The organism is Pseudomonas sp. NPDC089752 (assembly GCF_044748725.1).
GTDB lineage: Bacteria > Pseudomonadota > Gammaproteobacteria > Pseudomonadales > Pseudomonadaceae > Aquipseudomonas.
On sequence record NZ_JBIVGP010000023.1, the window covers coordinates 1 to 54,499 of the forward strand.

The window sequence follows — 54,499 nt, forward strand, 5'->3', positions numbered from 1 at the left end:
TGGAAAACGAAGGTGTCGAGTATGTGTTCGGCATTCCTGGTGAGGAAAACCTCGACCTGCTGGAATCCCTGCGCAAGTCGAAGATCAAGCTGGTACTGACCCGCCACGAGCAGTCCGCGGGCTTCATGGCCGCTACCTATGGCCGTCTGACCGGCAAGACCGGCGTCAGCCTGTCGACCCTGGGCCCTGGCGCGACCAACCTGGTGACCGCCAGTGCGTACGCCTACCTGGGCGGCATGCCAATGATGATGATCACCGGCCAGAAGCCGATCAAGAAGTCCAAGCAAGGCCGCTTCCAGATCATCGACGTGTGCGGCATGATGGACCCCATCACCAAGTACACCCACCAGTTCGCATCGGCCGACAACATTCCTTCGCGCATGCGTGAGGCGTTCCGCCTGGCCGAAGAAGAAAAACCGGGTGCCGTGCACCTGGAGCTGCCAGAAGACATCGCGGCCGAGCAGACCGATGCCATGCCGATCCCGCGCAGCCTGCACCGCCGCCCGCTGGCCGAGCACGTGGCCATCGAAGCCGCCATCGAGAAACTGCGCAATGCGCGCAGCCCAATCCTGGTAATCGGTGCCGGCGCCAACCGCAAGATGACCGCCAAAGTCCTCAAGCAATTGGTCGACAATACCGGTATCCCGTTCGTCACCACTCAGCTGGGCAAGGGCGTGGTCGACGAGCGCAGCCCGCGCTTCCTCGGCAACGCTGCGCTGTCGTCCGGTGATTTCGTACACCGCGCCATCGAAGCCGCCGACCTGATCGTCAACATCGGTCACGACGTGATCGAGAAGCCGCCGTTCTTTATGGTTCGTGGCGGTACCGAAGTCATTCACATCAACTTCCGTTCCGCCGAAGTCGATGCCGTGTACTTCCCGCAGGTTGAAGTGATTGGCGACATCGCCAACGCCGTCTGGCAGATCGGCGAAGGCCTGGGCGACACTTCGCACTGGGACTTCACCCGCCTCATGGCCATCCGCGAAGCCAACGAAGCGCAGATCGCCGAAGGCGCCGACGACGACCGCTTCCCGGTCTATCCGCAGCGCCTGGTTGCCGACATCCGCCGCGTGCTGCCATCCGAAGGCATCGTTGCGCTGGACAACGGCATCTACAAGATCTGGTTCGCCCGCAACTACAAGGCGCACAAGCCCAACACAGTGCTGCTCGACAACGCCCTGGCGACCATGGGCGCGGGCCTGCCGTCGGCCATGGCGGCGCACCTGGTGTACCCGGACCGCCCGGTGATTTCGGTGTGTGGCGACGGCGGCTTCATGATGAACAGCCAGGAGCTGGAAACCGCAGTTCGTCTGGGCATGCACGTCACCGTGGTGATCCTGCGTGACGACGGCTATGGCATGATCCGCTGGAAGCAGGCCAACATGGGCTTCACCGATTTCGGCCTGGACTACGGCAACCCGGACTTCGTCAAATACGCCGAAGCCTACGGTGCCAATGGCCACCGTGTGGAAAGCGCCGAAGGTTTGCTGCCGCTGCTCGAGCACTGCATCAAGACCCCAGGCGTGCACGTGATCGACTGCCCGGTCGATTACAGCGAGAACGACCGCATCCTCAACAGCGAGCTGCGTGAGCGCGCGCTGGCGGTTTAAGGCTTAAGGGCTTTTTCGCGGGCGGTCCGAGGTCGGACCGCCCGCGAATGCTTATGTACAGGCAACAAATTCCTCACGCCAACCCCCATGTGCTAGGGTGCACGCAAATCTTCACCCCAGGACACCCGCACATGCTCCCCGCGCTCAGCGACAAAGAACTCGACCGCCTCGAAGACCTGCTGATCACCTACGGCAACGACTACTCGGTGCTCAACCTGGCCGAGCTCAACGGTTTCTTCACCGCCCTTGCCAGCTCCCCGGCGAGGATCAACCCCGAGCATTGGCTGCCTGCAGTGGCCGGTGGCAAGGTGCCGAAGTTCAAGAAACCTGCCCACGAAGAAGCCTACACGGCGTTGATGCTGCGCTATGCCAACCAGGTAGAGGAGCAGCTGGCGAATGACCTCGAAAACTTCGAACCACTGTTCGAAGAAAGTGAAGCCGAGGAGGGGCCGGCGATCATCATGGAAGAGTGGTGCTTTGGCTATATGCGCGGCACCCAGGTTGCAGAATGGGGCGCGCTGCCCCCTGAGCAGGACCAACTGCTGAAGGCCATATCGCTGCATGGGCTGGAGGACAACTTCGAGTTGCTCGATGCCATGAGTTTCGACGAGTTGCAGGCGTGTGTGCCGCACGTGATCGAAGCGGCCAAGGGGCTGTATCGCCACCAGAAGCAACAGCGCCACTGACAGGAATTATTTCGACTGGCGAAATTATGATCTCCCCGCGGCGCTGATTCTGTTGTTTACCGAATCAGCGCAGCATGTGTTCCAGCAGCACCACCCCGGTGCCACCCCTGGAGCGCAGACCATGATCAAACTCTACAACTTCCCCAAGTCCGGCCACGCCCACCGTATCGAGCTGATGCTGTCGCTGCTCAACCTGCCCACTGAGCTGGTGTTCGTCGATTTGGCCAAGGGCGCCCACAAGCAGCCCGAATTCCTCGCTCTCAACCCGTTCGGCCAGGTGCCGGTGATCGATGACAACGGGACTGTTCTCGCCGATTCCAACGCCATCCTTGTCTACCTGGCCAGCACCTACGACAAGAGCGGCTGCTGGCTGCCCCACGATCCACTCGCCGCAGCCAAGGTACAACGGTGGTTGTCGGTCGCCGCCGGACCGCTTGCCTTCGGCCCTGCTGCCGCCCGCCTGGTCACGGTGTTTGGTGCCTCGTTCAACACCGATGAAGTGATCGGCCGCGCCCACACCCTGCTCAAGGTGATGGACACCGAACTGGCCAAGACGCCGTTCCTGGTGGGCAGCGAGCCGACCATCGCCGATGTCGCCAACTACTCTTACATCGCCCACGCCCCCGAGGGCAATGTCTCACTGGAACCTTACCCCAACGTGCGTGCCTGGCTGGCACGGATCGAAGCGCTGCCGGGCTTCGTTGCCATGCCACGCACCGCTGTGGGCCTGCAAGCCAGCGCCTGAGCCGCAACCCAATCGAGGAATGCCGCCATGCAACAACGCCCAGCCCCTCGTACCTCGCCCTGGCACGCTGGCGAGAAGCGCCTGCAAGAGCAGGTCGGTGTAGCACAACGGATGGAAGCGTTCGGGCAAAAGGTCATCCGTGACTACATGCCCGACCAGCACCGCGAGTTCTATCGGCAACTGCCATTCCTGGTTGCCGGTGCTGTGGACGCAGACGGCAAACCTTGGGCGACGTTGCTTGAGGGGGCAGAAGGCTTTGTCAGTTCCCCTGACCCGCAGCAACTGCTGATCGACACCCCCCTCACCAGCGAAGACCCAGCAACGCCCGGCCTCGCTGCAGGTGGCGCCATCGGTTTGCTCGGCATCGAACTGCACACCCGGCGGCGCAACCGCATCAACGGGCTGATTGGCGGGGTTACCGGTAACCAGCTGCAAGTGAACGTGGAGCATGCCTTCGGCAACTGCCCGCAGTACATTCAGTTGCGCGCCTACACCCGTGTCGATGAACCGGCGCAGGGGCGGCAGGATTCGTTGACCTTGAGTGCCGAGGCGATGGCGATGATCAGCAACGCCGACACGTTCTTCGTCGCCAGCTACATCGACCACGAAGATGGCCATCGTTCGGTGGATGTATCGCATCGCGGCGGCCGGCCCGGGTTCGTCAAGGTCGAAGGTAACCGCCTGACCATCCCCGACTATGCCGGCAACCTGCATTTCAATACCCTCGGCAACCTGCTGGAGAACCCGCAGGCGGGGCTGCTGTTCGTCGACTTCAGCAATGGCAACGTGCTGCAGTTGACCGGGCGCGCCGAGGTGATACTCGACAGCCCGCTGATCAAGGCATTCGAAGGTGCCGAGCGGCTGTGGACGCTGGAGGTCGAACAGGTCGTGCTGCGACCCGCCGGTGTGTCGCTGCGCTGGGCCTTCGAGGGATATGCACCGACCAGCCTGATGACCGGCACCTGGGCCGAAGCCGAGCAGCGCCTGCAACAGCAAGAACGGCAGCGCCAGTGGCTGAGCTGGCGGGTAGAGCGGGTTGAGCAGGAGAGCCGCGATATCCGTTCGTTCTACCTGGCCGCCGAGGCACCCGTGACATTCGCCCCAGGCCAGCACATTCCCGTGCGCCTCCCTTTTGGCGACACTCCGTTGATTCGCACCTACAGCCTGTCCTGCGCACCGTCGGACGGCCATTTGCGTATCAGCGTCAAAGCCCAGGGCCCCGCATCACGTTACCTGCATGAACGGGTGGGCGTAGGCGACCGGCTCGATGTGCGCCTGCCCATGGGCAGTTTCACCCTCCAGGACGACAGTCAGCGGCCCATCGTACTGATTGGCGCAGGCGTGGGCATCACGCCACTGATCGCCATGCTGCGTGACCAGCTGGCTCGGCAGCAGGGTCGACGGATTCACCTGTTTCACGGCGCCCGCAGCCTCGCCGAACTGCCGTTCCAGCAAGAGCTGAGCGGCTTGCGCGAACAGGCCGGCGACCTGTTGAGCATCCATCGCTCACTGAGCCAACCAGAAGCCGACGCGGTGCAGGGCCTGGACTACGAGCATGCCGGCCGCCTCGGCATCGAGCAGGTCAAGGTGGCGCTGGCGTTGGATGACTATGACTTCTACCTGTGCGGGCCTTCCAGTTTCACCCAGGACCTGTACGAAGGGCTGCGTACCGTGCATGTGCCGGATGCACGCATCCATGCTGAAGCGTTCGGCCCTTCGACGCTCAGGCGCCGTACCGACGATAACCAACCGACGCTGCAGCAGCCACCGGCAGCCAGCGAGCCGGTACCGGTGTATTTCGCAAGTTCCGCCAAGGAGGCCCGTTGGGCGCCGGACAGCGGGACCTTGCTGGAGCTGGCCGAGGCCCGTGGCCTTTCCCCGGATTTCAGTTGCCGAGGGGGTTCATGCGGTACATGCAAGACCAAGGTGGTGAGCGGGCAGGTGCATTATCCGAACCCGCCGGCTGAGCTGCCGGAAAGCGGTACGGTACTGATCTGCTGTGCAATACCGGCCAAGGTGGAGGAGGGTGCACAAGCGCTGGTGCTGGACCTGTGAGCGGGCAGCACAAAATCTGCAGATAACCGATAATCCCTCCCACCCCCGCCAGCCAGGAGTCGGCATGGACCAGATCCACCTGATGAAGGTCTTCGTCGCCGTAGGCGAACTGGAAAGCTTCGCCGCCGCCGCCCGCCGTCTGGACATCTCGCCAGCGGCGGTCACCCGGGCCGTCAGCGCCCTCGAAGAACAGCTCGGCGTCAAGCTGCTGCTGCGCACCACGCGCAGCGTGCGCCTGACCGAGGCGGGTGGCCGCTACCTGGAAGACACCCGCCTCATTCTCGCCAGCATCGCTGAAGCCAACGAGGCCGCCGCCGGCATCAACGCCACGCCCAAGGGGGAGCTGGCAGTGACCGCGCCGATCCTGTTCGGCAAGAAGTTCGTCATGCCCTGCATCGTCCGCTACCTGCAGCAGTACCCCGAGGTGGACGTGTCTGCCTACTTCCTCGACCGTATCGTCAACATGGTCGAGGAGGGCATGGACGTGGCCGTGCGCATCGGCCCGCTGCCCGACTCCGGCCTCAAGGCCCTGCGTGTGGGCCGGGTGCGGCGCATGCTCTGTGCTTCCCCTGAATACCTGGCGCGGCATGGCGTGCCGCAGCATCCGTCGGACTTGCCGGAGCATGCGGTGATCGCCACCACCAACCTGTCGCCTCGTGCGGGTTGGCGGTTCGGAGTAACCGACGAACCTACCCTGGTGCGCATGAAGCCCAGGCTTACCGTGACCAGCAACGACGGCGCAATCGCGGCGGCGGTGGGCGGCTTGGGAATTGCCCGGTTACTGTCGTATCAAGTGGTCGATGAAATCGCCAGCGGGCAGCTGCAGGTGATCCTCGCCGAGTATGAGGAAGCGCCGTGGCCGATCCATGTGTTGCACCGGGAAAGCAAGTACGGTTCGGCCAAGGTGCGCTCGTTCGTCGATTTGCTGGCGCAGCAGCTACGCAGCCATCAGCTGGACTGAATCGCGGCGTATTGCAGGCTGAAGCCCAGGTTCAGTTCCTCCCCTTGCTGCAATAAGCGCAACCCCGGCCGCCCTGGCAAATGATGGGCATTGATCGGGTGGGTGACCGGCTCGAAACAGAAGAACGTTTGCTCCTGCGGGCAGTACAGCAGGAAGTACTCCGCACCGCTGGCGGTGCACTCAAGCCGATACCCGGCACTCGGCTGCTCGATGACGCATGCGCCTGCCCAGCCGCTGAAAGCATGATCGACTGCGCTCCCAGGCAGTTCGCGCAAGATATCGAAATGCCAGTCTGCAGGGATCGCAGCGTGGCGCGATGGCAGCCGCCCGTGCTCGCCCAGCCATACCTGTCGCGCGGTCACCTGCAACTGCGTGTCGGGGTAGCGCGGGAAGTAGGGATGCAGCCCGAGCCCATGCCACATGGCGCGCTCATCCAGATGAACGACCTGCAGGTCGAGGCGCAGGCAACCTTCATGCAGGTGCACATCGAGCGTGGCCCGATAGGCGAACGGCACCTTGCTATCCAGGTGCAATCGCGCGCGTCGTTCACTGTGGTGTTCGACCTGCCAAGCCTGTTGCCAGGCGCTGCCATGGATCGGATAGGCGTCATGATCGGTGTTGGGCGGCAATGCCAGCCAGCCAGACGGGCAGGCGAATCCGCCTTCGGCAATTCGATTGGACCAAGGGACCAGCGGATAGCACCCCAGCCGCCTGGGACTGCCACTGGCCATTGCGGCCTCGTCGGCATGGCGCAGCAGTGCCTGGCCGGTCGCCTTGACTTGCCAATTGGCCAGGCTGGCGCCCAGGCCAGGGGCAACGCTCAGGCGGGTCAGGCGGTCTTGCAGGTGTAGCAGCGGCACCGTCATCAAAGCCTCCGATAGGTAAGCAGCACGATGCCGCACACCACCACGGCACCGCCCAGCAGCTGCATGCCACTGAGCTGTTGGTCAAGCAGCGCCCAGCCCAGCAGCAGCGTGGCGATAGGCTCGACGTTCATCACCGGCGCGTTCTGCGCCATGTTCAGCCTTGGCACGCAGACGAACAGCAAGGTAAAGGCGATGCCATACAGCACCACCAGACTGGCCAGTGCCGTCCAGCCGTTGCCACTGGAAGGCAACGCCAGGCCGGACGGCATTATCCCGCTGGCCCCCGCCACCAGCATGCTGGCGAACACGATCAGCAAGGTCAGCAGGCTGCGCACCGGGCCGCGCACGGCGGCCAGCTTGTGATCGGTGATCCACAGTGCGCAGGCGAATACGCAGGCTGCGCAGAACGCTAGGCTCACCCCCAGCAGCCAGTGCGGGTTGGTTTCGCCACTGCCGGCCAGGTGTGCCGGCACGTCCAGTGCCAGCACCAGGCCACACAGAATCAGGCTCATGAACAGCACCGTGCGGCCGCTCGGGCGGCTGCCGCCGAGCGCCCAGGTCAGCAGTGCCAGCAGCATCGGGAAGGTATTGTCGACCAGCAGCGCCAGGGCCACCGGTATGCGGGCGACCGCCGAATAGAGGCACAGGCTCTGGGTGGCGATCAGCAGGCCTAACAGCAGTTGCCAGCGCCGCGCACCGCTCGGCAGACCCAGCGGCTGGCGCTGCCACAACACCAGGCTGGCCAGCACCAGGAAAGTGATGCCAGAGCGACAGAGGATGGCCAGCAGCACGCCGGTGTCATCATCGAAGGCAATGCGTGCGGCGATGTGGTTGCCGGCGAACGAGCAGGCCAGCAGCGCCAGTAGCGCGACTGCCAGCTTGCGCGGAAAGAGAGGAATAGCGACAGCCATTTGCATGATCCATTTGCAGGAGAAACTGGGGGCTGCTTTGCAGCCCATTCGCGGGCGGTCCGACGTCTCGGCAAGCCCGCTCCCACAGGAGGTGTGCAAATCAGAGCCTTGTACAAAACCTGTGGGAGCGAGCTTGCCCCGCGAATGGGCGCCAATGCAAAACTACAAAACCACGCTCGGCAACCACAGCGAAATCGCCGGGATGTAGGTCACGGCCATCAGCACCAGGAACAGCGCCAGGTAGAACGGCAGCAGGGCCTTCACCGTGCTCTCGATACTCACCTTGCCGACCGCAGACCCCACGAACAACACCGCACCCACCGGCGGCGTGATCAGCCCGATGCCGAGGTTGACAAGCATGATCATGCCGAAGTGCACCGGATCGACACCGATGCCGGTGATCACCGGCAGCAGAATCGGGGTGAGGATCAGGATCAGCGGCGCCATGTCCATCACCGTGCCCAGCAACAGGAGCATGAAGTTGATGCACATGAGGATCACGTAGCGGTTATCCGACAGGGTCAGAAACGCTGTGGTGATCTTCGACGGGATCTGCATCAGCGTCATCACATAGCCGAAGCTGGCGGCGAAGCCGATCAGGATCATCACGATCGAGATGGTGCGCACGGTGCGCTGCATCAGCTTGGGCAGGTCGCGCCACTTGTAGTCGCGGTAGACGAACATGGTCACGAAGAACGACCACACCACCGCCACTGCGGCCGACTCGGTGGCAGTGAACACGCCCGAGAGAATGCCACCGAGGATGATCACCATGGCCATCAGCCCCCACAGCGCCTCACCGGCGATCTTCAGCGCCTGGCGCAGCGGGATCACCTCACCCTTGGGGTAGTCGCGCTTTTTCGCGAAGATCAGGCACAGCCCCATCATCACCGCGCTCAGCAGCAGCCCGGGCATGACCCCGGCCATGAACAGCGAGGCAATCGACACCGTGCCGCCCGCCGCCAGCGAATACAGCACCGAGTTGTGGCTGGGCGGGGTCAGCAGCGCCTGCACCGAGCCGCTGACGGTCACCGCCGTGGAGAACTCGCGCGGATAGCCCTTGCGCTCCATTTCCGGGATCAGCACCGAACCCACCGACGCGGTATCGGCCACCGACGAGCCGGAGATCGCGCCGAAGAAGGTCGAGGCCATGATGTTGACCAGCGACAGCCCGCCGCGCACGAAGCCCACCAGCACCCCGGCAAAGGCCACCAGCCGGCGCGACATACCGCCCTCGGCCATGATCGCCCCGGCCAGCACGAAGAACGGAATCGCCAGCAGCGAGAACTTGTTAACCCCACTGGCCACCTGAATCATCATCGCCTGCAGCGGGATGTCGATGTACCAGGCGCCGATCAGCGCCGACAGGCCCAGCGCATAGGCCACCGGCATGCCGATGAGGATGAGCACGATGAAGCTGCCCAACAGAATGAACGCATCCATTTACGCAGCTCCTTCGTTTTCTTCGACCAGGTCGAAGCGCACTACCTTGCGCTGGCTCTGATCGCCCAGCAGGAGTTTTTCCAGCACGAAAATCAGGGTCAGCAGGCCGCCGACCGGGATCGGCGCGTAGCTCATGCCCACCCGTACGCTCGGCAGCGAGGCCATGTACTGGTTCCAGGTGGTGATGCACAGCTTGGTGCCGTACCAGGTCATGAACACGCACACCAGAATCATCAGCACCTGCACCAGCAGCCCGACCAGCTGGCGCTGAAGCGGTGGCAAACGGTCGGTGATCATCGCCACCGCCATGTGCGCGCCGGCGCGGTAGCTGGCGGCGGCGCCGACGAAGGTGAACAGCACCATCAGCAGGATCGACACCGGCTCCGGCCAGCTGGAGCCGGTGCCGAGCACGTAGCGGGCAAAGATGCCCCAGGGGATGATCAGCGACATGGCCAGGATCGACAGGCCGGCGACCCAGATACAGCCGCGGTACAGCGTATCGTTGACGCGCAGGAATTGCGTTTTCATAGGCATCACCAAAGCGGCAGGGCGACGGGCGTCGCACTGCCGAGGTCATCTTGGAAGGGGCGGGATTACTGGACCGCGTCGATACGCTTCATCAGGTCGGCATACTGCGCGCCGTACTTTTCGCGCACCGAGGCGGTGGCGTCATAGAACGGTTTCTTGTCGACGCTGATGAACTCCACGCCTGCGGCCTTGAGCTTCTCTTCACTGGCGGCGGACTTGGCGTCCCACAGCGCGCGCTCTTCCATCTGCGCTTCGCGGGCGACCTTTTTCACCAGCACCTGCTGCTCGGGGGTGAGCTTTTCCCAGGTGGTCTTGGACATCACCACCGGCTCAGGCAGGATCAGGTGGCCGGTGAGGGTGTAGTACTTGGCGCTCTGGAAGTGGTTGTGTTCGAGCAGGGTCGGCGGATTGTTCTCGGCCCCGTCGATCACCCCGGTCTGCAGGGCGCTGAAGATCTCGCCGGTGTCCATGGCGATGCCGTTGCCGCCCATGGCGTTCATCATGTCGATGAACAGCGGGTTGCCCTGCACGCGGATCTTCATGCCCTTCAGGTCCTCCAGGCTGCGCACCGGTTTCTTGGTGTAGATGCTGCGCGAGCCGCCGTCCATCCAGGCCAGGGCCACCAGGTTGAATTCGGAGTTGGTGATCTTGTCGAGGATTTCCTGGCCGATGTCACCGTCGATGATCTTGCGCATGTGCTCATGATCGCGGAACACGAACGGCATGTTGAACACGTTCACATCCGGCACCACCGGGCCGACTATCCCCAAGCTCACGCGGGTCATCTGCACGGCGCCGATCTGCGCCTGTTCGATCACTTCCTTTTCCGAGCCGAGCACGCCACCGGCGAACATCTTGAAGGTGATTTCGCCATTGCTGGCGGCTTCGAGCTTCTTGCCCATGTTCTGTTCGGCGACCACTGTGGGGTAGCCGGCCGGGTGAATCTCGGCGAACTTGATGTCCAGCGCGTGGGCCGGCAGGGACAGGCTGAAGGCGAACGGGAGTGTGGCAAGAAGCAGCTTGCGTTTGAACGTCATGATGAAACTCCGTGTTTTTTATTATCTGGTTTCGGTCGTGTCGGTGCAGGTACGGCAGTGTGTGTTCAGCCCCGCCAGGCAGGTTCCTCCAGGCCTTTGACGCCAAGCTCGAAGGCAAATACCCCGCCGGCCAGGGGCTGGTCGCCGAGGTCGATGCCCGCAGGGCGGATCGAGGTGACGAACAGGGTGTCCAGTTGGGCGCCGCCAAACGCGCACATGGCGGGCTTTTTCACGGGCAGGTTGAGCGAGCGGTCAAGGCGGCCGTCCGGGGTGAAGCGGTGCACCTGGCCGGCGTCATTGCCGCAGATCCAGTAGCAGCCGTCCTGGTCGATGGCAGCGCCGTCCGGGCGGCCAGGGAAGGCCCGCATGTCGACGAACAGCCGCTGGTTGTAGGGCGTGCCGCTGTCGATGTCGTAATCGAACATCCAGATCTTCTGTACGTTGGGGTGCGAGTCGGACAGGTACATGCGCGTGCCGTCCGGGCTGAAGGCCAGGCCATTGGGCACGATCATGTCTTTGAGTTGCAGGTGCAGCGCGCCTTCGCCGTCGACCCGGTAAAGCCCGCCGACATGGGCGCCTTGCTGCATGTCCATCAGCATGCTGCCAGCCCAGAAGCGGCCCTGGCGGTCGCAGCGTCCATCGTTGAAACGCATGCCTGGTTCAGCGTGCTCGACGCCACACACCAGTTGGCTTTCGAGCCTGCCGTCGGCCTTGGTCCGCAGCTGGAAGATGCCGCTTTCCATCCCCGCTACCCAGCCCTGGCGGGTGCGAGCGATGCAGGCGATCATCTCATCGCCTTGCCAGACCTGGTGCGCGCCATCCTGCCAGCGGTGCAGGTGCCGGGCGGGGATATCGACCCAGTACAGCGCCTGTTCTTCGGGGTGCCACACGGGGCTTTCGCCGGTGCCGTTACGGGCGTCGACGATCAATTCGCAGTGCATGGTGCAGCCTCCTGGCAAAGCGTTTGAGGTCAGTCGAACGGCCCGGCGGCGACAAAGGCGCCGCCCTGATAGACCATGCTCGGGTCGTTGGCGGCTGGCGCCGGTTGTGCTTCCACGGCTTCGCGGAACACTTCGGAGGTGTCTTTAGGCTGATAACCCAGGTGCTCGGCATGCCGGTTATCCCACCACACCGTGCGGTTGTCCGAGGCGCCGTAAACCACGGTGTGGCCGACGTCAGGCGTGAACAGCCCGCGCTCGATCAGCTGGGTAAGGTCGTCGTAACTCAGCCAGGTGCAGAGCATGCGCGGGTTCTGCGGGTGCGGGAACGACGAGCCGATGCGGATGCTGACGGTTTCGATGCCATAACGGTCGAAGTAGAAGCTGGCGACATCCTCGCCGTAGCATTTGGACAGGCCGTAGTAGCTGTCCGGCCGGCGCTGGGCGTGGGCGTCGATGTGCTGGTCCTGGCGGTAGAAGCCGATCACATGGTTGGAGCTGGCGAAGATGATCCGCTTGACCCCGTGCTTGCGCGCCGCCTCGTAGATATGGAACACACCGCAGATGTTGGGGCCGAGAATGTCCTCGAAGGCATGCTCGGTGGACACGCCGCCAAAGTGGACGATCGCATCGACGCCTTCGACCAGCGCATGGACCGCAGCCTTGTCGGCGAGGTCGCAGGGAGTGACTTCTTCATGGGGCCCGGCAGCGGGGGCCATCGGGGCGATATCGGAAAGGCGCAGCACTTCGGCGCAGCCGCTCAGGCGTTGGCGAAGGACCTTGCCCAGGCCGCCTGCCGCTCCGGTGAGCAGCAGGCGCTTGAAGGGGGTGATAGTCATGGCAATCTCATTGTTGTGTTTTGTTGTAGGTTGTCATATGACTGCACTGAATTATCGGCAGTGGTTTATGTACCTGTCAATGTCGTAGGCGTTGCATTTCGTCACTGCCCGGTGACAAATCCGCGGGTCACAGAAGCGACAGCGGGTAATTGAAGATCAGCCGGTTCTCATCGAACTCGTTGTTACTGTAATCCCGCCGAATCGAGGAGTTGCGCCACTTCACGCTCAAGTCCTTGAATGGGCCGCTCTGGATCACGTAGGCGAGCTCCGACTCACGCACCCACTCCTTGCCATCGGTCACCGCCCCGGTATGCACGTCCTTGCCGCTGATATACCGGTTCATCAGGGTCAGCCCCGGCACGCCGAGCGTGACGAAGTTGAAGTCATGACGTACCTGCCACGAGCGTTCGTTGGCGTTGTCGAAGCTGGAGTTGTAACTGTCGTTGGCCAAGGTGCCGCCGCTGGTGCCGTTGACGCGCATCCAGGTATTGCCATCGACCTTCTGCAGGCCCACCCAGAACGTGCTGCCGCCGTACCGGGCCGAAAACATCCCCGAGTAGGTCTTGTTGTCCAGCTTGCCGGCCCGCTCGGCGCCGTCTTCGCCACCGTTGAAGTAGCCCAGGTTGGCGCCGAAGGTCCAGCTGCCCACTGGCTGGCTGTGGCTCAGTTGCAGGTACTGCTGCTCGTAGACGTCCTTGAGCACGGCATTCCACAGCCCGACCAGGGTGCGGTCCTGGTTGAATTTGTATTCGCCGCCGACGAAGTTGAACCGGTCCGACAGCGCTCCGCCGTAACTCATGTCGTCCATGCTTGCGTCGTTGCGCGGGCTGTTGCCACGGAACTGGCCGCCATACAGCGTCAGCCCGGCGATCTCATTGGACGTTACCTGCCCACCGCGGAATGTCTGCGGGAGTGAGCGGCCATCGTCGGAGCGCAGGATCGGCAGCACCGGCATCCACTCGCCGATCTTCAGTTCGGTCTTCGAGATCCGCGCCTTGCCTGCCACCGCCAAGCGCCCGTAGTCATCCGCCGGCCGCCCATCGTCATGCCGCGGTAGCAGCGCCGTGCCATAGGTGCCGCCACCGCCGTCGAGCTTCACCGACCACAGCCCCAGCACGTCCACGCCAAAGCCGACTGGCCCTTGGGTGAAGCCCGAGCGGGCATCGAGGATGAAGCTCTGCGTCCACTCTTCGGCTTTGCTCTGCGGGTTGGCAGGGTTGGTGAAATTGCGGTTGATGTAGAAGTTGCGCAGGCCCAGGGTGGCCTTGCTGTCCTCGACGAAACCCTCGGCCAGGGTTACGCCCGGTACAGCGCCGAGCAGGCCGGCGCCGAACAGCGCGAAAGGCAGGGTTCTTTGGCAGATTTTCATTATTGTTGTGCTCCACAAAAGGGTGTGGCTGCCCGTCCACCGGGCACGCGAAAGCGGCCTGCGGCAGGGGCGGGTGGGTAACGGGCCGGTCAGGGCCGGGAGGGTGAAACAGGGTTTACGACGCTAGGTGGCCGTAGGTGTTGGTATGAGGTACAGGCGTGGCTGTGGCGTGGAGGATGTCGACATGGGGGCTCGTCCGCTGATTGTTGTTTTTGTTATGTGTTGTCGTACAACTTCTGGGTTTTTAGCAACCGCCGAGAGAGATGTCAACGCGTGCATGGGTATCGAGCGGCGCCACTCAGCGTACCTGATGCGCGGGGACGCTCTAGTCCGGTCCCTACGCATTTCTTGAGAGATGCTACGACTAAGGTCGTAGTCTTCAATTTACGTTTGGTTGTGGTCGTTCTGATGTTTGAGTCATTCAAATCGACCTAAATCCATTAACTCATGGCTTATGACAATTTTTGACTCTTAAGGCACCTTATCGAGGAATTATATGGATTGAGTGCTGTTCCGAGATAACTCTATAATTCTGTGTGTTAAGTCGAATTCCATTGGTTAAATATCGCTATGTTGGATCTAAGCCTCAGCAAGCCCCAAGAAATCGTCAAACGCCTCTGCGAGCGCCTTCGCACTGAACGGCTTGCTCAACAGATGACCCAGGCAGAGGTGGCCAGCCGTGCAGGCATTGGTAGCAATACCGTGTCCAATCTGGAGGCAGGGCGCAATGTCGGTTTCGAGAATGTGATCCGGGTAGCGATGGTGCTGGGCCGAGGCAAGGAGTTGGAAAGCCTGTTCCTGCCGAAGGTGGACAGCCTCGAAGACCTGCACCGATATGAACAGACCGCCAAGCGCCAGCGTATCAAAAGGAAACAGGGCAATGCCTGAGCAAGTACGTGTCTATTACGAGGGCTGGGGAGAGCGCTGGCTCTGGGGCACGCTCGCTTCGTCGACAGCGTTGACGGGGCGCCCGCAAATCCTGTTCGAATACAGCAATGAGGCGAGGCAGCGGGGCTTTGAGTTGTCCTCTCACGCGTTACCCCTGCAAGGCGATACCTTGCGCAAAGGCTTCCCGGCCCATCAATCCCATTTGCCTGGCCCAGTCTATGATGCCTTGCCGGACGGTTGGGGCATGCTGCTGATGGATCGCCTGTTCAAGCGTCGCGGCCTGAACGCGGCACGTATAGGGCCGCTGGAGAGGTTGGCCTATATCGGCAACAACGCCATGGGGGCGATGTCGTTCGAGCCGGTTGCTCCTGAAGGACTGATGCTGCAAGAGCATATCCCCCTGGATTTGCTGGCGGCCGAGGTCCATGAAGTGCTCAAAGGCGAGGGAGGCGAGTTTCTGCAGAAATTGCTGCTGGTAGGCGGATCGCCCCAAGGTGCCAGGCCCAAAGCCTTGGTCTACCGCGACCTTCAAACCGGGGCCTTCACCACAGCCGCAAAACCGGGGCTGGAAGCCTGGCTGATCAAATTCCCGGCCAGGGAAGAACATCCTGAAGTCTGTGCTATCGAAATGGTTTATGCCGAGTGCTTGCGCCTGTGCGGCATCCCGACACCGGACACTCAACATTTCAGTTTGCCCAATGGCCTGGCGGCTTTTGCCAGTAAACGCTTCGACCGTCAGGGTGAGTTGCGTGTCCCCATGCAAAGCCTTGCAGCCTTTACCGGAGCCGATTTCAGATCACCAGGAGCGCTGGACTACGTCAATTTCCTTCGCGCGACTCATCTGTGCACCAACGACATACGGGAAAAGGCGCAGGCCTTCGAGCGTGCGGTCTTCAACGTCGCCTTCAACAACCGCGATGATCATCCCAAGAATTTTTCTTACCTCATGTCTCGCGACGGTCAATGGACACTGGCACCCGCCTACGATGTGACCTTCTGTGAAGGGCCGGGTGGTTATCACCAGATGGATGTAATGGGAGAGGCTTTGGCGATTGATCGCAAAGCGATGCTGGCGCTGGCGCTCGAAGCAGAGATTCCGGACAAGACGGCTGCGGCTATCATCGACCGAATTTGTGCCATAGCCAAGCAGTTCGCCAGATTGGCGCAGAGCAAGTATCCGCGAATGATCACCGAGGACACGCTGCGGACAGTGCAGAGCCGCATTGATGAGAACGTTGGCTTGCTCTGTGAGGCCTGAAGCAGTTCGCAACCTAATGCGAGCACGGGTCTCGCACGAGCTCTGACAGCCGGCGCGATCCTTGTAGGAGCGGCTTTAGCCGCGAAGCAGGCGACGCGGTGTATGGCACCGGCTTTACCGGTGTTCGCGGCTAAAGCCGCTCCTACAGGTCGTCCAAGACCATGAGTTAGCGGCCAAAAAAAGGCTGCCATTCGGCAGCCTTCTCAATGCTCAGCCCGGACGATCAATCCCAGCTCAAAGCACCACCGGTCTGGTACTCGATCACCCGTGTCTCAAAGAAGTTCTTCTCCTTCTTCAAGTCCATGATCTCGCTCATCCACGGGAACGGGTTGGTGGTCCCCGGGTACTCTTCCTTCAGACCAATCTGAGTCAAACGACGGTTAGCGATGAACTTGAGGTAGTCCTCCATCATCGCCGCGTTCATGCCCAGTACGCCGCGCGGCATGGTGTCGCGGGCGTATTCGATCTCCAGCTGGGTCCCTTGCAGGATCATCTGGGTCGCTTCTTCCTTCATCGCCGCGTCCCACAGGTGCGGGTTCTCGATCTTGATCTGGTTGATCACGTCGATACCGAAGTTCAGGTGCATCGACTCGTCACGCAGGATGTACTGGAACTGCTCGGCGACGCCGGTCATCTTGTTGCGGCGGCCCATGGAGAGGATCTGGGTGAAGCCGCAGTAGAAGAAGATGCCTTCCAAGACGCAGTAGTAGGCGATCAGGTTGCGCAGCAGCTCTTTGTCGGTCTCGACGGTGCCGGTGTTGAATTCCGGGTCGGAGATGGCGCGGGTGTACTTCAGGCCCCAGGCGGCTTTCTTCGCGACCGACGGGATCTCGTGGTACATGTTGAAGATCTCGCCTTCATCCATGCCCAGCGATTCGATGCAGTACTGGTAGGCGTGGGTGTGGATCGCCTCCTCGAAGGCCTGGCGCAGGATGTACTGGCGGCACTCCGGGTTGGTGATCAGGCGGTACACGGCCAGGGCCAGGTTGTTGGCGACCAGCGAGTCGGCGGTGGAGAAGAAGCCGAGGTTGCGCATGACGATGCGGCGCTCGTCTTCGGTCAGGCCGTCCTGGCTCTTCCACAGGGCGATGTCGGCGGTCATGTTGACCTCTTGCGGCATCCAGTGGTTGGCGCAGCCGTCGAGGTACTTCTGCCAGGCCCAGTCGTACTTGAATGGCACCAGCTGGTTGAGGTCGGCGCGGCAGTTGATCATGCGCTTTTCGTCAACGGCGACGCGCGCCGAGGAACCTTCCAGCTCGGCCAGGCCTTCGGCGATGTCGAGGTCGTTCAGCGAGGCTTTGGCACGCTTCACCGCTTCGGAATCGGTGGCGACGACGGCACGGGCTTCCACGGCGGCGGCACCGCCGGCACTGTCGAGCTTGTCGAGGGAGGCGGCAGCGGTGGCCTGCGCAGGGGTGTTGCCTTTGGCGGCTACTTCGCCGTCTTCGTTGTCGAATTCGTCCCAGCTCAGCATGGTTTGGCTCCTGCTTGAGGGTCGCCCTGGGGCAACCGGTTGGATTTTAAGAATGTGATGCCTGACGCACGGCCAATGGGCAAATGGTCAACTCGAGAGGTTGACTCTCGTTACATCCGGGTTTGTGCCTGGCCATGCCTCGGGGAGGGGCCAGGGACTTGAATGGGTGCCCTTTTCAGAGGGGGCGCAGTATACCGGAAATCGCTTGCGATCGGGGTGCATGTCTTGCGGGCGAGGGTAATTTTTCGACCGCAGGATGCTGCCGAGGAGAGTGTAGCGCTAACCCATATGTTGTGCCAGGCTAAATTTAAAAACACACCATATAGTGGTTAGGCCTACTCCTATCGCCGGCTTGCCGGCGATAGGGGTGGTTCAGTCGATCACTGATTGCACCGCTTGCGCAGCGTTTCGACCACGTGGGTCTTGGGATGCTTGCGGGCCTCTTCCACCGAGGTGAAACGGCCGGTTTGCGCATTGCGGCCAATCTTGCGAGTCATCACTTTTTTCCGCGCCATGAGGTACATCCTTATAGAGAGGTCCTGCCTTTGTACCGAGCCGCCAGCGCGGTGGGCAAAGGGTAAGATTTCTCAGGGACGCGGATACGAAAATGCCGCAAAGGGGCACCCGTGGGCACCCCTTTCGCGGCATCAGGCCTTACTGGCAGGCTTCGCAGTCAGGCTCGTCGATCGCGCAGGCCTTCGGCACTGGGGCTGGGCCCGCTGCCTGAACCGGGGCGCTGTCGCCGCCGCTGGAAACGGCGTTGAGCTTGCCGGTGTTGATGGTCGACTTCTCGGTGCTGGTCGCGGCCAGGGCACGGAGGTAGTAGGTGGTTTTCAGGCCACGGTACCAAGCCATGCGGTAGGTTACGTCGAGCTTCTTGCCCGATGCGCCGGCTATGTACAGGTTCAGCGACTGAGCCTGGTCGATCCACTTCTGGCGACGCGAGGCGGCATCGACGATCCACTTGGTCTCGACTTCGAACGCAGTGGCGTACAGGTCTTTCAGCTCTTGCGGGATACGCTCGATCTGCTGCACCGAACCGTCGTAGTACTTCAGGTCGTTGATCATGACCGAGTCCCACAGGCCGCGGGCCTTCAGGTCGCGCACCAGGTACGGGTTGATCACGGTGAACTCGCCCGACAGGTTCGATTTCACGTACAGGTTCTGGTAGGTCGGCTCGATGGACTGCGACACGCCGGTGATGTTGGCGATGGTCGCGGTCGGCGCGATGGCCATGATGTTCGAGTTACGAATACCTTTCTGCACGCGGGCACGGACCGGCGCCCAGTCCAGCGACTCGTTCAGGTCGACGTCGATGTACTTCTGGCCACGGGCTTCGATCAGGATCTGTTGCGAATCCAGCGGCAGGATGCCTTTGGACCACAGCGAACCCTGGAAGGTCTCGTAGGCGCCGCGCTCGTCGGCCAGGTCGCAGGAGGCCTGGATGGCGAAGTAGCTGACCGCTTCCATCGACTTGTCGGCGAACTCGACGGCAGCGTCGGAGCCGTACGGGATGTGCTGCAGGTACAGCGCGTCCTGGAAGCCCATGATGCCGAGGCCGACCGGGCGGTGCTTGAAGTTCGAGTTACGCGCTTGCGGCACCGAGTAGTAGTTGATGTCGATCACGTTGTCGAGCATGCGCACGGCGGTGTTGACGGTGCGTTGCAGCTTGGCGGTGTCCAGCTTGCCGTCATTGATGTGGTTCGGCAGGTTGATCGAGCCCAGGTTGCAGACCGCGATCTCGTCCTTGTTGGTGTTCAGGGTGATCTCGGTGCACAGGTTCGAGCTGTGCACCACGCCCACGTGCTGCTGCGGCGAACGCAGGTTGCACGGGTCCTTGAAGGTCAGCCATGGGTGGCCGGTCTCGAACAGCATCGACAGCATCTTGCGCCACAGGTCTTTGGCCTGGATGGTCTTGAACACCTTGATCTTGTTGTACTCGGTCAGGGCTTCGTAGTACTCGTAGCGCTCTTCGAAGGCCTTGCCGGTCAGGTCGTGCAGGTCTGGCACTTCCGATGGCGAGAACAGGGTCCACTTGCCGTCATCGAAGACGCGCTTCATGAACAGGTCAGGGATCCAGTTGGCGGTATTCATGTCGTGGGTACGACGGCGGTCATCACCGGTGTTCTTGCGCAGCTCGATGAATTCTTCGATGTCCAGGTGCCAGGTTTCCAGGTAGGCGCACACAGCGCCTTTGCGCTTGCCGCCCTGGTTCACGGCAACGGCAGTGTCGTTGACCACTTTCAGGAACGGCACGACGCCCTGGGATTTACCGTTGGTGCCCTTGATGTAGGAGCCCAGTGCACGCACAGGGGTCCAGTCGTTGCCCAGGCCACCGGCGAATTTCGACAGCATGGCGTTGTCGTGGATCGCGTGGTAGATGCCCGACAGGTCGTCCGGCACCGTGGTCAGGTAGCAGCTCGACAGCTGCGGGCGCAGGGTGCCGGCGTTGAACAGGGTGGGGGTCGAGGCCATGTAGTCGAAGGACGACAACAGGTTGTAGAACTCGATCGCGCGGGCTTCTTTGTCTTTCTCCTCCAGCGCCAGGCCCATGGCCACGCGCATGAAGAACACCTGCGGCAGTTCGAAACGCACGCCATCCTTGTGGATGAAGTAGCGGTCGTACAGGGTCTGCAGGCCCAGGTAGGTGAATTGCTGGTCGCGCTCGTGGTTGATCGCCTTGCCCAGTTTTTCCAGGTCGAAGTCGGCCAGGGCAGGGTTCAGCAGTTCGAACTCGACACCCTTGGCGACGTAGGCCGGCAGGGCCTTGGCGTACAGGTCGGCCATCTCGTGGTGGGTGGCGCTGTCGGCCACGTCGAGGAAGCCCAGGCCTTCGGCACGCAGGGTGTCCATCAGCAGGCGGGCGGTGACGAACGAGTAGTTGGGCTCGCGCTCGACCAGGGTACGGGCGGTCATCACCAGGGCGGTGTTGACGTCCTTGATGGCCACGCCGTCGTACAGGTTCTTCAGGGTTTCGCGCTGGATCAGGTCGCCATCGACTTCGGCCAGGCCTTCGCAGGCTTCGCTGATGATGGTGTTCAGGCGCGCCATGTCGAGCGGCGCCAGGCTGCCGTCGGCCAGGGTGATGCGGATGCTTGGGTGCGGCTCGACCACGGAGTCGGTGTTGGCGCGGGTGGCGCGCTCTTTCGCGCGCTGGTCGCGGTAGATCACGTAGTCACGGGCGACTTTCTGCTCGCCGGCACGCATCAGGGCCAGTTCGACCTGGTCCTGGATTTCTTCGATATGGATGGTGCCACCCGATGGCATGCGACGCTTGAACGTGGCGGTGACCTGCTCGGTCAGGCGCGCGACGGTGTCATGGATGCGCGACGAGGCAGCGGCGGTGCCGCCTTCAACTGCGAGGAACGCCTTGGTGATGGCCACGGTGATCTTGTCGTCGGTGTAGGGGACGACAGTGCCGTTGCGCTTGATCACGCGCAGTTGACCCGGGGCAGTGGCAGCCAGATCCTGGTTGGAATCGGCGGCCTGCGGCGCCTGGGCCTGCGGGTTCTCGCGAGTTGTGTCGGTTTGCATGGGTGGGTGTCTCCACAGTTTCTATATTGTTCAGGCGCCTTTTGGGCGCCCACCGTTCCGTCCACTTGCTCGATGGCCCGGACGGGGATGCGGCATGCATGCGCATCCGCCCGTTCGGGCGTACCGACTTCGGGACAGACTCAGGAATAAGGGGCAATAGCTTGCCGCTCCCTGGCCGAAGTCAAATGCTGTTGGTGCTGGACCAAAGCTGTTGCTCTCACTGCTTCCGCTGGAGCGGTTTGGCTGATGAAACCACGTAAAGTTCTGCCAGAAAAATCTCTTGAATTTCTGCTCGCAGTGGTGTTGGCGTTTTCGGGATAAACCCAACATCTAGTGGTTCGCCGCGCTGGGGATACAAGATAATGCGGTACAGGGGTCTTTGCAAGGCGAACGCCTGTGGATAACTTGTGCGTACTTTGTGAGTGAATAGTGGGTAATCGCTGTAGGCCTTGTGCCAAGAGGTTTGCACAAAATTTCCGCGGCTATCAGGCGCATGTCGCTGAGCTGTCTGCGCTCTCGAGATCGAGCGCCGCCCGCGCGGCGCGTCGCGGCTAAAGCCGCTCCCACATTTGTTGCAACGTGCCATGGCCTGATAGGCCATTGTTGCCAGCCTTGTTGGCACGACGCAATATTCCGTGGGAGCGGCTTTAGCCGCGATGCGCCGCGCGGGCGGCGCTCGATCTCAAGCGCGCAGACAATCGCCCGCCCTGCACCCCCAAGAACAACAAAAGGCAAAGGCCATGGATCAACCGACACCCCGCATCCTCATCGTCGAAGATGACCAGCGCCTCGCCGACCTGACTGCCGAATACCTGCAGGCCAATGGCTTCGAGGTCGCCGTGGAGGGCGATGGCGCTCGCGCCGCCCGGCGTATCGTCGACAGCCAGCCGGACCTGGTTATCCTCGACCTGATGCTGCCCGGCGAAGACGGCCTGAGCATCTGCCGCCGCGTGCGCGGCCACTATGCCGGTGCCATCCTCATGCTGACCGCCCGCAGCGATGAGCTTGACCAGGTCCAGGGCCTGGATCTGGGCGCCGACGATTACGTGTGCAAGCCCGTGCGCCCGCGCCTGTTGCTCGCGCGCATCCAGGCCCTGTTGCGGCGCAGCGAACCGGTGCAAGGCAAGCGCCAGGCGCTGGCCTTTGGCACGCTGAGCATCGACAACCGGTTGCGCGAAGCCAGGCTCGGCGAGCAGCTGATCGACCTGACCGGCGCCGAATTCGACCTGCTCTGGCTGCTGGCCAGCAACGCTGGGCGGGTGCTGTCGCGCGAGCAGATCTTCACCGCGCTGCGTGGGGTTGGCTACGACGGCCAGGACCGCTCCATCGACGTGCGTATATCCAAGATCCGCCCCAAGATCGGTGACGACCCGATCCACCCACGGCTGATCAAGACCCTGCGCAGCAAGGGCTACCTGTTCGTCGGCGATGCGCCATGAACAACTCGATCTTCCTGCGTATCTACGGCGGCATGCTCGCCGTGCTGGTGCTGGTGGCCCTGCTCGGCGTGCTCAGCCTGCACCTGGTCAACGAAGTCCGCGCCGCCCAGCACCGTGAGCGCCTGGCCCAGGGCACCTTCAGCCTGATGGCCGACAACCTGGCGCAACAGAATGAAACCGAGCGCAAGCGCTCGTTACTGATGTGGGAGCGCCTGCTCGGTGTGCCGCTGGATTTGCAACCGATGTCGGCGCGCACCCTCGACGGCGGCCAGCGCGCGCGTTTGTATCGCGCCCTGGTGGTGGTGGAGAAGACCGGGCCGCATGCCGCGCAGGTGTTGCGCAAGGTCGGCCAGGAGGACCTGCTGCTGGTGGCCGAGGTCAAGCAGGTCAGTGAGCAGCTGGCGCGCGCCACCCTGTATCTGCTGACGGATGAACTGGTGCGCTATCCCGTGACCGAGCAGCAGCAGCGCCTGGCGGACTTGAAGCAGAGCAAGGGCTTCGGTTTCGGCGTTGCCTTGCAGCGCCTGGAACGGGTCGGTCTGGACGATGACCAGCGCAGGCGGGTAGAGGAGGGCGACACGGTCATGGCGCTGGGCAAGGACGGCGACTCGATTCGCGTGTTCGCTGGCGTGCCGGGCTCACCCTGGGTGCTGGAGATCGGCCCGCTGTATCAGCTCAACCCCTATCCTCCGCAGTTGCTGGTGTTGATCGCCTTTCTCGGCCTGTGCCTGATCGGTCTGGTGGTGTACTTGCTGGTGCGCCAACTGGAGCGAAGGGTGTCGGGGCTTGAGGTCGCCGCCACGCGTATTGCCCAAGGCAGCCTGGAAACCCGCGTGCCCGCAGGGGATGCCGACTCGGTAGGGCGGCTGGCGGCAGCGTTCAATGGCATGGCCGAACACTTGCAGCGCTCGTTGAACATGCAGCGGGAGCTGGTGCGCGCGGTGTCCCACGAGCTGCGCACGCCGGTGGCGCGTCTGCGTTTTGGCCTGGAAATGATCGAATGTGCGACGACCGAGCACGCCCGGGCCAAGCACCTGGCCGGTATGGATGGCGACATCCAGGACCTGGACAAACTGGTCGATGAGATGTTGACTTATGCCCGCCTGGAGCAGGGCGCGCCAGCGTTGAAATTCCAGCGCGTCGACCTGGATGCCTTGCTCGACCGGGTGATCGACGAGCTGGCACCGCTCAACGCCCAGGTTCGGCTGGTGCGCGGCGCCTGTCAGCTGCAGGACGGCGGAGACGCCTGGGTCGAAGCCGAGCCTCGCTATCTGCACCGCGCCTTGCAGAATCTGGTAGGCAATGCCTTGCGTCATGCTGGGGCTGAGGTACGGCTGAGCTACCAGTTGGGCCAGCAGCGCTGCCGTATCGATGTGGAAGATGACGGGCCGGGCATTCCCGAAGGTTACTGGGACCGCATCTTCACGCCCTTCACACGCTTGGACGACAGCCGCACACGGGCCTCGGGCGGGCATGGCCTGGGCTTGTCGATCGTGCGGCGGATCATCTACTGGCACGCGGGCCGAGCCACGGTGGGGCGCAGCGAAGCCCTGGGCGGTGCCTGCTTCAGCCTGAGCTGGCCCCGTGAGCAGGCGCCGCTGTAGCGCTTAAACGCTGACCAGGCTGAGCAAGTGGCCATCCTGGAGAGAGAACTGGCCTTGCAGCTCGACGCCGTGACGCCATTCGGCCGACAGGTCGGTCAGCAGGCGCAAGCGCGCCAGGCCATCGGCCGACCAGTGCAGCACTTCGGCGTGCTCGAAGTAAAAGCGCTGGAGGGTCAGCGGATAGAGGGTCTTGAACAGGCTTTCCTTGAGCGAGAACGTGAGGGTGACCGCCAGGGCCAGCTGAGTGCGGTCCAGGCGTTCGAGTTCCGGCGGGGTGAGGATTTCGCCCATCAGGCGTTCGGCGCGCTCCTCGTCGAGCAGCGTTTCCTGGTCCAGGCCCAGCCCGCGACAGTTACTTTCGGCGGCAACCACGGCAGCGGCCCAGCCCTTGCCGTGGGTGATGGAACCATGGATACCGGTAGGCCAGATCGGTGAGCGGTCTTCATGGGAGCCGGGCACGTAGTCGCGGCCATCCAGGCGTTGCAGGGCGGCGCGGGCGCAGACGCGGCCGGCCAGGTACTCGGCCTGGCGCTTGGCTACCGAGCGTTGCAGGCTGGCAGTGGGGGCGATGCCGGCACGTTGGAAGTCGTCGGCCGCCAGCCGGCGGGGGTCGAAGGCGCAGCTGACCAGTACCGCGCCCGGCAACGGGCGGGGCAGGGGCCAGTGGTGCTGAAGCGGGTCACAGCAGGAAGGCAGTCTGTTCATGGCGGGTATTGTGCCAGCCGCTGCGGCGATCTGGGAGTGGGCCGCAAGGCGGCCCTGGCGTCTTTACTTGAATACTTTCTTGAAGAACGCCTGCATATCCGCCCAAGAACTCTCATCGGCTGTCTTGCTATAGCCAATGTCCGGGCCACCATGGCCAGCGTGGCTCAGGCGGTCGGCATCCGGGTTGGTGAAGCCATGCTTGGCGCCAGGAATGCTGACGAACTGGTAGTTGACCTTGGCGGCATCCATCTCCGCCTTGAATGCGCTCACTTGCGCTTCAGTGACCATGCTGTCCGCCGCGCCGTGCTCGACCAGAACATACGCTTTTACCTTGCCGGGTTGGGCCGGGCTCTGTGTGGCCAGCGCGCCATGGAAGCTCACAACGGCATCGAGCCTGTCTGCGCCGCGCCGTGCGGCATCCAGTACGACCTTGCCACCGAAGCAGTAACCGACGGCACCCAGGCTGCTCTTGTCGGTATAGGGCTGTAGTTTCAGCAGGTCCAGGCCAGCATCGAAGCGCCTGGCGGCAGCCGCAGGGTCTTTCATCGCTTCGGCCATGAACGCCTGGGCATCCTGCGGGTGTTCGGTGTGCTTGCCGTCGCCGTACATGTCGATGGCCAGTGCGCTGTAGCCCAGGGCTGCCAAGTCCCGTGCACGGCGCTTGGCATAATCATTCAGCCCCCACCATTCATGCACGACCACGATGCCGGGGCGTTTGCCCTTTATGGCATCGTCGTAGGCGTAGTAGCCGATCAGGCGTTTACCGCCTTCGTCCTGGTAAGGGATTTCACGGGTCACTACTGCCGCCTGGGCAAAAGCGGCGCTGCACATCAGGGTCAAAGCCAGCAGGCCACGCATGTTCACTACTCCTTGTTTTGCCAACGGTTCGTTCAGCCAGGGTTCAGCCAGGGTTCAGCCGCGGTTCAGGGCGTCCTGCTTACTCTAGCTTCCAGACGCAAACAGCGCATTCAACTGGAGTACCCTGCCATGAAAACCTTCAACACCCTGCTTGCCGCCATGGCCGTCTGCGCCGCTGGCATGACCACCGCCCAGGCGGCCGACGACAACTTCGCCAGTCTCACTTACGGCCAGACCAGCGACAAGGTGCGCAAGTCCGGCCTGCTGCAGCGCAACACCGACAACCTGAACGCCGACGGCATCATCGGCAAGGACGATACCTGGGGCGTGCGCCTGGGCAAGATCAATGACCAGGGTCGCTACTACATGACCTATGACAATGTCTCGGGCGACCACAGCGGCCTCAAGCTGCGCCAGGAAAACCTGCTCGGCAGCTATGACCTGTTCCTGCCGGTGGGCGATACCACCAAGCTGTTCGGCGGCGGCAGCCTGGGCATGACCAAACTGACCCAGGATTCGCCAGGTGCCAGCCGCGATACCGACTATGGCTATGCCTACGGCCTGCAGGCAGGTGTGATCCAGGACATTACCGACAAGGCCTCGGTCGAGTTGGGCTACCGTTACCTGCGCAGCAATGCCGCGACCGAGGTGGGGCAGAGCGGTGGGCCGAAAGACGGCACCCTGCGCCTGACCAGCAGTGCTCAGACTTACCTGTCGGCGAACTACAAGTTCTAAAGTCGGGCAGGTTAATCTGTGCCGGCCTCTTCGCGGGGCAAGCCCGCTCCCACAGGTACTCCACAGCCTTCAAGCACTGTGGGGTATCTGTAGGAGCGGGCTTGCCCCGCGAAAGGGCCGGCACAGGCAACACAGAATTAGGAGAACCCAATGAAACTGCTGGTGGTCGAGGACGAAGCCCTGCTAAGGCACCACCTCCACACACGCCTGGGCGAAAGCGGCCATGTGGTCGAAGCCGTGGCCGATGCCGAAGAGGCACTGTACCAGGCCGAACAATTCCACTTCGACCTGGCCGTGATCGACCTGGGCCTGCCCGGCATGAGCGGCCTGGAGCTGATCGGCCGCCTGCGCAGCCAGGCCAAGAGCTTCCCCATTCTCATCCTCACCGCCCGCGGCAACTGGCAGGACAAGGTCGAAGGCCTGGCTGCCGGTGCCGATGATTACCTGGTCAAACCTTTCCAGTTCGAGGAACTCGAAGCGCGCCTCAATGCCCTGCTGCGCCGCTCCAGCGGCTTCACCCAGTCGACCATCGCCGCCGGCCCGCTGCTGCTGGACCTCAACCGCAAGCAGGCGACCCTGGACGAGCAGCCACTGGCGCTGACCGCCTATGAGTACCGCATCCTCGAATACCTCATGCGCCATCACCAGCAGGTGGTGGCCAAGGAGCGCCTGATGGAGCAGCTGTACCCTGGCGATGAAGAACGTGATCCCAACGTCATCGAGGTGCTGGTCGGCCGCTTGCGGCGCAAGCTCGAAGGCGAGCACGGCTTCAAGCCGATCGACACGGTACGCGGCCTCGGCTACCTGTTCACCGAGCGCTGCCGATGATCCGTTCGCTGCGCCTGCGCCTGATGCTCGCGGCGGCAGTGCTGGCAGTGCTGTTCATGCTGGCGCTGCTGCCGGCCTTGCAGAAGGCCTTTAGCCTGGCCCTGCAGGAATCGATCGAGCAGCGCCTGGCCTCGGACGTGACCACGCTGATTTCCGCGGCGCGCATCGAACACGGCCAATTGCAGATGCCCGCGCTGCTGCCGGACGAACGCTACAACCTGCCGTATACCGGCCTGCTCGGCTACATCTTCGACCGCGACGGCAAGCTGGTCTGGCGCTCGCGCGCCACCGCCGACCGGCACATCAACTATCAGCCGCGTTATGACGGGCGCGGCAACGAATTCGCCCGCATGCACCAGGATGATGGTGAAGAATTCTTCGTCTACGACGTCGAGATCAAACTGCTTGGCGGCCAGAGCGCTGCCTACAGCATCGTCGCCCTGCAGCCGGTGCGGGAATACAAACAGACCCTCGATGGCCTGCGCGAAAAACTCTACCTCGGTTTCGGCGCGGCCTTGCTGGCCCTGCTGACCTTGCTCTGGGCGGGCCTGACCTGGGGCCTGCGGTCGTTGCGGCGGTTGAGCCGCGAGCTGGACGAAGTGGAATCCGGCGCCCGTGATGGCCTGAGCAACGAGCACCCTCGTGAACTGCTGCGCCTTACCGGCTCGCTCAACCGCCTGCTGCGCAGCGAGCGCGAGCAGCGCCAGCGCTACCGCGACTCGCTGGGTGATCTGGCGCACAGCCTGAAGACACCGCTGGCGGTGCTTCAAGGCGTGGGGGAGAGCATGCAGCAGCGCGCCAGCGAGCGTGATCAGGCGCGCGTGCTGCAAAGCCAGATCGAGCGCATGAGCCAGCAGATCGACTACCAGTTGCAACGCGCCAGCCTGCGCAAGAGCGGCCTGGTGCGCCACAGCGTGCAATTGCGCCCGGTGTTGGAGAGCCTGTGCAGCACCCTGGCCAAGGTCTACCGCGACAAGCGCGTCGACGTGCAGCTGGAGGTGCCAGCCCAGGCGCAGGTACCGATGGAGCAGGGCGCATTGCTGGAATTGCTGGGCAACCTGCTGGAAAACGCCTATCGGTTGTGCCTCGGGCAGGTCCGGGTCAGCCTGCTGGAGGCGTCTGGGCAGCTGACGATGTGTATCGAGGATGACGGGCCGGGTGTGCCGGCCGATCAACGTGAGCGGATTCTCGAGCGCGGCGAGCGGTTGGACCGCCAGCACCCTGGGCAAGGGATTGGTCTGGCGGTGGTCAAGGACATCATCGACAGCTATGACGCCCAGCTGAGCCTGGATGATTCGCCGTTGGGCGGCGCGTTTTTCCGGATCACCTTTCCCGGTTACTGATCTTTGATGCGGGCGGATTTCCGCCAGCCGCCGTGTTCAAAATCCGCCACCAGGCGGAAACCCGCCATCATTCCTCAGGCCATTCGCCCTGTCGTTGGGCATTTATCCCGCGCAAACACAGCCTTTGCACCCTTCATGGGCATTTTGGCATCGCCCTTGCTATCTGAGTTGGCAGAGGCCTGCCCAGGCAGCTCGAACACAACGACAAATCCCTCCGGGTGCAGGAGGGTTAGCGATTCAGGTGCCACCGACACCCTGGGAAGGGTGAAGCCGGCACACTTGAGGAAAATGAGCCATGACGACCCGTCAGCCGCTGTACAAATCCCTGTATGTCCAGGTGATCGTTGCCATCACCATCGGCATCCTGCTTGGCCACTTCTATCCGGAAACCGGCGTTGCCCTCAAACCCTTGGGTGATGGTTTCGTCAAACTGATCAAGATGGTCATCGCGCCCATCATCTTCTGCACCGTGGTCAGCGGCATCGCTGGCATGCAGAGCATGAAATCGGTCGGCAAGACCGGCGGCTACGCACTGCTTTACTTTGAAATCGTCTCCACCATCGCCCTGATCATCGGCCTCGTGGTCGTCAACGTGGTCAAACCAGGCGCTGGCATGCACATCGACGTCAGCACCCTGAACGCCAGCAGCGTGGCCGCCTACGCCGCCGCCGGCGCGCAGCAGACCACCGTCGGCTTCCTGCTCAACATCATCCCCAACACCGTGGTCGGCGCCTTCGCCAACGGCGACATCCTGCAAGTGCTGATGTTCTCGGTGATCTTCGGCTTCGCCTTGCACCGCCTGGGCAGCTACGGCAAGCCACTGCTGGACCTGATCGACCGCTTCGCCCATGTCATGTTCAACATCATCAACATGATCATGAAGCTGGCGCCGGTCGGTGCCTTCGGCGCCATGGCCTTCACCATCGGCCAGTACGGCGTGGGTTCGCTGGTGCAGCTGGGCTACCTGATGGCCTGCTTCTACATCACCTGCGTGCTGTTCGTGCTGGTGGTGCTGGGCGGTATCTGCCGCGCCCACGGCTTCAGCGTGCTGAAACTGATCCGCTACATCCGTGAAGAACTGCTGATCGTGCTGGGCACTTCGTCCTCGGAGTCGGCCCTGCCACGCATGCTGGCCAAGATGGAGCGCCTGGGTGCGAAGAAGTCGGTGGTTGGTCTGGTGATCCCGACCGGTTACTCGTTCAACCTGGACGGTACCTCGATCTACCTGACCATGGCTGCGGTGTTCATCGCCCAGGCCACCGACACCACCATGGACATCACTCACCAGATCACCCTGCTGCTGGTGCTGCTGGTGGCCTCCAAAGGTGCTGCCGGCGTTACCGGTTCGGGCTTCATCGTGCTGGCGGCGACCCTGTCCGCTGTGGGCCACCTGCCGGTTGCCGGCCTGGCGCTGATCCTTGGTATCGACCGCTTCATGTCCGAAGCCCGCGCTTTGACCAACCTGATTGGCAACGCTGTGGCTACCGTGGTCGTGGCCAAGTGGGTCAAGGAGATGGACGACGACAAGCTGGCTTCGGAACTGGCTTCCGGCGGTGCGCCGCTGGCTGACACCGGTCCGACCGACGACCTGGGTGTCGCGGAAGGTCCGGCTCGTTGAGTGTGACGCAGGCATGAGAAAGGCGACCCTCGGGTCGCCTTTTTTGTATCAGTGCCGGCCCTATCGCGGATGAATCCGCTCCTACACCGTCCGTAGGAGCGGATTCATCCGCGATGGGGCCCGATCATTCAACCCGAGTCTCACCGCTGTACACCAGAATCTCCCGACACCGCCGACACAGGTACCGCCGCCCCTGATGCACCAGCTTGTGCCGCTGCGCCGTAAACGGAAAATCACTCTGCGGACACGGGCATCGGTAGATGTAGCGCGTCACCACCCGCCGGCGCACTTCATAGTTGTGGCAACGATTCGGCGGTAGTTCATACACCCCGCGCATGATCAGCTGCCATTCCTCGCCATGGGCCTGGATGCGGTCGCCGAACAGTTGATGGGCCACCAGATGCGCAACCTCGTGCGCTACCGTCTGGCGCAGAAAGTCATCCTGGTTCTCGCGGTACAGCTGCAGGTTGAAGCGCAGCAGGTTTTCATGAAGGTGGGCGACGCCAGCCTTCTGGCCGCGCAGCTTGAAGCTGACTTCCGGGCGCGGGAAGGGGCGTTTGAAAAAGCTTTCGGCTTGCTGGTAACAGGTTTCGACGCGTTGTTTGAGCAGCTCGGGCATAACGGGTTAACTCTCCTGGCCGGGCATTATGCCGCAAGCATCGGCAGGCTGCCGAGCCACCGGTCAGCACACAGCCAGAAGCCGCCTTGCGGCGGCCTCTGGTTTGATGCCCCAGTGTCGGTTATGTGTTTTCGAATGCTAGTTGGTGTAGACGGGCCCCACGCCCAGTCCCCAGATGATCACGGTTGCAGCCATGATCGCTACCAGTACCACCAGGCCCACCGCCAGCACCGAGCTGGAGAACAGGAAGCCTTCATCGGACGGTATGTTCATGAACGTCGGCAAGCCGACATAGAGCAGGTACACGGTGTAGCAAATCGCTGCGGTGCCCACCAGCATGCCCAGCCACAGGTGCGGATAAAGGGCGGCCAGGCCGCCGAGGAACAGCGGGGTGGCGGTGTAGGTGGCAAAAGCGATGCACTGCGCCATGGACGGGTTGGCGTCGTAGGTGCGGGCCATCCAGTGAATGAACGCGCCCATCACCGCCACCCCGGCAAGCATCGCCAGGTAGGACATGATGCTCATCCATATCGCGCTTTCCATGGTCAGCATGACCGCCGGGCGGCCTCCGATTACCCAGCCGACCTGGGTGGTGCCGATGAATGCCGAAATGGCGGGAATTGCCGCCAGGATCAGCGTGTGCGTCAGGTACATGTGGCTGATGCTTTCTTCTTCCCCACGAATTTCCCGCCATTCCTGGTCGGGATGGGTAAACAGCCCCACAACGTGATGAATCATGCCGGTCACTCCTCTCAATGTTGCCAACCGCCCCCCAGATGGAGCGCAAGCGGCCCGAGGCCAGGGCACCGAAGCAAAGCGGTAAAGTGGCCTTATGTCGCAGTATAGGAAGCGGTTACCGGCACAAACCCTGCTTTTTAGAGCAAATTGCACTGTCGGCCCGACTGCTGATTCCCTTGAAGTCTTTATCGGAATCCCTACAGCTGCGCCAGGTTTGTGCGTAAAATAGCCGCCTTTTGTCACACCTCGCGGATCCAAGCGCTATGGGCACCCTCTCGGTCAACCAGAACAAACTGCAAAAACGCCTGCGTCGCCTCGCTGGCGAAGCCATCACCGACTACAACATGATCGAGGATGGCGACAAGGTCATGGTCTGCCTGTCCGGCGGCAAGGACAGCTACACCATGCTCGACGTTCTGTTGCACCTGCAGAAGGTGGCACCGATCAAGTTCGAGATCGTCGCCGTGAACATGGACCAGAAGCAGCCGGGTTTCCCCGAGCATGTGCTGCCGGCCTACCTCAAGGAGCTGGGCGTCGAGTACCACATCGTCGAGAAGGACACTTACTCGGTGGTCAAGGAACTGGTCCCCGAGGGCAAGACCACCTGCTCGCTGTGCTCGCGCCTGCGCCGTGGCACCCTGTACACCTTCGCCGATGAAATCGGCGCGACCAAGATGGCCCTGGGGCATCACCGCGACGACATCGTCGAGACGTTCTTCCTCAACATGTTCTTCAACGGCGCGCTCAAGGGCATGCCGCCGAAGCTGCGCGCCGATGACGGCCGCAACGTGGTGATCCGCCCGCTGGCCTACTGCAGCGAGAAGGACATCCAGGCCTACTCGGACATGAAGGAATTCCCGATCATCCCGTGCAACCTCTGCGGTTCGCAGGAAAACCTGCAGCGCCAGGTGGTCAAGGACATGCTGGTGGAGTGGGAGCGCAAGCACCCGGGCCGTACCGAAAGCATCTTCCGCGCAATGCAGAACGTTGCCCCGTCGCAGCTGGCCGACCGCAACCTGTTCGACTTCACCAGCCTGAAGATCGACGAAAGCGCCACGCCGCGCTTCCTCGACGTGGTGAACATCTGAGCCCATGCGCGATTATCAGTGGCTGCATGAATATTGCCTGAACCGCTTCGGCTCGGCCCAGGCGCTGGAGGCCTTCCTGCCGCAGCCGCGCACGCCGGCGCAGTTGCGCGACATCACTGACGACCGCTACCTGTCGACCCTGGCCCTGCGCGTGTTCCGCGCCGGGCTCAAGCACAGCCTGGTGGATGCCAAGTGGCCGGCGTTCGAGCAGGTGTTCTTCGGCTTCGACCCGGAGAAGGTGGTGCTGATGGGGGGCGAGCACATTGAGCGGCTGATGCAGGATGAGCGCATCATCCGCCACTTGGGCAAACTCAAGAGCGTGCCGCGCAATGCGCAGATGATCCTTGATGTGACCAGGGAAAAGGGCAGTTTCGGCGCGTTCATCGCCGACTGGCCGGTAACCGATATCGTCGGGCTGTGGAAGTACCTGGCCAAGCATGGCAACCAGTTGGGCGGGCTGTCGGCGCCGCGCTTTTTGCGCATGGTCGGCAAGGACACCTTCATCCCCACCGATGACATGGCCGCCGCGCTGATCGCGCAGAAAGTGATCGACAAGCAGCCGACCAGCCAGCGCGACCTGGCGTTGGTGCAGCAGGCGTTCAACCAGTGGCACGCCGAGAGCGGCCGGCCGCTGTGCCAGCTGTCGGTGATGCTGGCGCATACCGTCAATCATTGAAATTGGCGTTGTCCCATTCGCGGGGCAAGCCCGCTCCCACAGGGATCGCGCAGCTTTCTAAGTTTTGTGGAAGACACTTGCTCCCACAGGTCATGCGCTGACCCTGTGGGAGCGGGCTTGCCCCGCGAAGGGTTCAACTCCCTTCACCCGCCATGCGCCGCTCATGCTGAAACTTCCAGCGCACGAACAGCAGCGCACTGACAAACAACCCCAGGCTCACCAGCAGCTCGACCCAGCCAAACACCGCCCGTGCCGGATCGAACGCGGCCAGCACCCCCTTGATGAAATAGATATTCACCACGAAGCAGATCCAGGCATGCGCCCGGGCGCTGCCCAGCAACATGCCCGGCAGCAGCAACAGCAGCGGCACCAGTTCGATCGCCAGGATCACCCCGACCCGTGCCCCGTGCAGGTTGGCGAACCACAGGTTGTTCACCGCCAGCAAGGCAATCAGGCCGAAATAAAACGCCAGGCTCAACGCCCGCGTCAGGCGCAGGCGCGGTGCCAGCCATTCCAGTGCTGGCAACACCTTGGGCTGCTTAGCCACGCGCGGCCTCCAGGGCCTTGGCAGTGGTCGCCAGGCGTTGGCCAAGGGCACGGCACAGGGTGATCTCGTGCGGGTCCAGCTCACGCTTGCCGTCGGCACCGGCATGGTGGCTGGCGCCATAAGGGGTGCCGCCGCCGCGGGTTTCGAGCAGCGCCGATTCACTGTACGGCAGGCCCATCACCAGCATGCCGTGGTGCATCAATGGCAGCATCATCGACAGCAGGGTGGTCTCCTGGCCGCCATGCAGGCTGGCGGTGGAGGTGAACACGCCTGCGGGCTTGCCCACCAGCTCACCGCCCAGCCACAGGCTGCTGGTGCCGTCGAGGAAGTACTTGAGCGGCGCGGCCATGTTGCCGAAACGGGTCGGGCTGCCCAGTACCAGGCCGGCGCAGTGGCGCAGGTCGTCGAGGGTGGCGTACAGCGCGCCGCTGGCCGGGATGTCCGGGGCCACGGCTTCGCATTCGGTGGAGATCGCCGGCACCGTGCGCAGGCGTGCTTCCATGCCGGCCAGCTCGATGCCGCGGGCGATGTGCCGGGCCATTTCGCTGGTCGAACCGTGGCGGCTGTAATACAGCACCAGGATGTACGGGGCGGTCACGGCAGGATCTCCAGCACCTTCTCCGGAGGTCGGCCGATCACCGCCTTGTCACCGGCCACCAGGATCGGGCGTTCGATCAGCTTGGGGTTTTGCGCCATGGCGTCGATCAGTTGCGCGTCGGTCAGGGCCGGGTTGGCCAATTCGAGTGCCTTGTATTCGTCTTCGCCGGTGCGCAGCAGCTGGCGCGGGGCGATGCCCAGCTTGCCGAGCAGGGCCTTGAGCGTCGCGGCGTCTGGCGGGGTTTCCAGGTAGCGCACGATGGTCGGCGCCAGGCCGCGTGCTTCGAGCAGTTCCAGCGCGCCGCGGGATTTCGAGCAGCGCGGGTTATGATAGAGCGTCAGGTCAGTCATGTCGGGTCGCATCCAGCTGGGTGTGGCGGCTATTCTAACCGTAGCGACTGACCCCTTTGCTTGAAAACTTGATAAGGATTGACCCATGGCAAGGCGTTTGGCAGCAGTACTGGCCATCACCGCGAGCCTGTTGCTCGGTGGCTGCGGTGCCGACTACGGCGTGGACCAACATGGCAACACGGTTAAGGCCGAACAGATCGATGGGCACTGGCTGGTGCTCAATTACTGGGCAGAATGGTGTGGCCCGTGCCGTACCGAAGTACCGGAACTGAACACGGCGGCCAAGCAGTGGGCGGCCGACGGCATCAAGGTGGTGGGGGTGAACTTCGATGGCTTGCAGGGGCCGGAGCTGAAACAGGCTGCCGATACCCTGGGCATCGGCTTCACCGTGCTGGCCCAGGACCCGGCCGAGCGTTACGACCTGCCACGCAGCGAGGCACTGCCGGTGACCTACATCATCGATGACAAGGGCAAGGTGCGTGAGCAGCTGATGGGTGAGCAGACCCTGGAAGGGCTGCAGGCCAAGATCAAGGCGCTCAAGGGCGCCTGACCCGAAAAACCTGTAGGAGCGGCTTCAGCCGCGAACACCGGCGAAGCCGGTGCCCGGCACCGCTTCGCTTGCTTCGCGGCTAAAGCCGCTCCCACGGGTTTGCAGTCAGCCTTCCTCAGGTCAAAAGCGCAGCGGCTTGCCTTCAGCCGGCCAGAAGCGCATCTGCTCCACGGGCGACACATCCCAACGTTGCACCGTTTCCAGCGCCTGCAAGAAGCGCTTTTCCTGCTCCATCAAGGCCGGCGCACACAGCTTGCGGGTCTTGCCGACTTTGCCGAAGCTCAAGTGCTCACCCTCCAGCGTATACGGCGCAAACCAGTGGTTACAGCCGGCATTGCCATAGGCACGGCCATCGCTGGCCAGGGTCAGGGTCAGGTGGCTGTAGTCGATCAGCGGGCGTTCACCGATCCATTCCAGCACATAGCTGCGCTCTTGCTGCAGCTTTGACGGTTCGGCGGCGCAGCCCAGCAGGCCGGTGGCAATCAGCACGCCGGTCAGCAATTTCTTCACGCGGCGCTCTCCTGGCATTTCGGGCACAGGTGCTTGTCGCCACGGCTGGCCCAGCCCAGCTCGGCGATGCGCGCGGTGGCGGCCGGCTGGCGGGCTTTCTTGCCCAGCTTGGCGTCCACGGCGAACTCGAAGTCGAGCACCGCGTCGCAGCTGTCGCATTCGGCCTGCCAGTTGAGGATTTCCAGCTCGTTGAACACCGGGCCACTGGCCACGGCGACCCACTGGCCGCGCGGGTTGATCAGGTGGCGCACGCTTTCCACGGTCAGGCGCATGGCCAGGTCCTTGCTGCCCTTGAGGGTCACGAGCAAGGTGTCGCCTTTGTGCATCGAACCACCATTGCCGGTCACCTGGTAACGACCCGGTACCAGGGCGCGGCATTCGATCAGGGTGTGTTGCGGGTTGAAAAGGGTGTAGCGGAAATCGTGCTCGACCATGGGTCCTCCAGAAATGCCGCGTATCCTAGCATCAACCCGTGACCAGATTCTGCGGATTCCCCGCCGCCCAGCGGATGATGTTGTCCAGCGTGGTAGCGGCAATGGCGTCCAGCGCCTCGCGGGTGAGGAAGGCCTGATGCGCGGTGACGATCACATTGGGGAAGGTCAGCAGGCGCGCCAGTACATCGTCTTGCAGCGGCAGGTCCGAGCGGTCTTCGAAAAACAGCTGCGCTTCTTCTTCATACACATCCAGGCCCAGGTAGCCGAGCTGGCCACTTTTCAATGCGTCGATCAGTGCCGGAGTATCGACCAGCGCGCCACGGCCGGTGTTGATGAGCATGGCGCCGGGCTGCAACTGGGCCAGGCTCTGCGCATTGATCAGGTGCTTGGTGTGTTCGGTCAGCGGGCAGTGCAGGCTGATGATCCGTGCTTCGCGCAGCAGTGCGGGCAGTTCCAGGTAACGTGCGCCCAAAGCCAGCATTTCAGGGTTGGGGTAGGGGTCGTAGGCCAGCAACTGGCAGCCGAAACCGGCCATGATCCGGGCGAAGGCCACGCCGATCTGGCCGGTGCCGACCACGCCGACGGTCTTGCCATGCAGGTCGAAGCCCGTCAGGCCATGCAGGGTGAAGTCACCTTCGCGGGTGCGGTTGTAGGCGCGGTGCAGGCGTCGGTTGAGGGCGAGGATCAGCGCCACGGCATGCTCGGCCACGGCGTGCGGCGAATAGGCCGGCACGCGCACGACCGCCAGGCCCAGACGCGCTGCGGCGGCCAGGTCGACATGGTTGTAGCCGGCCGAGCGCAGGGCGATCAGGCGCGTGCCGCCGCTGGCCAGGCGCTGCAGGACCTGGGCGTCGAGTTCATCATTGATGAAGGCGCACACCACCTCGAAGCCCTGGGCGAGGGCGGCGGTGTCGAGGGTCAGGCGGGCGGACTGGAAGTGCAGCTCCAGGGCGCCGGCTTGGGTGGCACGGGTGAAGCTTTCCTGGTCGTAGTGCTGGCTGCTGAACAACAGTGCGCGCATGGTCGGGCTTCCTTTGCGTGGGTTGCAGGATTTTAGCCACCTGGAAGGAACTGGGTGTTGATCTGCACCGGCCTCTTCGCGGGGCAAGCCCGCTCCCACAGAAAACAGTGGAACCTGTGGGAGCGGGCTTGCCCCGCGAAGGGGCCCTCAAGGTCAAGCGCTGAGCCGGGCCTGCTCCGCCAACCGCCCGATCGCCCCGTCCAGCTCATCCAGCGCTTGTTGCGCCTGTGGGTGATCCTGCTTGAGCAACGTCTCACTGCGCTGGCAGGCCGCGCGTAATTGCGGCACGCCGCAATAGCGCGAAGCACCGTTCAACCGATGCACTTGCTCGATCAGCGTCGAGCGGTCACCCGCTTCCCGTGCTGCAAAAATCGCCTCGCGGTCGCTCTGTAGCGATGCCAGCAGCATCGCCAGCATATCGGCCGCCAGGTCCGGCTTGCCTGCGGCCAGGCGCAAGCCTTCGTCAGGGTCGAGCACGGGCAAGTCCTGGCCTTCGGCCTGCTGCTCCAGCATCGGCTCCAGCGGCCCGCCACCCAGGCTCAGGCCGGTCCACTTCATGACCACCTGGGCCAGCTGGCGCTCGCTGATCGGCTTGGTCAGGTAGTCGTCCATGCCGCTGTGCAGCAGGGCGCGTTTCTCGTTGGCCATGGCGTGGGCGGTAAGGGCGACGATCGGCAGCGGGCTGCCGCTCTGGGTGTTTTCCCACAGGCGGATCTGCTCGGTACAGGCGCGGCCGTCCATGCCCGGCATCTGCACGTCCATCAGCACCAGGTCGAAGGGTTCACTCTGCACCGCCTGCACTGCGGCGTAGCCGTTGTCGACTGCCAGCACTTGGGCGCCGAGGTCTTCCAGCAGGGTCTGCACCAGCAGCAGATTGGCGGCATTGTCGTCGACGCAGAGTACTTTCGGCTGGCGCTGGCCGCGCTTGCCCGGTGCCGGTTCGCCCAGCGGGCGGCGCGGTTGCAGCAGCTCAAGCAACAACCGACGCAGTTTGCGCGTGCAGGTGGGTTTGGACAGCAGTTGGCCGTGGCCATTGGGCAGGTAAGGGTGGTACAGCGCCTGCTCGGTGGTCGGGCACAGCACCACGCATTGGCAGTGGTAGCGCTCCAGTTGTTGATGATATTGGCCAAGCTGCTCGGGCGAGAGGTTGCCCAGGTTGGCGCCGAGCACGGCGAACTCGAATGGCATGCCGGCCTGGCATCCGGCCTGCACACCCTGCAGCAGCTGCTCATAGGAGGCGAACAGGCTGACGCTCAGGCCGCAATCCTCAAGCTGGTGCTCAAGGGCCTGGCGGGCCAGTTCGTGGCTGTCGACGATGGCTGCCCGCCGGCCCAGCAGCGGCTGAGGTGGCGGTGGTTCGATATCGTCATGGGCCTTGGGCAGGCTCAGGCTGATCCAGAACTGCGAGCCTTCACCCGGGGTGCTGTCGACGCCGATCTCCCCGCCCATCTGTTCGATCAGGCGCTTGGAGATCACCAGGCCCAGGCCGGTGCCGCCCGGCTGGCGGGCCAAAGAGTTGTCGGCCTGGCTGAAGGCCTGGAACAGCGTGCGCACATCCTGGGGCGACAGGCCGATGCCGGTGTCCTGCACGCTGATGCGCAGCTGCGCGGTATCTTCCTGTTCGTCTTCCAGCATCGCGCGCACGACGATGGTGCCTTCGCGGGTGAACTTGATGGCGTTGCTCACCAGGTTGGTGAGAATCTGCTTGAGCCGCAGCGGGTCGCCGATCAGCGACGACGGGGTGTCGCGGTAGATCAGGCTGAGCAGTTCGAGCTGCTTGGCGTGGGCGGCGGGGGCGAGGATGGTCAGGGTGTCCTGGACCAGGTCGCGCAAGTTGAACGGAATGCTGTCGAGCACCAGCTTGCCGGCCTCGATCTTGGAGAAGTCGAGAATCTCGTTGATGATCCCCAGCAAGTTGTCGGCGGACTTCTCGATGGTGTTCAGGTAGTCCAGCTGGCGCGGCGTCAGCTCGCTTTTCTGCAGCAGGTGGGTAAAACCGAGGATGCCGTTGAGTGGGGTACGGATTTCGTGGCTCATGTTGGCCAGGAACTCGGACTTGATGCGGCTGGCCTCCAGGGCTTCCTTGCGCGCCATGTCCAGTTCGATGTTCTGGATCTCGATGGTTTCCAGGTTTTGCCGCACGTCCTCGGTGGCCTGGTCGATGCTGTGCTGCAGCTCTTCATGGGCGCTGTGCAGGGTTTCGGCCATGCGGTTGATGCCGCGGGCCAGCTCGTCCAGTTCATGGCTGCCCATGGCCGGCAGGCGTTCTTCGAGGTGGCCGTCCTTGAGCTGATTGACCGCATGCTTGATACGCGCGATGGGGTCGTTGATGGTGCGGCTCATGCGCATCGCCAGCAGGGCGCTGAGCACCAGGCAGCCGAGGATCAACAGCACGGTGGTGAACAGGTTGCGGTAGCCGCGCAGCAGGGTGCCGTCGTGGGACAGTTCGATCTCGACCCAGCCCAGCAGGCGCTCGGCTTCGGCCGGCACGGCATCGGTGGCCAGGTCGCGGTGGTGGCCGAACACCGGCATCAGGTAGCGGGTGGCGTCGTTGCCCGTGCGCTGCAGCAGTTGAGTGCCAGTGCCGCCACTGGGCGCCTGGTTGATCATGCTGGGGCCGGCGTGGGCCACCCGGCTGCGGTCCGGCGCGAGGAACGCCACGGCCCGCACATCGGCCTGCTCCAGGGTTTGCGCGGCAATGCGTTCCAGCTGGGCCGGTGCGTTGCGCGCCAGGGCAGGCGCGGCCAGAGGTGCCAGTTGCTCGGCGATCATCTTGCCGCGTTGCAGCAGTTGCGTGCGCAACTGGTCTTGCTGCAGCCAGGTGAAATAGCTGCCCAGCACCAGAGCCATCAGGCTGGCAGGCAACAGCGCCAGCAGCAGTACCCGGCTTCTGATTCCCAAACGATCGAGCACACTCGCCTCCTGTGATGTGCCTGGACGCCGTCACCTGGGCGACGGACCAAAGCGCGAAGTTACTCCGCCTGTCTGCCCAATGCACCCTTTTATAGCGCTTTTCGCCAGCGCTGTGGGGCATTGGTCGCAGCGCGGTTGCCTGAATAGTGTGCATGCTCAATAATTGCGCAATTGAGAATGCATGGCAGTTGCCAATGAATCCCGTAGCTATTCACACATCCCGTATCCTCGCCATCGAGGACGATCCGGTGCTGGGCGCTTACCTGCATGAAGAACTGCAGCGCGGTGGCTTTCAGGTGACCTGGTGCCGCAACGGCCTGGAAGGCCTCGAAGCGGCTGGCCGGCACGCCTTCGACGTGGTGCTGATGGACATTCTGCTGCCGGGTCTGAACGGCCTGGATGCCCTGGCCCAGCTGCGTCATCGCAGCGCAACGCCGGTGATCCTGATGTCGGCGCTGGGCGCCGAGGCCGATCGTATCAGCGGCTTTCAGCGTGGTGCCGACGACTACCTGCCCAAGCCCTTCAGCATGGTCGAGTTGCAGGTGCGCATCGAGGCGATTCTGCGCCGTGTCGCTCTCGAACGTCGCCATCAGCCGCCGGTGGAGGCCGCCAGCGGCGAGCTGCGTTTCGACGAGGCACTGTGCGATGTCAGCCTCGATGGCCGCCTGGCCGGTCTGACCCCCAGCGAATACCGCCTGTTCGACCTTCTCAACCGCAACCTCGACGAGGTGCTGAGCAAGCCCTTCCTTTATCAGCAGGTGCTCCAGCGGGGTTATTCACGCCATGACCGCAGCCTGGACATGCACGTCAGCCAGATCCGTCGCAAGCTCAAGGGCATCGACTATCTCGAGCGGCAAATCCGCACCGTGTGGGGCAAAGGCTACGTGCTCAGCGCCGGCGAGCTGGAGTAAGCCATGCTCGACCGTCATTCGTTGTTCTGGAAGCTGTCGATTTTGCTGGTTGGCTTCTGCCTGCTGATGATCGGCCTCAGCTACACCTGGGGCCGCCACGTGGAAACCCAGAACGCCTTTCTCGACGAGCCAGCCCGTCAGGTGCTGCGCAGTTACGCCAGCGAGGCCGAACAGGCTTGGCGCACGGGTGGGCGGGAAGGGCTGGACCGCTGGGTCACGGCCATGCACCAGCGTGAGCATGGCTGGGTGGGCGTGCTCGACAGCAGCCTGCGCCCGCTCGACAGTGCCACCCTCGGCCCCGAGATCATGCAGCGGCTCACCCGTCTGCGCGGCGTCGACTGGCCCATGAGCCGGCGCAGCATCGACCAGCCCTGGTTGCGCATACCTTTCCCGGGGGCGCCGGAGCAGGGCATGTTGGTCATGCAGTTGCCGCAGCGCTTCAACCCCGGCCATTACCGTTTGCTATGGCGGGTGGTCACCAACGGCATCATCCCTGGCCTGTTCACCTTGCTGCTGTGCGTTGGCTTGTATCGCATGCTGATCGTGCCGCTCAACCAACTGCGCGAACAGGCCAATGCCTGGCGCGCCGACCAGCTTTCGGCGCGCCTGGATTCACGCACCATCGCCCGGCATGACGAGCTCGGCGAGCTGGCCCGGGCCTTCGACCAGATGGCCGAGCGGCTGCAGGGCACGGTGGCCCTGCAGCAACAGTTGCTGCGCGATCTTTCCCACGAAATGCGCACCCCGCTCAGCCGCCTGCGGGTGGCCTGTGACGGTGAAACTGACCTGCAACGCCTGCGCGAGCGCTTGGGCCGCGAAGTGGACTGCATGCAGCAGTTGGTCGAGGATACTTTGCAGCTTGCCTGGCAGGATGCCGAACGCGCGCCGATGAACCTCGAACCGATCCAGGTGCAGGCGCTGTGGGACCTGCTGATCGAAAACGCCAGTTACGAGAGTGGCTGGGGTGTCGAACGTTTGATTTGCGAGGTGCCTGGCGATTGTTGGGTGCAGGGCAATCTCAATCACCTGGCCCAGGCACTGGAGAATATGCTGCGCAATGCCATTCGTCATTCGCCGGAAAACGGCCTGGTCAGGCTGGGAGGGCAGCGCGAAGGTGGGTATTGGCATTTGTGGCTGGAGGATGACGGAGGTGGTGTGGACGAAGAAGACCTGGAGCGGATCTTTGCACCGTTCTCCCGGCTCGATGGCTCGCGGCCCGGTGATGGTGGCTTTGGCTTGGGGTTGAGCATCGCCCGCAGTGCGATCCAGCGTCAGGGCGGAACGCTTTGGGCAGAGAACGGCAAACGCGGGTTGCGGTTGTGCATGCGTTTGCCGGTTCATGTCTCGGCCTCTTCGCGGGGCAAGCCCGCTCCCACAGAATTGCAGCTCACATAGCGACCAACTTATAGCCAGCAGTTATATCCACCACAGATTGCGTGATATGGCCGCGAAGGGTTTGCCGGTATGATAGGCACCCCTGCCGTCCGGATTGTGAAATACGCCATGACCTTGCAGTACCCAACCATCGCCGATTGCGTCGGCAATACGCCCCTGGTTCGCCTGCAGCGCATCGCTGGCGAAACCAGCAATACCCTCCTGCTCAAGCTTGAAGGCAACAATCCTGCCGGCTCCGTCAAGGACCGCCCGGCGCTGTCGATGATCACCCGCGCCGAACTGCGCGGCCAGATCAAGCCTGGCGACACGCTGATCGAGGCCACCTCCGGCAACACCGGCATTGCCCTGGCCATGGCGGCGGCGATCAAGGGCTACAAGATGATCCTGATCATGCCCGACAACTCCACCGCCGAACGCAAGGCGGCGATGACCGCCTACGGCGCCGAGTTGATTCTGGTGACCAAGGAAGAGGGCATGGAGGGTGCCCGCGACCTGGCCGAGAAGCTGCAGGCCGAAGGCCGTGGTCTGGTCCTCGATCAGTTCGCCAACGGCGACAATCCGATTGCCCATTACAACAGCACCGGTCCGGAGATCTGGCAGCAGACCCAGGGCACCATTACCCATTTCGTCAGCTCCATGGGCACCACCGGCACCATCATGGGGTGCTCGCAGTACCTCAAGGAGCAGAACCCCGAGGTGCAGATCATCGGCCTGCAGCCGATGGAAGGCTCGGCCATTCCAGGCATTCGCCGCTGGCCCGAGGAATACCTGCCGAAGATCTTCGACGCCACCCGCGTCGACCGCGTGGTGGACATGTCCCAGCAAGAGGCTGAGGACACCACCCGGCGCCTTGCCCGTGAAGAGGGCATTTTCTGCGGTGTGTCTTCTGGTGGTGCGGTGGCAGCCATGCTGCGCCTGTCCCAGGAAGTGGAAAACGCGGTAATGGTCGCGATCATTTGCGACCGTGGCGACCGTTACCTGTCCACCGGCCTGTTCGACCCGAGCTAAATGTCCAGAAAAAAAACCAACAGCGGCCTGCGCTTTCAGCCGGCCGGTGGCAACCGTACGTCCCAGGTCCCCGTGGGCAAGAAACAGCGCCTGGATATCGAGCGCCTGGCCGGTGACGGCCGGGGTATCGCCTTCCTGGAAGGGCGCACGTGGTTCGTCAGCGGCGCCCTGGCCGGTGAAGCGGTCGAGGCACGGGTACTCAATGCCCGCGGCAAGGTGGTCGAGGCGCGCCTCGAGCGTGTGCTGCAGGCCAGTCCCGAGCGCCGCGAGGCGCCGTGTCGCCATTACCAGCGCTGTGGCGGCTGCAACCTGCAGCATCTGCCGCATGAAGGCCAGTTGGCGCTCAAGCAGCGCACCCTGGCCGAACAGCTGCAACGGGTTGCCGGCGTGCAACCTGAAGAATGGGCCGCGCCACTGAGCGGGCCGGAGTTCGGCTACCGGCGCCGGGCGCGGGTAGCGGTACGCTGGGATGTGAAAGCCCGTCAGTTGGACGTTGGTTTCCGTGCCGAGGCCAGTCAGGACATCGTCGCCATCGACGATTGCGCGGTACTGGTACAGCCTTTGCAAACCATTGTGCGGCACTTGCCGACTGTCCTGCGTTCGTTGAGCAAACCGCAGGTCATCGGCCATGTCGAGCTGTTCAGTGGCACCCACGAGGCTGTGTTGGTGCGCCACGTCTCGCCGTTGCCAGCGGAAGACCTGGCACGTTTGCAGGCATTCTGCACCGAGGCCGACGCGCAGCTGTGGCTGCAGGGCGAAGGTGAGCCGGCGCCGCTGGGTGCCGACGCCAAACTGGGCTTTGCACTGGAACCCTGGCAGTTGGAGCTGGCCTGGCGCCCGGGCGATTTCGTCCAGGTCAACGCCCAGGTCAATGCCGCGATGATCGAGCAGGCCCTGGCCTGGCTCGCACCGCAAGCCGACGAGCGTGTGCTGGATCTGTTCTGCGGCCTGGGCAACTTCGCCCTGCCGCTGGCCCGCCAGGCGCGTGAAGTGGTGGCGGTAGAAGGTGTACAGGCCATGGTCGATCGGGCCGCGGCCAATGCCCGAAGCAACGATGTGCATAACGCGCAGTTTTTTCAGGCCGATTTATCGCAGCCTTTGGCAGGCGCCGGATGGGCCGCCGAGGGCTTTTCTGCGGTACTCTTGGATCCACCGCGCGACGGTGCGTTCGAGGTGGTGCAAGGCATCGCCCGCCTCAAGGCCAAGCGGCTGGTTTATGTATCGTGCAACCCGGCCACGCTGGCGCGAGACGCCCAGGTGCTGGTCGGCCAAGGGTACCGGTTAAAAAGGGCCGGGATTCTCGACATGTTTCCTCAGACGGCGCATGTCGAAGCCATGGCGTTATTCGAAGCGGGCTAGCGAGCTGGCCCCTTGGTGCGGTTTCCATGGATTGGGAGCCACACGGTGATAGCCAGCGCATCCGCGTGGTGCGCTGTATGGAAAGGTAAAGCAAAGATGGTACAGGTGAGAGTGCACCAGCCGGTCAACACCGACGGCAGTATCAATCTCGAAGCATGGCTGGATCACGTGGTGAGCGTGGATTCGGCATTGGATCGCGTAGCGCTCAAAGAGGCCTGCGAGTTCACCCAGGAAATCGAGAAAAAGGGTAACCCGGCCAAGCATTCATGGGCCGACGGTACCTCCAGTTTTCAGGCGGGCCTGGAAATCGCCGAAATCCTCGCCGACCTCAAGCTCGACCAGGATTCCCTGGTGGCGGCGGTCATCTACCGCTCGGTGCGTGAGGGCAAGGTGACCCTGGCCGAGGTTGGCCAGCGTTTCGGCCCGGTGGTGGCCAAGCTGATCGACGGCGTGCTGCGCATGGCCGCCATCAGTGCCAGCCTCAGCCCGCGCCAGTCGCTGGTGCTGGGCTCGCAGGCGCAGGTCGAGAACCTGCGCAAGATGCTGGTGGCGATGGTCGACGATGTGCGTGTGGCGCTGATCAAGCTGGCCGAGCGTACCTGTGCGATCCGCGCGGTGAAGTCCGCCGATGACGAAAAGCGCCTGCGCGTGGCGCGCGAGGTGTTCGACATCTATGCGCCGCTGGCCCATCGCCTGGGCATCGGCCATATCAAGTGGGAGCTGGAAGACCTGTCCTTCCGCTACCTCGAACCCGATCAGTACAAGCAGATCGCCAAGCTGTTGCATGAGCGTCGGCTGGACCGCGAGCGCTTCATCAATGACGTGATGAACCAGCTGCAGAACGAGCTGCTGGCCACCGGCGTCAATGCCGACATCAGCGGCCGGGCGAAACACATCTATTCGATCTGGCGCAAGATGCAGCGCAAAGGCCTGGAGTTCAGCCAGATCTACGACGTGCGTGCGGTGCGCGTGCTGGTGCCGGAAGTGCGCGATTGCTACACCGCGCTGGGGATCGTGCACACCCTGTGGCGGCACATTCCCAAGGAGTTCGACGACTACATCGCCAACCCCAAGGAGAACGGCTACCGTTCGCTGCACACGGCGGTGATCGGCCCCGAGGGCAAGGTGCTCGAAGTCCAGATCCGAACCCAGGGGATGCACGAAGAGGCCGAACTCGGCGTTTGTGCTCACTGGCGTTACAAGGGCACCGACGTCAAATCCAGCTCCAACCACTACGAAGAGAAGATTTCCTGGTTGCGCCAGGTACTCGAGTGGCATGAGGAACTGGGCGACATCGGCGGCCTGGCCGAACAGCTGCGGGTCGACATCGAACCGGATCGGGTCTATGTCTTCACCCCCGACGGTCATGCCATCGACTTGCCCAAGGGCTCGACGCCGCTGGACTTCGCCTACCGCGTGCACACCGAGATCGGCCACAACTGCCGTGGCGCCAAGATCAACGGGCGCATCGTGCCGCTCAACTACAGCCTGCAGACCGGCGAGCAGGTGGAGATCATCACCAGCAAGCACGGCAACCCGAGCCGTGACTGGCTGAACTCCAACCTGGGCTACGTCACCACCTCGCGGGCGCGGGCCAAGATCGTCCACTGGTTCAAGCTGCAGGCGCGCGACCAGAACGTCGCCGCCGGCAAGACCCTGCTCGAACGCGAGCTCAGCCGCCTGGGCCTGCCGCAGGTCGACTTCGAACGCCTGGCCGAGAAAACCAACGTCAAGACCGCCGAGGACATGTTCGCCTCCCTCGGCGCCGGTGACCTGCGCCTCGCGCACCTGGTCAACGCCGCCCAGCAACTGCTCGAACCCGATCGTATCGAGCAGATCGAACTGGTGCCGCGCAAGCCTACCGGCACCCGTACCGGCAAGCGCGGCGACATCCAGATCCAGGGCGTCGGCAACCTGCTCACGCAGATGGCCGGCTGCTGTCAGCCGCTGCCGGGCGATGCCATCGTCGGCTATATCACCCAAGGCCGTGGCGTCAGCATCCACCGCCAGGATTGCGCCTCGGCGCTGCAACTGGCCGGGCGAGAGCCGGAGCGGATGATCCAGGTCAGCTGGGGGCCGATACCGGTGCAGACCTATCCGGTCGACATCGTCATCCGTGCCTACGACCGCCCGGGCTTGCTGCGTGACGTGTCGCAGGTGCTGCTGAACGAGAAGATCAACGTGCTGGCGGTCAACACCCGCTCGAACAAGGAAGACAACACCGCGCTGATGTCGCTGACCATCGAGATTCCAGGCCTGGATGCGCTGGGGCGCTTGCTGGGGAGGATTTCGCAGTTGCCGAACATCATCGAAACGCGGCGTAATCGTACCCCTTGAGACCGAGGTGGCTTCTTCGCGGGCAAGCCCGCTCCCACAGGTTGAGTGCAAGCCTGGAAATGTGCACTGTACCTGTGGGAGCGGGTTTGCCCGCGAAGGGCGCACCACCGAAGGACCTGCTTAAAAATGACTTACACCCTCGAAGACCTGCTGCACCTCATGGCCCGCCTGCGCGACCCGCAGTACGGCTGCCCATGGGACCTCAAGCAGAACTACGCAAGCATCGTCCCGCATACCCTCGAAGAAGCCTACGAAGTCGCCGACACCATCGAGCGCGGTGATTACGAGCACCTGCAAGGCGAACTCGGCGACCTGTTGTTCCAGGTGGTCTATTACAGCCAGCTGGCCCGCGAGGAAGGGCGTTTCGAGTTCGATGGCGTGGTCGACAGCATCACCCGCAAGCTGATCCGCCGCCACCCGCACGTGTTCCCCACCGGCGAGCTGTACGCGCCGCTGGACACCCCCAGCCTGAGCGAGGCCCAGGTCAAGTCGCGCTGGGAAGAGATCAAGGCCGAAGAGCGCGCCGAAAAAAGCGAGCCCGAACAGCTGTCGCTGCTCGATGATGTGCCAGCGGCATTGCCGGCGCTGTCGCGAGCAGCCAAACTGCAGAAGCGCGCTTCAACCGTCGGCTTCGACTGGCCCGATGCGTTGCCAGTGTTGGACAAGGTGCGGGAAGAGTTGGACGAAGTGCTGCAGGCCATGGCCGACGGCGATGCCGACGCCCTCGAAGATGAAATCGGCGACCTGCTGTTTGCCACCGTCAACCTGGCCCGCCACCTCAAGCACGACCCGGAAAACGCCCTGCGTCGCGCCAACCGCAAGTTCGAGCGGCGTTTCCGCTTCATCGAACAGGCATTGCGCAACAGCGGTCGGCCGATTGAAGATTGTAACCTTGACGAACTGGACGCCCTTTGGGGGGAAGCCAAACGTCAGGAAAAGAACCTGCCCAGCTGCGGCTGAGTGGCTGCATAAGTGAGTGTACATCCATGAGTCTTTCCCTTCGCGATCAATTGCTCAAGGCCGGTCTGGTCAACCAGAAACAGGTTTCCCAGACCAACAAGGCCGAGAAGAAACAAAAACGCCTGGAGCACAAGGGTCAGGTCGAAGTCGACGACACCCAGCAGCGCCTGGCCAAGGAAGCCATGGCCGAGAAGGCCAAGCGTGACCAGGAACTGAACCGCCAGCAGCAGGAAAAGGCCGAGCAGAAAGCCCGTGCCGCGCAGATCAAGCAGTTGATCGAAGCGACCCGCCTGCCCAAGCTCAGCACCGAGGACTACTTCAACTTCGTCGACGACAAGAAGGTCAAGCGCATCGCCGTCAATGCCCTGATGCGCAGCAAGCTGAGCAATGGCGCACTGGCGATCGTCTCGCATGGCGGCGGTTACGAGGTGATCCCGCGCGAAGCGGCGGTGAAGATCCAGGAGCGCGACCCCAATCGCATCCTGCTGCTCAACACCCATGTCGAGGAAGCGGACGAGGATGACCCGTACGCAGCCTACAAGATCCCTGACGATTTGATGTGGTAAGCAACAGAAACCCCGCCTAGGCGGGGTTTTCTTTTGAAAGACTGTGTCATTGCGTACTGCGCTGGCCTTCCAGGTCTTCCAGCTCCGCGCGGTACTGGTGGGCTTCGTGTTCATTGTGGAACATGCCGACCAATTGGCCTTGCTGGTGTACATCCCAGATCCGCACGCCAGCGGCCAGGCCTTCGTGGGACATTTTCGATTCGTCGCGTTCGGTTACTTGGACTGTCATCGGTAAACTCCACTGCTTGGGTGATTGCGACATTGTGTCGCACACCCTCTTTATAGAGTTTGATAGCAGGCTAAGTAAATAAAACGCTGATGAAACTATGTTCATGTTCAGCAGGCAAAAAGAAGCCCCGCACTGGGCGGGGCTGCGGATGCTGCGGGCTGCGGCGAATCAGTTGCCCTTTACCGGCTTGCCGTCGACCGTGCCATCCTGCAGCACGATCACGTACTCCTTGCCATCGGTTTCGACCTGGCGCAGTTGCACCAGCAAGTAGTCCCACTGCTTGGCGAACCACAGTTCGGTGATGCGCTTGCTCTGGCTCGGATCGCGTACGCGCTCGACCTTCACCGCATCGACCTGGCCGGTCTTGGTGGTGACTTTTTCGGGGCCCAGCACGCGGAAGTCGTAGGTGTCGATTTCGTCCCCGTCGACCACCTGGTAGGTCATGCTCTTCTTGCCGGCGGCAACATCATGCTGCAGTGCCAGCTGGTAGGACGATTTGTCCAGCACACCGCGGTTGAGCGGCAGGCTGACGGCATCGCCACGGTCGCTGCCGGTGACTTTCTTGCCAGTCCAGTCGAAGGTCAGGTCGACTTTCTTGGCCTTGCCCAGGCCGCCGCGCTCGAAGTGATACTTCTGCGGCAACAGGGTGTCGTTTTCCATGAGCAGGGTGCTTTGCTCGGTCAGGCTGGCGATCATCATGGAAGCCTTGAAGTTAAGGTCCCAGGTACCGTTGGCGTTCTTGACCAGGCTGCGCTCGGCAGTGCCGCTCATGGGGAGTTGCTTCCAGTCGGCGGTGTAGCTGGCCGAGAAGGGCTTCAGATCGGCTGCCTGCAGGGGCAGGGCGAGCACGGCAAGAGCCAAGAGCAGGGCGCGACGCATAAATTCTCCTAGGGTCGGATCAAATGACCACTGGCCGGCAGTGGCTGGCCATCCAGTAATGCACCCTGTTCACCCAGGCGCAAGCGCCCCTCGGCAAACCAGTGCACTGCCAGCGGGTAGATCTGGTGTTCCTGATGGTGCACCCGTTGCGCCAGGCTTTCAGCGGTGTCGTCTGACGCTACCGGTACCACAGCCTGTACGACCAGGGGGCCGCCATCGAGTTCCTCGGTGACGAAGTGTACGCTGCAGCCATGCTCGTCGTCGCCTGCTTCCAGTGCCCGGCGATGGGTATGCAAACCCTTGTACTTGGGCAGCAGCGACGGGTGGATGTTGAGCAGGCGGCCCTGATAGTGGCGTACGAAACCGCCACTGAGGATGCGCATGAAGCCGGCCAGCACCACCAGGTCGGGAGCAAAGCCATCGATGCGCGCCATCAGCGCCGCATCGAAGGCTTCACGGCCGTCGAAGCCGGTGTGGTCGAGCACGGCGGTGGCGATACCCGCCGCCGCTGCGCGTTGCAGGCCGTAAGCGTCGGCGCGGTTGGACACCACCGCGGCGATACGGACCGGGCTGTCTTCACTGCGGCTGCTGTCGATCAAGGCTTGCAGGTTGCTGCCGGAACCCGACAGCAGTACCACCACATTGCAGGGCTTGCTCGGCATCAGTGTGCCTTGAGGTTCTGCAGTTCGACCTGGGCAGCGCCTTCAGCGGCTTGTTCGATGCGGCCGATGACCCATGGCTGCTCGCCTTCTGCACGCAGGACGTTGAGGGCCGCTTCGACCTGGTCCTGAGCCACGCAGATGACCATGCCGACGCCGCAGTTCAGGACGCGGTGCATTTCGTGCTCATCGACGTTGCCTTTTTCCTGCAGGAAGTCGAACACTGCCGGACGCTGCCAGCTGGCCACGTCGACCACGGCCTGGGCGTTTTTCGGCAGTACGCGTGGGATGTTGTCCAGCAGGCCGCCACCGGTGATGTGGGCCATGGCCTTGACTGCGCCAGTCTGCTTGATCAGTTGCAGCAGCGGTTTGACGTAAATGCGGGTTGGCGCCATCAGCAGGTCGGTCAGTGGCTTGCCGTCGAGCTGGGTGTTCTCGATGTCGGTGCCGGACACTTCGAGGATCTTGCGGATCAGCGAGTAGCCGTTGGAGTGAGGGCCGGACGATGGCAGGGCGATCAGCGCGTCGCCGGTAGCGACCTTGGAACCGTCGATGATCTCGGCCTTTTCCACCACGCCGACGCAGAAACCGGCCAGGTCGTAGTCTTCGCCTTCGTACATGCCTGGCATTTCGGCGGTTTCGCCGCCAACCAGCGAGCAGCCTGCCAGTTCACAGCCGGCGCCAATACCGGTGACCACGGTAGCGGCCACATCGACGTTGAGCTTGCCGGTGGCGTAGTAGTCGAGGAAGAACAGCGGCTCGGCGCCGCACACCACCAGGTCGTTGACGCACATCGCGACCAGGTCCTGGCCGATGCTGTCGTGCTTGTTCAGGTTCAGTGCCAGGCGCAGTTTGGTGCCGACGCCGTCGGTGCCGGAGACCAGCACCGGCTGCTTGTAGCCGGCCGGGATCTCGCAGAGGGCGCCGAAGCCACCCAGGCCACCCATGACTTCAGGGCGTGCGGTGCGTTTTGCCACGCCCTTGATGCGTTCGACCAGTGCTTCGCCGGCGTCGATGTCTACACCGGCGTCCTTGTAGCTCAGGGAGGGTTGCTTGCTCATTGATCCAGGCCTTTAAGAGGGAGGGATTCGTAAAAACGACCGTGACGGCCAAGGCCGGCTGGGGAGCGGCGGTTGCCTGAAACGTCAGAGGTCTGTGAAGGCGCGCGATTTTATCAGGGTTGGGGTGCAGCGGCCATCCTCAGGCCGACGGGCAGGGTAGGAAATGGTGAAAAACCCTGCGGGCGCTTGTCATGACATTAGAAGTGTTCTTGAGATCGAGCGCCGCCCGCGCGGCGCTTCGCGGCTAAAGCCGCTCCCACATTTGTTGCAACGTGCCATGGCCTGATAGACCATGGTTGCCAGCCTTGGGGCATGACGAAATTTTTGGCTGGCGCAAATGCCATCCCCGCGGCCTGACAGGAATGTGGGAGCGGATTTATCCGCGAAGCGCCGCGCGGGCGGCGCTCGATTTCAAGAGCGCCAACTATTCTGAACCCCTGCGCTCTCCTTGTTTATGGACAGGAATCCTCCATGCGTCTTTTCAACACACTGGCAGCAGCCTCACTTGCCCTGATCGCTTCTGTGGCCCAGGCCGAAAATGTCTCCGGCCTCTATCAGGTCCGCGAGCCCATTGAAGGGCAGGGCGCCGAAGCGCGCAGCGCTGCCACCGCCAAGGCGCTCGACACCTTGGTCCTGCGCCTGACCGGCGACCCCAAGGCGGCGCAAAACCCGGCATTGGCCGAACTGCGCAAAGATCCGCAACAGATCATCAACCAGGTCGGCACCGAGGCCGGTCCGCCCGAATCAGTGGTCGTCGAGTTCGACCCCGGCAGCACCGAGCGGGCCCTGCGCAAGGCCGGGCTGGCGTTGTGGGGCAGCAATCGGCCGTCGATCCTCGGCTGGTGGCTCAACGACAGTGTCGAGGGCAGCAACCTGATCGGCGACGGCCAGGCCAGCGCCCAGCCTCTGCGCCGCGCTGCGCAACACCGGGGTTTGCCGTTGCGCCTGCCGCTGGCCGACCTGCAGGAACAACTGGTAGCCAACGCCAAGCAGCTCGAAGGCAGCGACCCGGCGCCCCTGCGCGAAGCTTCCGAGCGCTACGGCGCCGACGCCCTGTTGGCGGTGCACGCCAACGAAGCCGACGGCAAGTGGCAAGGTAAATGGCAACTGTGGCTGGGCGACAAGCGCGAGCAAGGTACCGCCGAGGGTACTGACCAGGCCGCGCTGGCCGATGCTGTGATGCTGGCAGTCAGTAACCGCCTGGCCCCACGCTACGTGACCAAGCCGGGCGCCAGCAGCCAGTTGCAGTTGCAGGTGCAAGGCATGAGCCTGCAGCGTTATGCCGAACTGAGTCGTGTGCTCGAACCTTACGGCCCACGGCTGCAGATGGCCGATGGCAAGACCCTGACCTACGGCGTCACCGCCAATCGTGACCAGCTGCGCGCTCAGCTCGGTCTGGCCAAGTTGCAGGAGCTGCCTGCGGAGCAGGTGCCTGCCGCCCCGGCTGCGCCTGCAGCAGTTTCTGGCGCCACGCCGGAACAACCAGTCGCCTCCCCAGCCCCCAAGCCGTTCGACGGCCTGCGTTTTCGCTGGTAAGGACTACCGATCATGACTGATACGCGTCGTTGGATCTGGCTGGGCGTTGCCCTGCTGATCGCCGTGCTTCTTTATAGCTTGCACAACATCCTCTCGCCGTTCCTGGTGGGAATCCTGCTGGCCTATCTGGCCGACCCACTGGTCGATCGCCTGGAGCGCCTGGGCCTGTCGCGCACCTGGGGTGTGGTGGTGGTGTTCAGTTTGTTCACCCTGATCCTGCTGGCCATGCTGCTGGTGCTGATCCCGATGCTGGCCAAGCAGCTGGTGCGTCTGTACGAACTGGCGCCGCAGATGCTCGACTGGCTGCAGCATGTGGCGTTGCCCTGGGTGCAGAGCCGCCTGGGCCTGGCCGATGGCTTCTGGAAGTTCGACAAGATCAAGGCTGCCGTCAGTGAGCACATGGGGCAGACCACCGACATTGTCGGCATGCTGCTGTCCCAGGCCACTGCGTCGAGCCTGGCGCTGATGGCCTGGCTGGCCAACCTGGTGCTGATCCCGGTGGTGGGCTTCTACCTGCTGCGTGACTGGGACCTGATGATGGCCAAGCTGCGCAGCCTGCTGCCGCGCCACCGGGAGTCGCAGGTGGTGGGCTTGGCAGGGGAGTGCCATGAAGTGCTGGGGGCGTTCGTGCGCGGGCAGCTGATGGTCATGCTCGCGCTGGGCGTCATCTACTCGGCGGGGCTGATGCTGGTGGGGCTGGAGCTGGGGCTGTTGATCGGCATGCTGGCGGGGTTGGCGGCCATCGTGCCGTACATGGGGTTCATCATCGGCATCGGTGCTGCCCTGGTGGCCGGGCTGTTCCAGTTCGGCGGTGATCTGTACCCGATGCTTGGCATCGTCGCGGTGTTCATGGTCGGCCAGGCCCTTGAAGGCATGGTGCTGACGCCGCTGCTGGTGGGAGACCGCATCGGCCTGCACCCCGTGGCGGTGATCTTCGCCATCCTCGCCGGTGGCGAGCTGTTCGGTTTCACTGGGGTGCTGTTGGCCCTGCCGGTGGCGGCGGTGATCATGGTGTTGCTGCGGCATGTGCACGACATGTACAAGGAGTCGGACATGTATGCCGGGGAGGTCGACCCGGATTTATAAGCCAGACATTGCTCTTGCTCTTGCTCTTGCTCTTGCTCTTGCTCTTGCTCTTGCTCTTGCTCTGCTTTTGCTTGTAAGCGCGCAGTAGTACAGACGACACAAATTGCGACTTCAGGAGGCCGAACGGAGGTCTTGCGGAGGGAGGTGACGGGCAGGAGCCCGTCAAGCGCCTCGGCCCATGGATGGGCCGTGGGCGC

At 63.1% G+C, this 54,499-nt stretch carries 50 protein-coding genes; 25 read left to right on the top strand and 25 right to left on the bottom strand.

Annotated elements, in window-relative coordinates; translation table 11 throughout:
* The 5 genes from ACIPZF_RS24860 to ACIPZF_RS24880 form a co-directional block, all read left to right on the top strand.
* Positions 1 to 1,610: acetolactate synthase large subunit (locus tag ACIPZF_RS24860; protein WP_400804389.1), on the top strand; the 1,610-nt coding region annotated here is incomplete at its 5' end.
* 131 nt (positions 1,611 to 1,741) lie between these two features.
* Positions 1,742 to 2,296 carry a UPF0149 family protein gene (locus ACIPZF_RS24865; protein ID WP_400804392.1) on the top strand — a complete coding sequence of 185 codons (555 nt, stop codon included), beginning with the start codon at positions 1,742 to 1,744 and terminating at the stop codon, positions 2,294 to 2,296.
* A gap of 121 nt (positions 2,297 to 2,417) precedes the next feature.
* Positions 2,418 to 3,041 (top strand): glutathione S-transferase family protein, encoded by a 624-nt coding sequence (locus tag ACIPZF_RS24870; protein WP_400804395.1) that lies wholly within the window; start codon positions 2,418 to 2,420, stop codon positions 3,039 to 3,041.
* A gap of 27 nt (positions 3,042 to 3,068) precedes the next feature.
* Positions 3,069 to 5,096, top strand: a complete 2,028-nt coding sequence (locus tag ACIPZF_RS24875; protein WP_400804397.1) for a pyridoxamine 5'-phosphate oxidase family protein — start codon at positions 3,069 to 3,071, stop codon at positions 5,094 to 5,096.
* Between the two features lie 64 nt (positions 5,097 to 5,160).
* Positions 5,161 to 6,057, top strand: a complete 897-nt coding sequence (locus ACIPZF_RS24880; protein WP_400804400.1) for a LysR family transcriptional regulator — start codon at positions 5,161 to 5,163, stop codon at positions 6,055 to 6,057.
* On the opposite strand, the gene ACIPZF_RS24885 is transcribed toward ACIPZF_RS24880, so the two are convergent.
* The 8 genes from ACIPZF_RS24885 to ACIPZF_RS24920 all read right to left on the bottom strand — a co-directional run bounded on the left by ACIPZF_RS24885 (position 6,045) and on the right by ACIPZF_RS24920 (position 13,988).
* Positions 6,045 to 6,923: an aldose 1-epimerase gene (locus ACIPZF_RS24885; protein ID WP_400804403.1), complete on the bottom strand. Its 879-nt coding sequence runs from the start codon at positions 6,921 to 6,923 to the stop codon at positions 6,045 to 6,047. The genes ACIPZF_RS24880 and ACIPZF_RS24885 overlap by 13 nt on opposite strands.
* Positions 6,923 to 7,834 carry an EamA family transporter gene (locus ACIPZF_RS24890; RefSeq protein WP_400804405.1) on the bottom strand — a complete coding sequence of 304 codons (912 nt, stop codon included), beginning with the start codon at positions 7,832 to 7,834 and terminating at the stop codon, positions 6,923 to 6,925. The genes ACIPZF_RS24885 and ACIPZF_RS24890 overlap by 1 nt, the downstream gene beginning before the upstream one ends.
* Before the next feature lie 162 nt (positions 7,835 to 7,996).
* Entirely contained in the window at positions 7,997 to 9,277 is a 1,281-nt protein-coding gene (locus tag ACIPZF_RS24895; protein WP_400804408.1) for a TRAP transporter large permease, read from the bottom strand.
* Complete coding sequence (locus tag ACIPZF_RS24900) at positions 9,278 to 9,805, bottom strand: TRAP transporter small permease (RefSeq protein ID WP_400804411.1); 528 nt, start codon at positions 9,803 to 9,805, stop codon at positions 9,278 to 9,280.
* A 65-nt stretch (positions 9,806 to 9,870) separates the two neighbouring features.
* The gene (locus ACIPZF_RS24905; RefSeq protein ID WP_400804414.1) at positions 9,871 to 10,842 is read right to left on the bottom strand and encodes a TRAP transporter substrate-binding protein; all 972 of its coding nucleotides are present in this window, start codon (positions 10,840 to 10,842) and stop codon (positions 9,871 to 9,873) included.
* Between the two features lie 65 nt (positions 10,843 to 10,907).
* Entirely contained in the window at positions 10,908 to 11,783 is an 876-nt protein-coding gene (locus tag ACIPZF_RS24910; protein WP_400804417.1) for an SMP-30/gluconolactonase/LRE family protein, read from the bottom strand.
* A 29-nt stretch (positions 11,784 to 11,812) separates the two neighbouring features.
* Positions 11,813 to 12,619, bottom strand: coding sequence for an NAD-dependent epimerase/dehydratase family protein (locus tag ACIPZF_RS24915; RefSeq protein ID WP_400804419.1), 807 nt, complete (start codon positions 12,617 to 12,619; stop codon positions 11,813 to 11,815).
* A gap of 127 nt (positions 12,620 to 12,746) precedes the next feature.
* Positions 12,747 to 13,988 (bottom strand): OprD family porin, encoded by a 1,242-nt coding sequence (locus ACIPZF_RS24920; protein WP_400804422.1) that lies wholly within the window; start codon positions 13,986 to 13,988, stop codon positions 12,747 to 12,749.
* Between the two features lie 570 nt (positions 13,989 to 14,558).
* Here ACIPZF_RS24920 and ACIPZF_RS24925 point away from each other — a divergent pair.
* Both ACIPZF_RS24925 and ACIPZF_RS24930 read left to right on the top strand, forming a co-directional pair.
* The gene (locus ACIPZF_RS24925; protein WP_400804424.1) at positions 14,559 to 14,876 is read left to right on the top strand and encodes a helix-turn-helix domain-containing protein; all 318 of its coding nucleotides are present in this window, start codon (positions 14,559 to 14,561) and stop codon (positions 14,874 to 14,876) included.
* Positions 14,869 to 16,134, top strand: coding sequence for a type II toxin-antitoxin system HipA family toxin (locus tag ACIPZF_RS24930; protein ID WP_400804426.1), 1,266 nt, complete (start codon positions 14,869 to 14,871; stop codon positions 16,132 to 16,134). Before ACIPZF_RS24925 ends, ACIPZF_RS24930 begins: the two co-directional genes overlap by 8 nt.
* 223 nt (positions 16,135 to 16,357) lie before the next feature.
* Here the strand turns inward: ACIPZF_RS24930 and ACIPZF_RS24935 are convergent, their stop codons facing one another.
* Together ACIPZF_RS24935 and ACIPZF_RS24940 are read right to left on the bottom strand one after the other, a co-directional pair.
* The gene (locus tag ACIPZF_RS24935; protein WP_400804429.1) at positions 16,358 to 17,608 is read right to left on the bottom strand and encodes a ribonucleotide-diphosphate reductase subunit beta; all 1,251 of its coding nucleotides are present in this window, start codon (positions 17,606 to 17,608) and stop codon (positions 16,358 to 16,360) included.
* A gap of 654 nt (positions 17,609 to 18,262) precedes the next feature.
* Entirely contained in the window at positions 18,263 to 21,142 is a 2,880-nt protein-coding gene (locus tag ACIPZF_RS24940; RefSeq protein ID WP_400804431.1) for a ribonucleoside-diphosphate reductase subunit alpha, read from the bottom strand.
* A 740-nt stretch (positions 21,143 to 21,882) separates the two neighbouring features.
* On the opposite strand from ACIPZF_RS24940, the gene ACIPZF_RS24945 reads away from it, so the two are divergent.
* Positions 21,883 to 22,581, top strand: coding sequence for a response regulator (locus ACIPZF_RS24945; RefSeq protein WP_400804434.1), 699 nt, complete (start codon positions 21,883 to 21,885; stop codon positions 22,579 to 22,581).
* A complete protein-coding gene (locus tag ACIPZF_RS24950; RefSeq protein ID WP_400804440.1) occupies positions 22,578 to 24,185 on the top strand; it encodes an ATP-binding protein in 1,608 nt (535 codons plus the stop codon). The genes ACIPZF_RS24945 and ACIPZF_RS24950 overlap by 4 nt, the downstream gene beginning before the upstream one ends.
* Before the next feature lie 3 nt (positions 24,186 to 24,188).
* On the opposite strand, the gene ACIPZF_RS24955 is transcribed toward ACIPZF_RS24950, so the two are convergent.
* Together ACIPZF_RS24955 and ACIPZF_RS24960 are read right to left on the bottom strand one after the other, a co-directional pair.
* Positions 24,189 to 24,890, bottom strand: coding sequence for a 4'-phosphopantetheinyl transferase (locus ACIPZF_RS24955; RefSeq protein ID WP_400804443.1), 702 nt, complete (start codon positions 24,888 to 24,890; stop codon positions 24,189 to 24,191).
* 63 nt (positions 24,891 to 24,953) lie between these two features.
* The gene (locus tag ACIPZF_RS24960; RefSeq protein ID WP_400804444.1) at positions 24,954 to 25,748 is read right to left on the bottom strand and encodes a dienelactone hydrolase family protein; all 795 of its coding nucleotides are present in this window, start codon (positions 25,746 to 25,748) and stop codon (positions 24,954 to 24,956) included.
* Positions 25,749 to 25,877: 129 nt separating this feature from the next.
* Here ACIPZF_RS24960 and ACIPZF_RS24965 point away from each other — a divergent pair, with 129 nt between their 5' ends.
* The 4 genes from ACIPZF_RS24965 (at position 25,878) to ACIPZF_RS24980 (ending at position 30,272) form a co-directional block, all read left to right on the top strand.
* Entirely contained in the window at positions 25,878 to 26,483 is a 606-nt protein-coding gene (locus ACIPZF_RS24965) for an outer membrane protein (protein WP_400804446.1), read from the top strand.
* 150 nt (positions 26,484 to 26,633) lie between these two features.
* The gene (locus ACIPZF_RS24970; RefSeq protein WP_400804447.1) at positions 26,634 to 27,311 is read left to right on the top strand and encodes a response regulator; all 678 of its coding nucleotides are present in this window, start codon (positions 26,634 to 26,636) and stop codon (positions 27,309 to 27,311) included.
* Positions 27,308 to 28,654 carry an ATP-binding protein gene (locus tag ACIPZF_RS24975; RefSeq protein ID WP_400804450.1) on the top strand — a complete coding sequence of 449 codons (1,347 nt, stop codon included), beginning with the start codon at positions 27,308 to 27,310 and terminating at the stop codon, positions 28,652 to 28,654. Before ACIPZF_RS24970 ends, ACIPZF_RS24975 begins: the two co-directional genes overlap by 4 nt.
* A 295-nt stretch (positions 28,655 to 28,949) precedes the next feature.
* Positions 28,950 to 30,272, top strand: coding sequence for a dicarboxylate/amino acid:cation symporter (locus ACIPZF_RS24980; RefSeq protein WP_400804452.1), 1,323 nt, complete (start codon positions 28,950 to 28,952; stop codon positions 30,270 to 30,272).
* 124 nt (positions 30,273 to 30,396) lie between these two features.
* On the opposite strand, the gene ACIPZF_RS24985 is transcribed toward ACIPZF_RS24980, so the two are convergent.
* Both ACIPZF_RS24985 and ACIPZF_RS24990 read right to left on the bottom strand, forming a co-directional pair.
* On the bottom strand, positions 30,397 to 30,891 hold the full coding sequence (locus tag ACIPZF_RS24985) for a SprT family zinc-dependent metalloprotease (RefSeq protein WP_400804454.1): 495 nt from the start codon (positions 30,889 to 30,891) through the stop codon (positions 30,397 to 30,399).
* Between the two features lie 138 nt (positions 30,892 to 31,029).
* A complete protein-coding gene (locus ACIPZF_RS24990; RefSeq protein ID WP_027918066.1) occupies positions 31,030 to 31,629 on the bottom strand; it encodes a Yip1 family protein in 600 nt (199 codons plus the stop codon).
* A 263-nt stretch (positions 31,630 to 31,892) separates the two neighbouring features.
* Here ACIPZF_RS24990 and ttcA point away from each other — a divergent pair, with 263 nt between their 5' ends.
* Positions 31,893 to 32,717, top strand: a complete 825-nt coding sequence (gene ttcA, locus ACIPZF_RS24995) for a tRNA 2-thiocytidine(32) synthetase TtcA (RefSeq protein WP_400804458.1) — start codon at positions 31,893 to 31,895, stop codon at positions 32,715 to 32,717.
* A gap of 4 nt (positions 32,718 to 32,721) precedes the next feature.
* Positions 32,722 to 33,393, top strand: a complete 672-nt coding sequence (locus ACIPZF_RS25000; RefSeq protein ID WP_400804460.1) for a DNA-3-methyladenine glycosylase I — start codon at positions 32,722 to 32,724, stop codon at positions 33,391 to 33,393.
* Positions 33,394 to 33,526: 133 nt separating this feature from the next.
* Here ACIPZF_RS25000 and ACIPZF_RS25005 read toward each other — a convergent pair whose 3' ends face one another.
* Genes ACIPZF_RS25005 through arsC form a run of 3 tightly spaced genes read right to left on the bottom strand, consistent with a single transcriptional unit; the run spans position 33,527 to position 34,888 of the window.
* Positions 33,527 to 33,940, bottom strand: coding sequence for a DUF2069 domain-containing protein (locus tag ACIPZF_RS25005; protein WP_400804462.1), 414 nt, complete (start codon positions 33,938 to 33,940; stop codon positions 33,527 to 33,529).
* On the bottom strand, positions 33,933 to 34,538 hold the full coding sequence (gene wrbA / locus ACIPZF_RS25010; RefSeq protein ID WP_400804463.1) for an NAD(P)H:quinone oxidoreductase: 606 nt from the start codon (positions 34,536 to 34,538) through the stop codon (positions 33,933 to 33,935). The genes ACIPZF_RS25005 and wrbA overlap by 8 nt, the downstream gene beginning before the upstream one ends.
* Positions 34,535 to 34,888, bottom strand: coding sequence for an arsenate reductase (glutaredoxin) (gene arsC, locus ACIPZF_RS25015; protein ID WP_400804464.1), 354 nt, complete (start codon positions 34,886 to 34,888; stop codon positions 34,535 to 34,537). The genes wrbA and arsC overlap by 4 nt, the downstream gene beginning before the upstream one ends.
* Positions 34,889 to 34,973: 85 nt before the next feature.
* Between arsC and ACIPZF_RS25020 the strand changes: the two genes are divergently transcribed.
* Complete coding sequence (locus ACIPZF_RS25020; protein WP_400804465.1) at positions 34,974 to 35,438, top strand: TlpA disulfide reductase family protein; 465 nt, start codon at positions 34,974 to 34,976, stop codon at positions 35,436 to 35,438.
* A 120-nt stretch (positions 35,439 to 35,558) separates the two neighbouring features.
* Here the strand turns inward: ACIPZF_RS25020 and ACIPZF_RS25025 are convergent, their stop codons facing one another.
* The 4 genes from ACIPZF_RS25025 to ACIPZF_RS25040 form a co-directional block, all read right to left on the bottom strand.
* Positions 35,559 to 35,948 carry an META domain-containing protein gene (locus ACIPZF_RS25025; protein WP_400804467.1) on the bottom strand — a complete coding sequence of 130 codons (390 nt, stop codon included), beginning with the start codon at positions 35,946 to 35,948 and terminating at the stop codon, positions 35,559 to 35,561.
* Positions 35,945 to 36,382, bottom strand: coding sequence for a hypothetical protein (locus tag ACIPZF_RS25030; protein ID WP_400804468.1), 438 nt, complete (start codon positions 36,380 to 36,382; stop codon positions 35,945 to 35,947). The genes ACIPZF_RS25025 and ACIPZF_RS25030 overlap by 4 nt, the downstream gene beginning before the upstream one ends.
* Before the next feature lie 31 nt (positions 36,383 to 36,413).
* Complete coding sequence (locus tag ACIPZF_RS25035; protein ID WP_400804470.1) at positions 36,414 to 37,403, bottom strand: 2-hydroxyacid dehydrogenase; 990 nt, start codon at positions 37,401 to 37,403, stop codon at positions 36,414 to 36,416.
* 153 nt (positions 37,404 to 37,556) lie between these two features.
* Positions 37,557 to 40,316 carry a response regulator gene (locus tag ACIPZF_RS25040; RefSeq protein WP_400804471.1) on the bottom strand — a complete coding sequence of 920 codons (2,760 nt, stop codon included), beginning with the start codon at positions 40,314 to 40,316 and terminating at the stop codon, positions 37,557 to 37,559.
* Between the two features lie 194 nt (positions 40,317 to 40,510).
* Here ACIPZF_RS25040 and ACIPZF_RS25045 point away from each other — a divergent pair, with 194 nt between their 5' ends.
* From ACIPZF_RS25045 to ACIPZF_RS25075, 7 genes are all read left to right on the top strand, one after another.
* Complete coding sequence (locus ACIPZF_RS25045) at positions 40,511 to 41,227, top strand: response regulator transcription factor (protein WP_400804474.1); 717 nt, start codon at positions 40,511 to 40,513, stop codon at positions 41,225 to 41,227.
* A 3-nt stretch (positions 41,228 to 41,230) separates the two neighbouring features.
* Positions 41,231 to 42,622 carry a histidine kinase sensor domain-containing protein gene (locus ACIPZF_RS25050; RefSeq protein ID WP_400804476.1) on the top strand — a complete coding sequence of 464 codons (1,392 nt, stop codon included), beginning with the start codon at positions 41,231 to 41,233 and terminating at the stop codon, positions 42,620 to 42,622.
* 108 nt (positions 42,623 to 42,730) lie between these two features.
* Positions 42,731 to 43,630, top strand: coding sequence for a cysteine synthase CysM (gene cysM / locus ACIPZF_RS25055; RefSeq protein WP_400804478.1), 900 nt, complete (start codon positions 42,731 to 42,733; stop codon positions 43,628 to 43,630).
* Positions 43,631 to 44,989, top strand: a complete 1,359-nt coding sequence (gene rlmD / locus ACIPZF_RS25060) for a 23S rRNA (uracil(1939)-C(5))-methyltransferase RlmD (RefSeq protein WP_400804479.1) — start codon at positions 43,631 to 43,633, stop codon at positions 44,987 to 44,989.
* Positions 44,990 to 45,085: 96 nt separating this feature from the next.
* Positions 45,086 to 47,326 (top strand): GTP diphosphokinase, encoded by a 2,241-nt coding sequence (gene relA / locus ACIPZF_RS25065; protein WP_400804480.1) that lies wholly within the window; start codon positions 45,086 to 45,088, stop codon positions 47,324 to 47,326.
* 126 nt (positions 47,327 to 47,452) lie between these two features.
* Complete coding sequence (mazG, locus tag ACIPZF_RS25070; RefSeq protein WP_400804483.1) at positions 47,453 to 48,286, top strand: nucleoside triphosphate pyrophosphohydrolase; 834 nt, start codon at positions 47,453 to 47,455, stop codon at positions 48,284 to 48,286.
* A 26-nt stretch (positions 48,287 to 48,312) separates the two neighbouring features.
* Positions 48,313 to 48,852 (top strand): DUF2058 domain-containing protein, encoded by a 540-nt coding sequence (locus ACIPZF_RS25075; protein WP_400804485.1) that lies wholly within the window; start codon positions 48,313 to 48,315, stop codon positions 48,850 to 48,852.
* Between the two features lie 46 nt (positions 48,853 to 48,898).
* Here the strand turns inward: ACIPZF_RS25075 and ACIPZF_RS25080 are convergent, their stop codons facing one another.
* The 4 genes from ACIPZF_RS25080 to purM form a co-directional block, all read right to left on the bottom strand.
* On the bottom strand, positions 48,899 to 49,081 hold the full coding sequence (locus tag ACIPZF_RS25080; RefSeq protein WP_400804487.1) for a hypothetical protein: 183 nt from the start codon (positions 49,079 to 49,081) through the stop codon (positions 48,899 to 48,901).
* A 168-nt stretch (positions 49,082 to 49,249) separates the two neighbouring features.
* Positions 49,250 to 49,960, bottom strand: a complete 711-nt coding sequence (locus ACIPZF_RS25085) for a DUF3108 domain-containing protein (protein WP_400804489.1) — start codon at positions 49,958 to 49,960, stop codon at positions 49,250 to 49,252.
* Between the two features lie 8 nt (positions 49,961 to 49,968).
* Positions 49,969 to 50,622, bottom strand: coding sequence for a phosphoribosylglycinamide formyltransferase (gene purN, locus ACIPZF_RS25090; RefSeq protein ID WP_400804491.1), 654 nt, complete (start codon positions 50,620 to 50,622; stop codon positions 49,969 to 49,971).
* Entirely contained in the window at positions 50,622 to 51,680 is a 1,059-nt protein-coding gene (gene purM, locus ACIPZF_RS25095) for a phosphoribosylformylglycinamidine cyclo-ligase (protein WP_400804493.1), read from the bottom strand. Before purM ends, purN begins: the two co-directional genes overlap by 1 nt.
* A 471-nt stretch (positions 51,681 to 52,151) precedes the next feature.
* Between purM and ACIPZF_RS25100 the strand changes: the two genes are divergently transcribed.
* Together ACIPZF_RS25100 and ACIPZF_RS25105 are read left to right on the top strand one after the other, a co-directional pair.
* The gene (locus tag ACIPZF_RS25100; RefSeq protein WP_400804495.1) at positions 52,152 to 53,216 is read left to right on the top strand and encodes a DUF2066 domain-containing protein; all 1,065 of its coding nucleotides are present in this window, start codon (positions 52,152 to 52,154) and stop codon (positions 53,214 to 53,216) included.
* Positions 53,217 to 53,228: 12 nt separating this feature from the next.
* Positions 53,229 to 54,302 carry an AI-2E family transporter gene (locus ACIPZF_RS25105; RefSeq protein ID WP_400804498.1) on the top strand — a complete coding sequence of 358 codons (1,074 nt, stop codon included), beginning with the start codon at positions 53,229 to 53,231 and terminating at the stop codon, positions 54,300 to 54,302.
* The last annotated feature ends 197 nt before the right edge of the window (positions 54,303 to 54,499 follow it).

Excerpts from the sequence above, each read along its gene's own strand:
- ACIPZF_RS24865 (WP_400804392.1), top strand. The coding sequence starts at position 1,742 with ATGCTCCCCGCGCTCAGCGACAAAGAACTCGACCGCCTCGAAGACCTG.
- ACIPZF_RS24870 (WP_400804395.1), top strand. The coding sequence starts at position 2,418 with ATGATCAAACTCTACAACTTCCCCAAGTCCGGCCACGCCCACCGTATC.
- ACIPZF_RS24875 (WP_400804397.1), top strand. The coding sequence starts at position 3,069 with ATGCAACAACGCCCAGCCCCTCGTACCTCGCCCTGGCACGCTGGCGAG.
- ACIPZF_RS24880 (WP_400804400.1), top strand. The coding sequence starts at position 5,161 with ATGGACCAGATCCACCTGATGAAGGTCTTCGTCGCCGTAGGCGAACTG.
- ACIPZF_RS24885 (WP_400804403.1), bottom strand. The coding sequence starts at position 6,923 with ATGACGGTGCCGCTGCTACACCTGCAAGACCGCCTGACCCGCCTGAGC.
- ACIPZF_RS24890 (WP_400804405.1), bottom strand. The coding sequence starts at position 7,834 with ATGGCTGTCGCTATTCCTCTCTTTCCGCGCAAGCTGGCAGTCGCGCTA.
- ACIPZF_RS24895 (WP_400804408.1), bottom strand. The coding sequence starts at position 9,277 with ATGGATGCGTTCATTCTGTTGGGCAGCTTCATCGTGCTCATCCTCATC.
- ACIPZF_RS24900 (WP_400804411.1), bottom strand. The coding sequence starts at position 9,805 with ATGAAAACGCAATTCCTGCGCGTCAACGATACGCTGTACCGCGGCTGT.
- ACIPZF_RS24905 (WP_400804414.1), bottom strand. The coding sequence starts at position 10,842 with ATGACGTTCAAACGCAAGCTGCTTCTTGCCACACTCCCGTTCGCCTTC.
- ACIPZF_RS24910 (WP_400804417.1), bottom strand. The coding sequence starts at position 11,783 with ATGCACTGCGAATTGATCGTCGACGCCCGTAACGGCACCGGCGAAAGC.
- ACIPZF_RS24915 (WP_400804419.1), bottom strand. The coding sequence starts at position 12,619 with ATGACTATCACCCCCTTCAAGCGCCTGCTGCTCACCGGAGCGGCAGGC.
- ACIPZF_RS24920 (WP_400804422.1), bottom strand. The coding sequence starts at position 13,988 with ATGAAAATCTGCCAAAGAACCCTGCCTTTCGCGCTGTTCGGCGCCGGC.
- ACIPZF_RS24925 (WP_400804424.1), top strand. The coding sequence starts at position 14,559 with ATGTTGGATCTAAGCCTCAGCAAGCCCCAAGAAATCGTCAAACGCCTC.
- ACIPZF_RS24930 (WP_400804426.1), top strand. The coding sequence starts at position 14,869 with ATGCCTGAGCAAGTACGTGTCTATTACGAGGGCTGGGGAGAGCGCTGG.
- ACIPZF_RS24935 (WP_400804429.1), bottom strand. The coding sequence starts at position 17,608 with ATGCTGAGCTGGGACGAATTCGACAACGAAGACGGCGAAGTAGCCGCC.
- ACIPZF_RS24940 (WP_400804431.1), bottom strand. The coding sequence starts at position 21,142 with ATGCAAACCGACACAACTCGCGAGAACCCGCAGGCCCAGGCGCCGCAG.
- ACIPZF_RS24945 (WP_400804434.1), top strand. The coding sequence starts at position 21,883 with ATGGATCAACCGACACCCCGCATCCTCATCGTCGAAGATGACCAGCGC.
- ACIPZF_RS24950 (WP_400804440.1), top strand. The coding sequence starts at position 22,578 with ATGAACAACTCGATCTTCCTGCGTATCTACGGCGGCATGCTCGCCGTG.
- ACIPZF_RS24955 (WP_400804443.1), bottom strand. The coding sequence starts at position 24,890 with ATGAACAGACTGCCTTCCTGCTGTGACCCGCTTCAGCACCACTGGCCC.
- ACIPZF_RS24960 (WP_400804444.1), bottom strand. The coding sequence starts at position 25,748 with ATGCGTGGCCTGCTGGCTTTGACCCTGATGTGCAGCGCCGCTTTTGCC.
- ACIPZF_RS24965 (WP_400804446.1), top strand. The coding sequence starts at position 25,878 with ATGAAAACCTTCAACACCCTGCTTGCCGCCATGGCCGTCTGCGCCGCT.
- ACIPZF_RS24970 (WP_400804447.1), top strand. The coding sequence starts at position 26,634 with ATGAAACTGCTGGTGGTCGAGGACGAAGCCCTGCTAAGGCACCACCTC.
- ACIPZF_RS24975 (WP_400804450.1), top strand. The coding sequence starts at position 27,308 with ATGATCCGTTCGCTGCGCCTGCGCCTGATGCTCGCGGCGGCAGTGCTG.
- ACIPZF_RS24980 (WP_400804452.1), top strand. The coding sequence starts at position 28,950 with ATGACGACCCGTCAGCCGCTGTACAAATCCCTGTATGTCCAGGTGATC.
- ACIPZF_RS24985 (WP_400804454.1), bottom strand. The coding sequence starts at position 30,891 with ATGCCCGAGCTGCTCAAACAACGCGTCGAAACCTGTTACCAGCAAGCC.
- ACIPZF_RS24990 (WP_027918066.1), bottom strand. The coding sequence starts at position 31,629 with ATGATTCATCACGTTGTGGGGCTGTTTACCCATCCCGACCAGGAATGG.
- ttcA (WP_400804458.1), top strand. The coding sequence starts at position 31,893 with ATGGGCACCCTCTCGGTCAACCAGAACAAACTGCAAAAACGCCTGCGT.
- ACIPZF_RS25000 (WP_400804460.1), top strand. The coding sequence starts at position 32,722 with ATGCGCGATTATCAGTGGCTGCATGAATATTGCCTGAACCGCTTCGGC.
- arsC (WP_400804464.1), bottom strand. The coding sequence starts at position 34,888 with ATGACTGACCTGACGCTCTATCATAACCCGCGCTGCTCGAAATCCCGC.
- ACIPZF_RS25020 (WP_400804465.1), top strand. The coding sequence starts at position 34,974 with ATGGCAAGGCGTTTGGCAGCAGTACTGGCCATCACCGCGAGCCTGTTG.
- ACIPZF_RS25030 (WP_400804468.1), bottom strand. The coding sequence starts at position 36,382 with ATGGTCGAGCACGATTTCCGCTACACCCTTTTCAACCCGCAACACACC.
- ACIPZF_RS25035 (WP_400804470.1), bottom strand. The coding sequence starts at position 37,403 with ATGCGCGCACTGTTGTTCAGCAGCCAGCACTACGACCAGGAAAGCTTC.
- ACIPZF_RS25045 (WP_400804474.1), top strand. The coding sequence starts at position 40,511 with ATGAATCCCGTAGCTATTCACACATCCCGTATCCTCGCCATCGAGGAC.
- ACIPZF_RS25050 (WP_400804476.1), top strand. The coding sequence starts at position 41,231 with ATGCTCGACCGTCATTCGTTGTTCTGGAAGCTGTCGATTTTGCTGGTT.
- cysM (WP_400804478.1), top strand. The coding sequence starts at position 42,731 with ATGACCTTGCAGTACCCAACCATCGCCGATTGCGTCGGCAATACGCCC.
- rlmD (WP_400804479.1), top strand. The coding sequence starts at position 43,631 with ATGTCCAGAAAAAAAACCAACAGCGGCCTGCGCTTTCAGCCGGCCGGT.
- relA (WP_400804480.1), top strand. The coding sequence starts at position 45,086 with ATGGTACAGGTGAGAGTGCACCAGCCGGTCAACACCGACGGCAGTATC.
- mazG (WP_400804483.1), top strand. The coding sequence starts at position 47,453 with ATGACTTACACCCTCGAAGACCTGCTGCACCTCATGGCCCGCCTGCGC.
- ACIPZF_RS25075 (WP_400804485.1), top strand. The coding sequence starts at position 48,313 with ATGAGTCTTTCCCTTCGCGATCAATTGCTCAAGGCCGGTCTGGTCAAC.
- ACIPZF_RS25080 (WP_400804487.1), bottom strand. The coding sequence starts at position 49,081 with ATGACAGTCCAAGTAACCGAACGCGACGAATCGAAAATGTCCCACGAA.
- ACIPZF_RS25085 (WP_400804489.1), bottom strand. The coding sequence starts at position 49,960 with ATGCGTCGCGCCCTGCTCTTGGCTCTTGCCGTGCTCGCCCTGCCCCTG.
- purN (WP_400804491.1), bottom strand. The coding sequence starts at position 50,622 with ATGCCGAGCAAGCCCTGCAATGTGGTGGTACTGCTGTCGGGTTCCGGC.
- purM (WP_400804493.1), bottom strand. The coding sequence starts at position 51,680 with ATGAGCAAGCAACCCTCCCTGAGCTACAAGGACGCCGGTGTAGACATC.
- ACIPZF_RS25100 (WP_400804495.1), top strand. The coding sequence starts at position 52,152 with ATGCGTCTTTTCAACACACTGGCAGCAGCCTCACTTGCCCTGATCGCT.
- ACIPZF_RS25105 (WP_400804498.1), top strand. The coding sequence starts at position 53,229 with ATGACTGATACGCGTCGTTGGATCTGGCTGGGCGTTGCCCTGCTGATC.